General features: G+C 75.5%; 34 protein-coding genes and 2 pseudogenes. 18 read left to right on the forward strand and 18 right to left on the reverse strand.

The features are described from left to right. Window positions 1–207: 207 nt before the first annotated feature. Entirely contained in the window at window positions 208–1,581 is a 1,374-nt protein-coding gene (locus tag AB0O40_RS27325) for an MFS transporter (RefSeq protein ID WP_365047171.1), read from the reverse strand. A gap of 271 nt (window positions 1,582–1,852) precedes the next feature. Between AB0O40_RS27325 and AB0O40_RS27330 the strand changes: the two genes are divergently transcribed. The 3 genes from AB0O40_RS27330 to AB0O40_RS27340 all read left to right on the forward strand — a co-directional run bounded on the left by AB0O40_RS27330 (window position 1,853) and on the right by AB0O40_RS27340 (window position 4,525). Further along, complete coding sequence (locus AB0O40_RS27330) at window positions 1,853–2,707, forward strand: helix-turn-helix transcriptional regulator (RefSeq protein WP_365047089.1); 855 nt, start codon at window positions 1,853–1,855, stop codon at window positions 2,705–2,707. A gap of 236 nt (window positions 2,708–2,943) precedes the next feature. Continuing rightward, on the forward strand, window positions 2,944–3,708 hold the full coding sequence (locus AB0O40_RS27335) for a ricin-type beta-trefoil lectin domain protein (RefSeq protein WP_365047091.1): 765 nt from the start codon (window positions 2,944–2,946) through the stop codon (window positions 3,706–3,708). Window positions 3,709–3,775: 67 nt separating this feature from the next. Beyond that, on the forward strand, window positions 3,776–4,525 hold the full coding sequence (locus AB0O40_RS27340) for a helix-turn-helix transcriptional regulator (protein ID WP_365047094.1): 750 nt from the start codon (window positions 3,776–3,778) through the stop codon (window positions 4,523–4,525). Here the strand turns inward: AB0O40_RS27340 and AB0O40_RS27345 are convergent. After that, a complete protein-coding gene (locus tag AB0O40_RS27345) occupies window positions 4,468–4,857 on the reverse strand; it encodes a VOC family protein (RefSeq protein WP_365047097.1) in 390 nt (129 codons plus the stop codon). The genes AB0O40_RS27340 and AB0O40_RS27345 overlap by 58 nt on opposite strands. A gap of 299 nt (window positions 4,858–5,156) precedes the next feature. Between AB0O40_RS27345 and AB0O40_RS27350 the strand changes: the two genes are divergently transcribed. Further along, on the forward strand, window positions 5,157–5,885 hold the full coding sequence (locus tag AB0O40_RS27350) for a DUF4232 domain-containing protein (protein WP_365047100.1): 729 nt from the start codon (window positions 5,157–5,159) through the stop codon (window positions 5,883–5,885). Between the two features lie 46 nt (window positions 5,886–5,931). On the opposite strand, the gene AB0O40_RS27355 is transcribed toward AB0O40_RS27350, so the two are convergent. Next, window positions 5,932–6,363, reverse strand: coding sequence for a VOC family protein (locus AB0O40_RS27355; RefSeq protein WP_365047102.1), 432 nt, complete (start codon window positions 6,361–6,363; stop codon window positions 5,932–5,934). Window positions 6,364–6,681: 318 nt separating this feature from the next. Here AB0O40_RS27355 and AB0O40_RS27360 point away from each other — a divergent pair, with 318 nt between their 5' ends. The 3 genes and pseudogenes from AB0O40_RS27360 (at window position 6,682) to AB0O40_RS27370 (ending at window position 11,489) form a co-directional block, all read left to right on the forward strand. Further along, window positions 6,682–7,317, forward strand: a complete 636-nt coding sequence (locus tag AB0O40_RS27360; RefSeq protein ID WP_365047105.1) for a sigma-70 family RNA polymerase sigma factor — start codon at window positions 6,682–6,684, stop codon at window positions 7,315–7,317. Window positions 7,318–8,180: 863 nt separating this feature from the next. Then, window positions 8,181–8,897 (forward strand): annotated as a pseudogene (locus AB0O40_RS27365) (IclR family transcriptional regulator C-terminal domain-containing protein); the annotation flags it as partial. A gap of 453 nt (window positions 8,898–9,350) precedes the next feature. Further along, on the forward strand, window positions 9,351–11,489 hold the full coding sequence (locus tag AB0O40_RS27370; RefSeq protein WP_365047108.1) for an FUSC family protein: 2,139 nt from the start codon (window positions 9,351–9,353) through the stop codon (window positions 11,487–11,489). Window positions 11,490–11,524: 35 nt separating this feature from the next. On the opposite strand, the gene AB0O40_RS27375 is transcribed toward AB0O40_RS27370, so the two are convergent. Beyond that, window positions 11,525–12,100, reverse strand: coding sequence for an NADPH-dependent FMN reductase (locus AB0O40_RS27375; protein WP_365047111.1), 576 nt, complete (start codon window positions 12,098–12,100; stop codon window positions 11,525–11,527). A 171-nt stretch (window positions 12,101–12,271) separates the two neighbouring features. Here AB0O40_RS27375 and AB0O40_RS27380 point away from each other — a divergent pair, with 171 nt between their 5' ends. The 3 genes from AB0O40_RS27380 (at window position 12,272) to AB0O40_RS27390 (ending at window position 15,091) form a co-directional block, all read left to right on the forward strand. Next, entirely contained in the window at window positions 12,272–13,180 is a 909-nt protein-coding gene (locus AB0O40_RS27380; RefSeq protein WP_365047114.1) for a pirin family protein, read from the forward strand. After that, window positions 13,177–14,340 (forward strand): MFS transporter, encoded by a 1,164-nt coding sequence (locus AB0O40_RS27385; protein WP_365047117.1) that lies wholly within the window; start codon window positions 13,177–13,179, stop codon window positions 14,338–14,340. Before AB0O40_RS27380 ends, AB0O40_RS27385 begins: the two co-directional genes overlap by 4 nt. 70 nt (window positions 14,341–14,410) lie before the next feature. Continuing rightward, entirely contained in the window at window positions 14,411–15,091 is a 681-nt protein-coding gene (locus tag AB0O40_RS27390) for a TetR/AcrR family transcriptional regulator (protein WP_365047120.1), read from the forward strand. Here the strand turns inward: AB0O40_RS27390 and AB0O40_RS27395 are convergent. Further along, on the reverse strand, window positions 15,041–16,372 hold the full coding sequence (locus AB0O40_RS27395) for an amino acid permease (protein ID WP_365047173.1): 1,332 nt from the start codon (window positions 16,370–16,372) through the stop codon (window positions 15,041–15,043). The two genes, AB0O40_RS27390 and AB0O40_RS27395, sit on opposite strands and share 51 nt — an antisense overlap. Window positions 16,373–16,669: 297 nt before the next feature. Here AB0O40_RS27395 and nadE point away from each other — a divergent pair, with 297 nt between their 5' ends. Continuing rightward, window positions 16,670–17,500: an ammonia-dependent NAD(+) synthetase gene (gene nadE, locus AB0O40_RS27400; RefSeq protein WP_365047123.1), complete on the forward strand. Its 831-nt coding sequence runs from the start codon at window positions 16,670–16,672 to the stop codon at window positions 17,498–17,500. A 93-nt stretch (window positions 17,501–17,593) separates the two neighbouring features. Next, window positions 17,594–18,091, forward strand: coding sequence for a hypothetical protein (locus AB0O40_RS27405; protein ID WP_365047126.1), 498 nt, complete (start codon window positions 17,594–17,596; stop codon window positions 18,089–18,091). 13 nt (window positions 18,092–18,104) lie between these two features. Here the strand turns inward: AB0O40_RS27405 and AB0O40_RS27410 are convergent, their stop codons facing one another. After that, complete coding sequence (locus AB0O40_RS27410; protein ID WP_365047129.1) at window positions 18,105–21,533, reverse strand: hypothetical protein; 3,429 nt, start codon at window positions 21,531–21,533, stop codon at window positions 18,105–18,107. Window positions 21,534–21,745: 212 nt separating this feature from the next. Here AB0O40_RS27410 and AB0O40_RS27415 point away from each other — a divergent pair, with 212 nt between their 5' ends. Continuing rightward, a complete protein-coding gene (locus AB0O40_RS27415; RefSeq protein WP_365047132.1) occupies window positions 21,746–22,903 on the forward strand; it encodes a serine hydrolase domain-containing protein in 1,158 nt (385 codons plus the stop codon). An 18-nt stretch (window positions 22,904–22,921) separates the two neighbouring features. Here AB0O40_RS27415 and AB0O40_RS27420 read toward each other — a convergent pair whose 3' ends face one another. After that, window positions 22,922–23,485 (reverse strand): helix-turn-helix domain-containing protein, encoded by a 564-nt coding sequence (locus AB0O40_RS27420; RefSeq protein WP_365047135.1) that lies wholly within the window; start codon window positions 23,483–23,485, stop codon window positions 22,922–22,924. A gap of 151 nt (window positions 23,486–23,636) precedes the next feature. On the opposite strand from AB0O40_RS27420, the gene AB0O40_RS27425 reads away from it, so the two are divergent. Continuing rightward, window positions 23,637–24,101 carry a nuclear transport factor 2 family protein gene (locus AB0O40_RS27425; RefSeq protein WP_365047138.1) on the forward strand — a complete coding sequence of 155 codons (465 nt, stop codon included), beginning with the start codon at window positions 23,637–23,639 and terminating at the stop codon, window positions 24,099–24,101. 22 nt (window positions 24,102–24,123) lie between these two features. Here AB0O40_RS27425 and AB0O40_RS27430 read toward each other — a convergent pair whose 3' ends face one another. Next, window positions 24,124–25,467 carry a lipase family protein gene (locus AB0O40_RS27430; protein ID WP_365047141.1) on the reverse strand — a complete coding sequence of 448 codons (1,344 nt, stop codon included), beginning with the start codon at window positions 25,465–25,467 and terminating at the stop codon, window positions 24,124–24,126. Between the two features lie 244 nt (window positions 25,468–25,711). Here AB0O40_RS27430 and AB0O40_RS27435 point away from each other — a divergent pair, with 244 nt between their 5' ends. Continuing rightward, window positions 25,712–26,986 (forward strand): helix-turn-helix domain-containing protein, encoded by a 1,275-nt coding sequence (locus tag AB0O40_RS27435; protein WP_365047144.1) that lies wholly within the window; start codon window positions 25,712–25,714, stop codon window positions 26,984–26,986. Window positions 26,987–27,062: 76 nt separating this feature from the next. Here the strand turns inward: AB0O40_RS27435 and AB0O40_RS27440 are convergent. After that, window positions 27,063–27,284, reverse strand: a pseudogene (locus AB0O40_RS27440) (cytidine deaminase); the annotation flags it as partial. A 164-nt stretch (window positions 27,285–27,448) separates the two neighbouring features. Here AB0O40_RS27440 and AB0O40_RS27445 point away from each other — a divergent pair. Both AB0O40_RS27445 and AB0O40_RS27450 read left to right on the forward strand, forming a co-directional pair. Then, on the forward strand, window positions 27,449–28,888 hold the full coding sequence (locus AB0O40_RS27445) for a glycoside hydrolase family 16 protein (protein WP_365047147.1): 1,440 nt from the start codon (window positions 27,449–27,451) through the stop codon (window positions 28,886–28,888). Between the two features lie 17 nt (window positions 28,889–28,905). Continuing rightward, the gene (locus AB0O40_RS27450) at window positions 28,906–29,934 is read left to right on the forward strand and encodes a LacI family DNA-binding transcriptional regulator (protein ID WP_365047149.1); all 1,029 of its coding nucleotides are present in this window, start codon (window positions 28,906–28,908) and stop codon (window positions 29,932–29,934) included. Between the two features lie 24 nt (window positions 29,935–29,958). Here AB0O40_RS27450 and AB0O40_RS27455 read toward each other — a convergent pair whose 3' ends face one another. Next, window positions 29,959–30,546: a molybdopterin-dependent oxidoreductase gene (locus tag AB0O40_RS27455; protein WP_365047151.1), complete on the reverse strand. Its 588-nt coding sequence runs from the start codon at window positions 30,544–30,546 to the stop codon at window positions 29,959–29,961. 381 nt (window positions 30,547–30,927) lie between these two features. Between AB0O40_RS27455 and AB0O40_RS27460 the strand changes: the two genes are divergently transcribed. Further along, the gene (locus AB0O40_RS27460) at window positions 30,928–31,851 is read left to right on the forward strand and encodes a DUF3626 domain-containing protein (RefSeq protein ID WP_365047153.1); all 924 of its coding nucleotides are present in this window, start codon (window positions 30,928–30,930) and stop codon (window positions 31,849–31,851) included. A gap of 80 nt (window positions 31,852–31,931) precedes the next feature. Here AB0O40_RS27460 and AB0O40_RS27465 read toward each other — a convergent pair whose 3' ends face one another. The 8 genes from AB0O40_RS27465 to AB0O40_RS27500 all read right to left on the reverse strand — a co-directional run. Beyond that, the gene (locus AB0O40_RS27465; protein ID WP_365047155.1) at window positions 31,932–32,594 is read right to left on the reverse strand and encodes a GPP34 family phosphoprotein; all 663 of its coding nucleotides are present in this window, start codon (window positions 32,592–32,594) and stop codon (window positions 31,932–31,934) included. Window positions 32,595–32,734: 140 nt separating this feature from the next. Next, the gene (locus AB0O40_RS27470; protein WP_365047157.1) at window positions 32,735–33,886 is read right to left on the reverse strand and encodes a peptidase M23; all 1,152 of its coding nucleotides are present in this window, start codon (window positions 33,884–33,886) and stop codon (window positions 32,735–32,737) included. Further along, window positions 33,886–34,815, reverse strand: coding sequence for a hypothetical protein (locus AB0O40_RS27475; protein ID WP_365047159.1), 930 nt, complete (start codon window positions 34,813–34,815; stop codon window positions 33,886–33,888). Before AB0O40_RS27475 ends, AB0O40_RS27470 begins: the two co-directional genes overlap by 1 nt. Next, window positions 34,812–35,678: a hypothetical protein gene (locus AB0O40_RS27480; RefSeq protein WP_365047161.1), complete on the reverse strand. Its 867-nt coding sequence runs from the start codon at window positions 35,676–35,678 to the stop codon at window positions 34,812–34,814. Before AB0O40_RS27480 ends, AB0O40_RS27475 begins: the two co-directional genes overlap by 4 nt. Window positions 35,679–37,115: 1,437 nt before the next feature. Then, window positions 37,116–39,641 carry an ATP-binding protein gene (locus AB0O40_RS27485; protein WP_365047163.1) on the reverse strand — a complete coding sequence of 842 codons (2,526 nt, stop codon included), beginning with the start codon at window positions 39,639–39,641 and terminating at the stop codon, window positions 37,116–37,118. Further along, the gene (locus AB0O40_RS27490; RefSeq protein WP_365047165.1) at window positions 39,638–40,195 is read right to left on the reverse strand and encodes a hypothetical protein; all 558 of its coding nucleotides are present in this window, start codon (window positions 40,193–40,195) and stop codon (window positions 39,638–39,640) included. The genes AB0O40_RS27485 and AB0O40_RS27490 overlap by 4 nt, the downstream gene beginning before the upstream one ends. Beyond that, a complete protein-coding gene (locus AB0O40_RS27495; RefSeq protein ID WP_365047167.1) occupies window positions 40,195–40,440 on the reverse strand; it encodes a hypothetical protein in 246 nt (81 codons plus the stop codon). Before AB0O40_RS27495 ends, AB0O40_RS27490 begins: the two co-directional genes overlap by 1 nt. 74 nt (window positions 40,441–40,514) lie before the next feature. After that, on the reverse strand, window positions 40,515–41,459 hold a 945-nt coding region (locus AB0O40_RS27500), incomplete at its 5' end, for a conjugal transfer protein (protein WP_365047169.1).

Genomic DNA, 41,459 nt, shown 5'->3' on the forward strand with positions numbered 1-41,459 from the left:
CTTGACGGGGGTGGCAGGCTGGTCCGGAGGCAGGCCCGGGCCTGGGATGCCCGAAGGGCACGGCGAAGCCGCGAAGTCCCAGGGGTGGGCCTGCCGCAGGGCCTGACAGCCACGGGGCGTCAAGGGGCGAGGGGCCCCACACACCACGCCCGCCCGCCCTGTGGCCGCCTCAGGGCTTGAGGGACAGGACGTCAAGCGGAGCCCCCCTCACCCCACCCTCCGAGGCAACCGCAGACTAAGCCCCACCGTCACCCCGATAGCCCCCAACTGCACCGCCAGACTCACCGCGAGCGCCGTGCCCATCCCCGCCGATTCGGAGACGGCGAGGAAGAGGCTGCCGACCGTCGCGACGCCGAGGGCCAGCGAGGACTGCTGGGTGGTGACCATGACGCCGCCGCCCACGCCCGCCCGGTCGGTGGGGACGTCGGAGAGCATCAGCCGCATCAGGACCGGCAGTTGGAAACCCTGCCCGAGGCCGGCCAGGGCCACGCCCGGCGCGAGGTCGGCGATCCCGAGGCCGGGCCAGTCGCGGTGCACGGCGAGCAGGACCAGCGCGATGCCCGCCGCCTGGAGCACGCCGCCGGCGGTCACCACCCGGCTGCCGTACCGGCCGACCAGCCGGGGCCCGGCCAGCGAGGCGCCGAAGAAGGCCACCGCCATCGGGACCAGGGCCAGTCCGGCGGCCACCGGACCGAGGTGCAGGCCCTGCTGGAGGGCGACCGCGATGACGAACATGAAACCGCTGAAGCCGATCGAGAAGGGCACCAGCATGGCGAGCCCCCGGCGCAGCGACACCAGCCGCAGCAGGCTGGGCGGGACCAGCGGGGTGCGGCCGCGCCGGTCGGCCCGGCGCTCGACGACGTAGAAGGCGGTGGCGGCGAACGGGAAGACCGCCAGCGCGAACCAGGTCCACAGCGGCCAGCCGGCCGCCCGCCCCTCGGTCAGCGGCAGCAGCAGGCTCAGTAGCGAGACGGCCAGCAGGAGGGTGCCGGGTACGTCCACGGAGGCGGGCCGGTCGGAGCGGGTCTCGGGGACCGCCCGGACGGCCAGCAGCAGGCCGAGGACCACGACCGGCACGTTCACCAGGAACACCGCGCGCCAGCCGGAACCGGCCACGTCGGCCGCGACCAGCACGCCGCCGAGGATCTGCCCGAAGACCATGGACAGGCCCGCGGTGGCGCCGTACAGGCTCATCGCGCGGGCCCGGCGGGGGCCCTGGGTGGTGGCCTGGATGGTGGCGAGCACCTGCGGGAGCATCAGCGCGGCCGCCGCGCCCTGGGCGACCCGGGCGCCGACCAGGGTCCAGGCGGTGGGGGCCAGGCCGCAGGCGAGGGAGGTGACGCCGAAGGCCGCCATGCCGATGAGGAAGAGGCGGCGGCGCCCGGCCGTGTCGCCGAGCCGGCCGCCGAGTACCAGCAGCACGGAGTAGGCCAGGCCGTACCCGCCGACGACCAGCTCCAGCATGGCCGGACCGGCCGCGAGGTCCTTGTCGATGGCGGGCAGCGCCACGTTGACGATGAAGAAGTCGATCAGCGGCAGGGCGGCGCCGAGCAGGACCGTGAAGAGCCCGAGCGGCCGCAGGGCGGCGGTGGCGGCGGGAGCGGTCGAGGGTACGGAGTCCGCGGTACGGGTGCCCCGGGTGGGGGCCGCGGCCGGGTGCGGGGCCGGGGCTGGGGTGGTGGCCGGGCCCCCGGACCGGGTGGTGGACGGGACGGCGGACGGGTGCGTCGGACGTACGGTGGTTTCGTTCACACCATGACGATGATCCAGTTCTCAGCCTGGTACCAGAGTCTCCTTATCCTGGTAGTCGAAGTACCTGGCACCAGGTTGAGCGAGGGGGCATCCTGGTGCCATGACGTCTGTGGCACCCGAGAGCGACATCCGCCGGCACGAGCTCGCCGAGTTCCTGCGCAGCCGCCGCGAGCGGATCACCCCCGAGCAGGTCGGCCTGGTCCGCGGCCCCCGGCGGCGCACCCCGGGGCTGCGCCGCGAGGAGGTGGCCCAGCTCTCCGCCGTCGGCGTCACCTGGTACACCTGGCTGGAGCAGGCGCGGGAGATCCAGGTGTCCGCGCAGGTCCTCGACGCGCTGGCGCGCGCCCTGCTGCTGGACTCCAGCGAGCGCCGGCACCTCTTCTCGCTGGCCGGTTCGGCCGACCCGGCGCCCAACACCCCCTGCCCGAGCGTCACTCCGGCGCTGCGGGCCATGCTCGACCGGCTGGACCCGCTGCCCGCGTGCGTCCAGAACAGCCGCTACGACATCCTCGCGTACAACGCCACGTACGCCCGGCTGCTGGTCGATCTGGACCGGCTCGAGCCGGCCGAGCGCAACTGCGTCTGGCTGGCCTTCACCAACCCGCAGTGGCAGGCCGCCGTCGTGGACATGCCGGACGTGCACCGGCTGCTGGCCGCCAAGCTCCGCGCGTCGATGGCCGACCACCTCGCCGAGCCCGCCTGGAAGACGCTGCTGGCCCGGCTGGAGGCCGCCTCGCCCGAGTTCCGCGAGGTCTGGGCGCGCCATGAGGTCGTGGGACCGGGCGGCAAGGAGAAGTACATCCGCAACGCCCACGTGGGCCTGCTGCACCTGATGCACACCGACCTGTGGCTGGGCCCGGCGGCCGGACCCCGGCTGGTCACGTACGTCCCCCAGGACGAGGAGACCCGGCTGCGCCTGGAGCGCCTGTACGCCCTGGCCCCGGTACCGGCCTGACCGCGGCCGGGCGTCCACCGGCCCACCACCGGCCGCCGCCCGGCGACCGGCGACCGGCGACCGGCGACCGGCGACCGGCGACCGGCGACCGAGCGTTGGCGTGATCTCCACCCTGCGTAGTTGACCATGCTCCGTCCATGCCCGAGGCTTTCACGCGACCCGCACAACTGTCGCACCGTCACCACGAGTTCACGACAGGCGGGTCGGCCCGTTCCCGTCTTCGTGAGGACCTTGCGATGCGCCGTACCGCCACGCTGTTAGCCACCGCCCTGCTCGCGGCCGCCGCCGCGCTCACCGCACCCGCCGCCAACGCCGCCGACGCGCCCGGCAGAGCCGCCCCGGCCGCTCCACGGGCCGCCGCGACCGTCCCGGGCCCCGGCGGCGTCGGGAGCTGCACCGAGTCCGGTTCCTCCGCCACCTGTACCGGCCTGGACCCGATGCAGACCTGGACCGTCGGGGGCACCTGCGCGACCTACGACTGGACCACCTACTCGTACACCTTCTCGCCGGCGTTCAGCGGCTGGGTCACGGGCGACACCACCACCTCCGCGAGCTGCTTCGGCGCGGGCATGTGGTGGGGCGGCGGCGTCTCGTTCGGCCCCGCGGTACCGGCCGGCCCGGTCGGGCAGGTCACCGGCTTCGCGGGCAAGTGCCTCGACGTGCGCGGCGCCGCCATGGCCAACAAGACGCCCACCCAGATATGGGACTGCCTCGGCAACGTCAACCAGCGGTGGAAGATCGGCGCCGACGGCACCATCCGCGCGGTCGGCGTCTGCCTGGACATCTGGGACGGCCGCACCGGCAACGGCACGCAGGTGCACACCGGCCCCTGCAACGGCAACATCGCCCAGCAGTGGTGGGTGCGGAGCGACGGCGCGATCGTCAACACCAAGTCCGGCCGCTGCCTGGACGTCCGGGGCTTCGACAGCACCAACGGCAACATCGTGCAGATCTGGGACTGCAACGCCACCTCGAACCAGCTCTGGCACCTTCCCGTCTGACGGGCACGCCCCCGGGGCGCGCCTTCCGGCCGGCCGCCCCCGGCGTGCCGGGCCTACGCTGGAGGGCATGTACGAGGAACGGCCGTCGCTGCTGCTGCCGGGGGCGGTGGTGTGGCGGGCCGAGCCGGTCGCCGGGGTGCCCGGGGCGGTGCTGCCGGACGGCTGCATGGACCTGATCTGGGCCGACGGCGAGCTGTGGGTCGCCGGTACGGACAGCCGGCCGCACACCCAGGGCGACCTGGCCGCCGCCCGGTTCGCCGGGGTGCGGCTGCCGCCGGGGACCGCCCCCGCGCTGCTCGGCGTACCGGCGTACGAGCTGCTGGACCGGCGGGTGCCGCTGGCGGACGTCCTGCGGAGCGGGCCGGCCGGCGCGGTGGCCGGGGCCGCCGCTCGCGCGCGGGCCGCGGAGGGCACCGGCGAGCCGGGGCGGGCCCTGGAAGCGCTGGCCGCCGCCCTCGCCGCCGGGGCGCCCCCGCCGGACCCGCTGGCCGGGGCGATCGTGGCCGGGCTCGCGGCCGGCCGGAGCGTCGCCGAGGCGGCCGGGGCGGTGGGGCTGGGGGCCAGGCAGCTGCACCGCCGCTCCCTGGCCGCCTTCGGCTACGGGCCCAAGACGCTGGCGCGGGTGCTGCGGCTGCGCCGCGCGCTGGCGCTGGTCCGGCGCGGGCTGCCGGCCGTGGAGATCGCCGCGGCCGTCGGCTGCGCCGACCAGGCGCACCTGAACCGGGAGTTCCGGGAGCTGGCCGGGACCACCCCGGGCGCCTACCGGTCGGCGAACAGCGAGACCCCGGCGCCGTCCGGGTCGAGCACCACCGCGTAGCGCTGCCCCCAGAAGGCGTCCCAGGGCTTGAGGTGGCCCCGGTACCCGGCTCCGGTCAGCTCGTCGTACAGGGCGTCGACGCCCGCGGGGTCGTCGCAGCGGAAGGCCAGCACGCACCGCTCGCCGCCCTGGGGGCGGGTCCAGGAGGGGTCGAAGGAGCGGATGACGGCCTCGGTGTCCCAGGCGATCCGCAGACCGCCGGGCAGTGCCGCCTCGACGTGCGGCTCGCCGTCCGCCTCCGGGGGCAGGTCGAAGCCGAGGCGGCGGTAGAAGGCGAGGGAGGCGGCCATGTCGGAGACGACCAGGCCGATCAGGTCGATGCGTGGAGTCATGTCGCCACCGTAGGGCGCGGCCGGGCCGCCGGTCTTGAACAAATCGGTCGTCGGGGCGGCGGACCGGGCGCGGCGGACCGGCCGGGCCCCGCCACCCGCCAACGCCCCTCCCCAAGGGTGCACTTGCCCCACGGACGGGTGACCCCCGGGCGCGCCTCGGGCCCCCCGGTCGCCGCGCCGTCATGATCACGTCACGGAACCGCCACAGGCTCCGGATCGGGGAACCCGGCCCGGGCGCGGCGCCATGTACGTCCACGCGAGTGCCGGTGTGGTGCCGGTCGTGAGCCTCGGGAGCACCCATGCAGTACGCACGAATCCGCCGGTCCGCGGCGATGCTGGTGGCGGCCGTGGCCGCCGCCACCGTGATGACGGGGTGCACTCCGTCCGGTGACGACGGCGCGGCCGAGGAGCCGACCGCCTCGCCGGTGACCTCGGCGCCGGTCGCGCCGAAGCCCACCGACGGCGGCTCGGCCGCCACCGGCGGCTCCGGCACCTCGGGAGGCACCTCCGGCGGCTCGGGCACCTCCGGCGGCAGCGGCGGCAAGAAGCCCACCGCACCGGCCACCGAGCCCGGCCCCGGCAGCGCGCCCTGTACCCAGGCGGCGGTCACGCTGTCGGACGCCCACCAGGCCGACGACCGCCCCACCGGCACCGGCACGGGCGCCGTGATCGTCTCCGTGACGAACACCTCAAGCGCGCCCTGCACCGTCCAGGGCTTCCCGACCGTGGCCGGCGCCGGCAACGGCTCCCCCGACAAGAACGTCCCGCTGGCCACCACCCAGAAGGGCGCGGCCGCCGAGGTCGCCCTCGCCCCGGGCGGCCGCGCCTGGACCAAGCTGACCTTCGTCAACGTCCAGGGCGAGGCGGACGGTTACTGCGTCTCGGGCAGCACCCCGGTGGTCTTCCCGACGCTGGTCGTGGGCGTGCCCGGGGCCGGAAAGCACCAGATCGCCATGGACGACGGCCAGTTCGCGGAGTGCGACAACAAGGTGACGGTCACCGCCTACTCCTCGGTCAAGCCCTCCTGACGCCCGCGCCGGCTCCCCGCGGGTCCGCGGGGAGCCGGCGCGCGGCTCAGCGCTCCGACAGTTCCGAGGGCGCCTCCTGCACCACCCAGCCGTTCCCGTCCGGGTCCTCGAAGGTCAGGAACGAGTTCCAGGTGCCGCCCTTGCCCTCCTGCCAGCCGCTCGCGCCCAGGTTCCGGACCGGGGAGACATCGACCCCGCGGGCCACCAGCTCCTCCCGGGCCGTCTCGATGTCCGTCACGCAGAGCTGGAGCCCGTGCAGCCCGCCCGGTGCCGTCGTCCTCGCCCCCGGCGCCGGGGGCATCCCCTCCAGCAGCGCCACCGAGCAGCGCGAGCCCGGCGGGGTCAGCTGGATGATCCGCACCCCGGGGGCCACCTCGTCGTCGAGGTCCACGGCGAAGCCGACCTTGTCGGCGTAGAACTCCTTCGCCCGGTCCATGTCGGTGACGGGTACCGGGACCACTTCCAACGTCCAGTTCACAGCAGCGGCTCCTCACGCGTTCCGCGGCCCCTTCGGCGCGGCCTCCCGTCCAGAGTCGCCCACGGCACGCCCCCTGGCCCGCCGGGGCGCGCGCCCCGGCCCTCGAATGTCCGTATGTGCGCGACCCGTTACCGGTTGGCGCTTCGGAACTGATCGATTTTGGGCTGCACATTCTGCGGGCTCCCAGACGCTGTATAGGTGGAGGCGCGCGCCTCCGCGCCGTTCGGGGAAGGGGGGGCGGCGCACCTTCGACGTGACTTGGGAGGGGCCCGTGCAGTACCTGACCGCTGTGCCGGTGCCTCGGAGCGGGGTGGCGCGGTGACGTACGGCATGCCGGAGGAGACCGGCAGCACCGGGGACCCTTTCGGGGCCCCCGGTCACGACCCGGCGATGCAGGGGTGGACCGAGGCCGACCGGAAGTCCTTCTGGGCCTTCCACGAGGACCGGCACAAGCTCTACCTGCGCTTCGCCTACCTCGAACTGGGCTCGGACGGCGACGCCGAGGAGGCCGTCGACCTCACCTTCGAGAAGATCATGGGCTGTTGGCGGCGCATGCTCGGGATGGAGCACCCGGAGAGGTACGCCTGGACCATCCTCAAGCGGCGCATCATCGACCAGCAGCGGGCCCGTCGGCGCCGGCCCGAGCCCGCCGACGTCGCGGCCTTCGAAGCCGCCCTCGGGGACGGCGCCGACGCCTACGAGGTCCTGACCGGCACCATCCACTTCTACACGGCCGTCAGACGCCTGAGCGAGCGCCAGCGGGACGCCGTGGTCCTGTACTACGGCCTCGACTGCGACACCCGCGAGACGGCCCGGGTCATGGGCTGCGACGAAGGCACGGTCCGCTCGCAACTGCGCCGGGCCCGCGCCCGGTTGCTCCAGATGCTCGACGCCCCCGGCCACCCGCACGGAGACGGGACGAACCCCCACGGAGACGGGAAGGTCAGAGCATGAAGGACCAGTTCGCCGACCGTCTGCGGGGCCTGTTCGTCCGGCCGCAGATCCCCGACCGGTACCCCGGCTACGACCTCGCCCAGGCCCAGCAGCGGCTGCTCGGCCGCCGGTCCGCGGGCACCCGGCCGCCTGGGCCGCGCGGCCGCACCCCGCGCGCCCTGGCCGACCTGCCGGAGCCGGGCCCCGAGACGGCGGCCCCGGTGCCCGGCCGGGCCACCTGGCCCGATCCGCGGCTGGACCACCCGGCCGACGCCGACGAGGCCCGGCGGGCCCTGAACACCGCCGCACTGCGCACCGTCTTCGGCGCGGACTCCGGGGACCTCCTGCACTCCCTCGTCGTCAGGGGCCCCGGCGATCCGGGCGGCGTCCTGGTCTACGCCTGCCTGCTGCACCTCCTCGGGCACGAGGGTGCGCCCTTCTGGTGGCGGTTCGCCGCCGGGGCCGGCAGCCGTCCGGCCGCGTACTGCCTCTTCCTCGACCACTCCCGGCACGGCGAGTACGGCGACGCCGGCCACTGGGCGCAGGAGCTGGCCACCGGGGTCTTCGACCCGCTGCGCCGCTGGGGCCGGTACGGCGAGGCCAAGGCCCGCCGGCCGCTGCCGCCCACCCTGCTGGCCCACGTCCGCGAGTACGAGGACGAGCTGCTCGGCCCCGTGCCCGCCCCCGCCCCGGCCCTCCCGGCGGCGGTCCGGGAGATCGTCGAACCGCAGATCCCGCCCTACGTCGCGGCCCGCGCCGCCGGCCCCGGCGAGGGAGCGGACCCCGGGACGGCCGCCGGCCCGGCCCGGCCCTCCGCCACGGTCCGGTCGGCCCCGTGCGGACCCCGCGCGGAGCCGGCACCCGCCGCCGAGCACAGCGACGCGCTGCGCCAGGCCCGCACCGCCGAGCAGGTCGTACAGGTCCTCGCCCGGCACCCGCTGGGCGTGACCTTCGGCCAGCTGCGCCGCGAATCCGAGCTGCCGGGAGGGCAGTTGACCGGGATCGTGCAGATGCTGGTCGAGGAGGAGTTCGCCACCCGGGTGGACGGCCGCCGGGTCTACGCCCCCGGTCCGGCCCTGCAGCGGCTCGGCGTCACCGGCGGCACCAACCGCCAGCTCCAGCACACCCTGGCGCTGGCCCGGGACAGCGTCGGCGCCGCCGTCTACCTGAGCCGGTACCACGACGGCGAGGTGCACATCACGCAGATGGCCGACGGCCCGGTCACCCCGGCCGTGCACGAGTGGGTGGACTTCCGCTCCGCCGCGCACGCCAGCGCCGTGGGCAAGTGCCTGCTGACCCAGCTCGACCGCGGCCGGCGGGCCGACCACCTGGTCCGGCACCGCGCCGCCCGGCTCACCCGGCGCACCATCACCAGCCCCCGGGTGCTCCTCGACCGGCTGGACCGGATCACCCTCAACGACCCGGTCTTCGACCTGCGCGAGTACTCCCCGCACACGGTCTGCGCCGCCGTGCCCATCACCGTCGGCGCCGGGGCCGGCAGCCTCGCGCTCTCGCTGCCCCACGGCAGCGCCCACCGGCTGCGGGACGCCACCCGCGCCCTGACCGCCAAGGCCGTGCCGGTCCTCCTCACCCTGCTCCTGGCGGGGGCGAAACTCCCCGGCCAGGGACCGCCCGCGGAACCGGGCCCGGCGGGCGGGGCCGGCCCGGGCCGGCCCCCGGCGGAGCCCGCCGCGCCCGCGGACCGGCGGATCAGCCCGGCCGCCTTCGACCGGATGCGGCGCACCTTCCGCACCCCGCTGGTGACCGCCGGGGCCATCCGGCAGGCCGCCTTCGCCGTCTCCCCCGGGCCCCACCTGGCCACCGAGGCCGCGGGCGACGCCCTGTACCTGTTCGCCCCCGACCCCGCCCCCGGTCCCGGCGAGCCCGCGCTCGCCCTCCCGCACACCTACACGGCCGTCCGGCTCCCGGACCCGCCCGGCCTCGCCGGGCCCGGTGCCTGCGCCGCCTTCCCCCCGGACGGGCTGCTGGTGTTCCGCACGTAGGCCGCGCGGGGCCCGGTGGTGGCCCTGTCGGACCGGCTCGACCATGGAGGCATGGGCACCGATCGTGACGCGGGCGCCGGCCGGGGTCCCCGGCAGGTGACGCGGCGGGCGGTGCGCACCACCGCCGCCGCCTGTGCCGGCTTCTTCGTGTGCCTGTACGGGCTGGACCGGCCGGTGGCGGCCACCTACGCGCTGTTCACCGCGGTCTCGATGGCGGCCCTCTCGCACGTGCCCGGTACCGGCCCGCAGCGGGCCCGGGTGCTGGTCCGGGCGGCTCCGGTGGCCGGGGTGCTGGTGGTGGCCGGGACCTTCCTGGCCGTCCGGACCTGGACCGCGGTGGCGGGCATGCTGGCGGTCGGCTTCCTGCTGGCCTTCGCGGCGGTGGCGGGCCCGCGCGCCGCCGGCGCCGCGCCCGGGCTCCAGCTGCTGTACATCCTGCCGAGCTTCCCGCCGTACGCACCGGGCACGCTCGGGGAACGGCTCGCGGGCGCCGCCTTCGGCCTGGTCCTGCTGATCCTGGCCGAGGCCTTCCTGCTGCCCGAGCCGCGGGGGACGCCGTACCGGGAGCTGGCCGCCGCCGCGGCCGCCACCGCGGCCCGCTGCGCGACGGAGCTGGAGGCGGCCCCGTACACACTCTCCGCGGGCTCGGTCGCGGCGGCCCGGGCCGCCGGGCAGTCGGTGCGGCCCTCGCTGGTGGACCCGGCCGAGCGGCCGGCGGGCCCGGGGCTGCGGGACCGCGCGCTGGCCCATGCGGGATTGGCCACCCGCACCCTCCTGGGCCGGCTGACGGACCTGCCGCCGCCCCCGCCGGGCCGGGCCCCGACCGGGCAGCGGACCGAGGTGCTGGGGGCCGTCGCCGCCGCGGCGGCCGAGACGGCGCAGGTGCTGACCGGCGGGACCCCGGGGCCCGGGGCGGCCGAGGGGCTGCGGCGGGTCCGCGAGGAGGTGGTGGCCTCGGACGCGGCGCGGACCGGGGCCGCGCGCGGGCGGCGCCGGGCGGCGCTGCTGGAGCTGGCGGACGCGGCCGCCGCGCTGTGCACGGCCGCCGACCTGGCGGTGCGGGGGCGGCACGCCCGGCCGCCGGCCGAGACCGAGCCGGGCCGGTTCTGGTACGCCGGGCAGCGCGCGCCGCGGCTGTGGTGGCACCGGCTGGCGGCGCACGCCGGGCCCCGCTCGGTGTACTTCCAGAACGCCGTCCGGCTGGGCCTGGCGCTGGGGGCGGCGCGCACGGTGGCCGGGGTGGAGTCCCTGCCGCACGGCTTCTGGGCGATGCTGGCGGTGCTCTCGCTGACCCGGACCACCGCCGCCCAGACCGGGGCGACCGTCCGCAAGGCGCTGACCGGCACGCTGGTCGGTGCGCTGCTGACCGCCGGGGTGCTGTTCCTGGTCGGAGGGCACACGACGGTGTACGCGGTGGCCCTGCCGGTGGTGATGCTGGTGGCGTTCCGGGTCGGGCCGGTGCGCGGGGTGGGCTGGGCGCAGGGGATGTTCACGCTGGTGGTGGCGTTCGTGTTCGCGCAACTGGCGCCGGTGAGCTGGCGGCTGGCCGAGGTCAGGATCATGGACGTGGCGTTGGGCAGCCTGCTGGGCGTGGTCTTCGGTCTGCTGGCCTGGCCGCGCGGGGCGCAGCAGGAGCTGCACCGGGCGGTGGCGGTGCTGCTGACCCGGGCGGCCGAGACGGTGGTGGGGACGGCGGCCGCGGTGGCGGCCGGCGCGCCGGGCCGGATTCCGCAGGACCAGGAGCTCCAACTGGCCCTGTCGCTGTCGGAGTCGGCGTTCGCGGAGCACCAGAGCGAGCCGCCGGGCCGGGCCGTCGGCGGGGCGGACTGGCAGGCGGCCATGATCACCGGCCACCACGTCCTGTGGGGTTCCCGGCGGTTGCTGGGCCGGGGCGGCCCGGCGCCGGAGCCGTCGCAGGGCGAGCGGCTGCGGGCCCGGGCCGAGGACGTGGCCGGCCGGTTGCGGGCCACGGCCGGGGCAGCGGCCGTCCGCGCCCTGCGGGCCGCTCCGGCCGGGGGCCCGCCGCAGGTGCCGGTGGTCCCGGGCGTCCCGGCGGCGGACCCGGACGAGACCGCTCCGGCGCGCTACTTCGCCGCGCTGGCCTGGCTGGACGCCCTCGACGCGGACCTCGTGCGGATGACGGCGCCGGCGGCCGGACCGGTGCCGCAGGAGGCGGCCGGCGGGCCGTGAACCCCGCCGGCGGCAGGTGGCCGGCCCGGTCCGGGTCAGCGCGTGCGCCCGGCGTCGATCTTCTCCTGGAGGGCGGTCAGCAGTGCCTGAAGCAGCTCGATGGTGCCCTCGTCGGCGAGGTTGCCCTGGTCGTCGAAGCGGTCCTGCGACCGGAACACGATCACCTCGGGCTTCACGACGACGTCACTGTCGGTGCAGACGAGCATCTGCCGGAGGGCCAACTGGGCGCGGACGGTGCCGAAGTTGGTGGGGGCGGCGCCCATCACGGCGACGGGCTTGCGGGCGAGCGGCACGCCCTCGGTCCGGGTCCAGTCGGTGCTCAGCCAGTCGAGGGCGTTCTTGAGCACGCCGGGGACCGAGTAGTTGAACTCCGGGGTGGCGATGAGCAGGCCGTCGGCCTCCCGCACCCGGTGGCGCAGGTCGGTGACGACGGCGGGGCGCGTCTCGAGGGTGTCCAGGTCGTAGTCATACGGGGGAATCTCGCGCAGCCCCTCGTAGATCTCGATCTCCTGGCCGCCGGGGTTGAACTTCTGCGCGGCGCGCAGCAGTCGGGTGTTGTGCGAGTCGGCGCGGAGCGAGCCGGAGAGGGCGAAGATCCGGGACGTGGTCATGGCGGGGCTCCTGGGTGCAGGGGTGGTGGGGGCGGCGACGGGTGGGGCCGTCGCCGCCCGTCGGGACGCGGTGCCGGCCCCGACGACCAGAAAGCTAAACCGCTCAGTTCAGTCTGTCAACCAAACAGTTCAGTCTTGACAGTGAACTGAATCGTGTAGTTCATTCTTGGCATGACGACTTCCGAGTTCGCCCTCGCCGCTCCCGCCGTCCCCGCCGCCTCAGCCGTGCGCTCGCTCGCCCGCACCGGCCGCCCGTTCCACACCCTGGAGGGCGCCGGCTTCCCGGTCCGCCGCCCCTTCCCCACCGAGGAGATCCCCTTCATCGACCCGTTCCTGATGGTCGATCAGGTCGGTCCGGTCGACCTCGGCCCGGGCGAGGCCAAGGGCGCTCCGCCGCACCCGCACCGCGGCTTCGAGACCGTGCAGTACGTCATCGAGGGGGACGTGGCCAACGCCGACTCCCGCGGCCACCGGGCGGTGGTCCGGGCCGGCGGGGTGCAGTGGCTCACCGCCGGCTCCGGCATCGTCCACGAGGCCCTGCCCACGGCCGAGTTCCTGGCCGAGGGCGGCCGCCAGCACATGCTGCAGATCTGGGTGAACCTGCCGGCCCGCTTCAAGTCCGCCCCGCCGCGCAGCCACAACGCCGAGGCGGCCGACCTGCCGGTGGTGACCACCGCCGAGGGCGCCGAGCTGACCGTGCTCGCCGGCACCACCCACGGCGTGACCGGTCCGTTCGCCACCCGGACGCCCGTGCTGATCGTGCACGCCCGGCTCGCGGCCGGGGCCACGGCCGAGTTCACCGCCCCGGCCGGGCACAACGCGATGGCCTACGTCATGACCGGCGAGGCCGCCGCGGGCGGGGTGGCCCTGCCCGACGGCCACCTCGCGGTCTTCGACCACGACGGGGAGCGGTTCGGCGTGCGCGCCCCGGGCGCGGCGGCCGAGGTCCTGGTGCTGGCCGGCGCCCCCATCGGCGAGCCGGTGGCCCGCAGCGGTCCGTTCGTGATGAACACCGCCGCCGAACTGCGGCAGGCGGAGCGGGACTTCCGGGCCGGCCGGATGGGCCGGATGCCGGTATGAGCGCGGTCACCGAACGCACCGGACGCACCGGCTCCGGGGCATCGGAGCCCGGCACCTCGCAGCCGGCCGCCACGGCGACCCGGACCGCCGCACTGCTGGCCGCCCTGGCCGCACCCGCCGCCATGGGGGTGTCCGGGCCCGCCCTGGCACTGCCGGCCGCCGCCCGGGACCTGCACGTGGCGGACTCCACCGCGGCCTGGCTGATGACCGCGTACGGGCTGGCCATGGCGGCCGGCACCCCGCTGCTGTCGGGCATCGCCGGGCGGCGCGGGCCGGGGCGGATGCTGCGGCTGAGCGGCCTGCTGTTGGTCCTCGGCGCGGCGGCGGTGCTGCTGTCCCGGGTGCTGCCCGCACCGCTGGCCGTGCTGCTCGCCGGGCAGGTGCTGGGCGCGGCCGGGGCGGCGGGCATCAACGTCGGCGCCTTCCAGCTCGCCGCCCGGGACCCCAGCGGCCGGACCGCCGGGGCGGTGGCGATCGGCAGTGCGGTCGGCGGCACCCTGGGGCTGTTCGCGGGCGCGGCGGCGACCCGGACGGTGGGCTGGCCGGCCGCGCTGCTGCTGCCCCTGATCGGCCTGGCCGTGCTGCCCGCCGCCCTGCGGCTGGCCGGGCCGCCGTCACCGGACGCCCTCGCACCGGACGGCCGGGACGGCCTCGGGGCGCTGTTCCCCGTGGACGTGCTGCGCGATCGCGGCTTCCGCGCCGCCGCCGCGCTCATGTTCGGCGTGGCCACGGTCAACTTCGCACTGCTCTACGGGGCGCCGCGCCGGCTCGGCGCGCTCACCGGCTGGGCGGCCGTGCCCACCGGCGCCGCCGCGTCCCTGGTCGCGCTGGCCGGCGCCCTGTCGTCCTGGGCGCTGATCCGGTCGGCCGGGGCGCTGGGCGCCCGCCGGGTGCGGGCGGTCCTGGCCGGCGGTTCGCTGCTGGCGGCCGCGCTGGCCGCCTTCGCGCCCTGGCCGGCCGCCGTGCTCGTCGGCTCGGGGCTGAGCGCGCTGGTGACCTCGGGCGGTCAGGGGCTGCTCACCGGAGCGGCGTCCGGGCATCTGGCCCCGGGGCGCCGGCCCCTCGCCATCGGCCTGTTCAACCTGGCCTTCCTGGGCGGCGTCGCGGCCGGACCGGTGGCCGCCGTCTTTGCCGACCAAACGGTTCAGTTCATATACTGAGCCCTCCCCGCGCCCCCGCCCCCACCCCCCTGGACCACCGGGCGGCGGCCCGAACGAAAGGCACCTCTGCATGGGAGCCGACACCACGGACGCCTTCGACGCCTACGGCATCCCGATCATCCCGGACCCCGCGGACGCCGCCTCGCGCAAGCGCCAGGCGATCATCGACGCGGCCCTGACGGAATTCCTCGCCGAGGGCTACTCGGCGGCCTCGATGGACGCCATCACCAGCCGCTCCGGCGTCTCCAAGGCCACGATCTACAAGCACTTCGGCAGCAAGGAACGGCTCTTCCTGGCGGTCATCGGCGGTGTCCTGCCCAAGACCTACGCCGATCTCGAGCCCGCCAACTCCACCATCGCCGAGGCCCCGGACCTGCGCGAGGCCCTGATCCGGCTCACCACCGACTGGGCCCGGATCCTGCTGCGCACCGACATCATGTCGCTGCGCCGGCTGGTGATCGGCGAGATAGACCGCTTCCCGCAGCTGGGCCAGCTCTGGTACCGGGTCAGCTACGACATGAACAACGGCCCGCTGGTGGACGCCGTCACCGAGCTCAACGCCCGCGGCGCGCTGGACGCGCCCGATCCGGCACTGGCCGTGCAGCAGCTGGTGGCCGCCACCCTCGGCGTCCCCCAGCTGGTGCGCACCTTCTCCCCCGAGGCGGAGATCGACGATGCCGAGCTGACCCGGATGATCAGCTCAGGGGTGGACATGTTCCTGGCGCGGTACGCCGTCCCCGGAGCGCGCTGAGCCCCGGCGGCCCCGCAGTGCGGCCCACAGCAGCAGCGCACCGGCCCACAGCCCGGTGGTGAGCAGCTGGGTCCGGCTCGCGGGGTCGCCCAGCATGAACAGCAGCACCCCGGCCACGGCCGCAAGCGCCGTCGCGGACCGTACCGAGGGGCCCTGCAGCCGCCAGGACGACGCCGCGATCAGCGCCCACACCAGCAGGATGGCCGCGCCGATCGAGTTGAGCAGGAACGGGAAGACGGTGCGCGGCCACAGCAGGCTGAGCACCACCGAGACGAAGCCGAAGGCCGCCGAGGCGAGCACCGCCGCGTACGGCACCCCGGCCCGCACCCGGCCCAGCAGCCGGGGCGCGTCCCCCCGCTCCACCAGCGCGTACAGCATCCGCGAGGAGCCGTAGACGTTGGCGTTCATCGCCGACAGCAGCGCCACCAGCACCACCGCCTCGGTCAGCCCGGCGGCGCCGGGCACGCCGATCCGGGCCATGGCGGCGGCGTACGGTCCGTCGGCGAGCCCGGGGGTGTTCCAGGGCAGGACGCTGACGATCACGGCCATGGAGCCGAGGTAGAAGAGCACCACCCGCCAGAGCACCGCCCGGACCCCGGCGCGCACCGCGCGCACCGGGTCGGGGCACTCGGCGGCGGCGATGGTCACCGTCTCCAGGCCGCCGAAGGCGAAGACCGCGGCGACCATGCCGACCGCGACCCCGTGCCAGCCGTGCGGCAGGAAGCCGCCCGCGTCGGTCAGGTGGGCGGCGCCGGGCGAGGCGAAGCCGGGGACCAGGCCGGCCAGGGCGGCCGCGCCCAGGGCCAGGAAGCCGCAGATCGCGGCGACCTTGAGGAGCGCGAACCAGAACTCGCTCTCGCCGAAGTTCCGTACCCGGGCCAGGTTGTTGGCGGTGAAGAGCGCGACGCAGACCGCCACCCACAGCCACGGCGGGACCGCCGGCACCCAGCGGTTGAGGATCCGCGCGGCGCCGATCGCCTCGGCGGCCACGCTGACCACCAGCAGGGCCCAGTACATCCAGCCGGCCAGCAGCCCCGCCCAGGGGCCGAAGGCGCGCCGGGCGTGTGCGGCGAAGGAGCCCGAGACCGGATGGGCCGCGGACATCTCCCCCAGCATCCGCATGACCAGCAGCGTGAGGCCGCCGGCGAGCAGGTACGAGAGCAGGATCGCCGGGCCCGCGGCGGCGATGCCGATGCCCGAGCCGACGAACAGCCCGGCGCCGACGGCGCCGCCGAGCGCGATCATGGCCAGGTGCCGCTGGCGCAGGCCGGTGCCGAGCACCCCCGGTGCGGGCGGCGCCCCGCCGCCCGGCGGGCCCGCTGCCCCGTCCGTCTGCGTGCTCACTGCCGTGTCCGCCATGGCTTCCCCCCGGAACGTCGATGATCAGCCAGTGATCTTGGCGGGTACGCGCCGGTGGGGCAAGCCCGGGGCCGGAGCCTGAGACGCCCAGCGCACCCCGAGGTGCGGCGCGGCCGGTCCCCGGCGCCCTTATAGAGTGCAGGGGTCCCCCGCACGTGACAGGGGTCCCGGCCCGGCGGTGTGCGCCGTTCCCGCCGCGGGCCCGGACGAGGAGCAACCGTGACCGACCTGGCGTCCCCCTCCCTGCAGCAGGAGATCGCCCGCGATCTCCAGGTGAGCGCGTCCTTCGATGCCCTGGAGGAGATCGAGCGCCGGGTGGCCTTCCTGGCCGGCCACCTCACCACCACCGGGCTGCGCTCGCTGGTGCTGGGCATCAGCGGCGGCGTGGACTCCACGACCGCGGGCCGGCTGTGCCAGCTGGCGGTCGAGCGGGTGCGGGCCGGCGGCCAGGAGGCCGAGTTCTACGCGATGCGGCTGCCCTACGGCACCCAGGCCGACGAGAAGGACGCGCAGCTGGCGCTGTCCTTCATCAAGGCCGACCACGTCCTGACCGTCGACGTGCAGCCGGCCAGCGACGCCGCCCTGGCCGCGGCCCTGGCCGCCGGTACGGTCTTCCGCGACGCGCACCACCAGGACTTCGTGCACGGCAACATCAAGGCCCGGCAGCGCATGGTCGCCCAGTACGCGGTCGCGGGCGCCCGGGACGGCCTGGTGGTCGGCACCGACCACGCCGCCGAGGCGGTCTCCGGATTCTTCACGAAGTTCGGTGACGGCGCGGCCGACCTGGTGCCGCTGACCGGTCTGACCAAGCGGCGGGTGCGGGCCGTCTCCGAGGCCCTGGGCGCCCCGGCCGAGCTGGTCTTCAAGACGCCGACGGCCGACCTGGAGACCCTGGACCCGGGCAAGCCCGACGAGGACGCGCTGGGCGTCACCTACGACGAGATCGACGACTTCCTGGAGGGCAAACCGGTGGCCGAGGCGGCCGCGGCGGCGATCGTGCGCCGCTACCGGCTGACCGAGCACAAGCGGCAGCTGCCGATCGCTCCCTGAGCCGTTCAAACGCGGCCGGCGCCGGTTCGCCCGTCCCGGTGACGCGGGCCGGTACGGGGTGTACGGCCGTGCCCGGGTGCGGGAGGGTGGAGCGTGCGCCGACTGCTGCCCGTGCTCGCCCTGTTGCTCCTGGTCACCGGCTGTACGACGGTGGCCCCTGAGGTCCGCTCCGCCCCGGCCGCGACCGGCACCCCGGTGCGGCCCGCCCCCGGCGGGTCCGGACGGCCGGGCGGGTACGCGGAGTTGGCGGCGGTACCGCCCGCCGCACTGCCCCCGGGGGCGGCCGCTCCGGCCGCCGCCGTCCGTCCCGCCGCCGGTCCGTCGGCCGCCGCCGTGCCGGCCCCGGTCCGCCGGGGAGACGTCCCCGCTCCCCGACGGGCGGCGCCGCACCACCGGCACCCCGGCGCTCCGGCCCGCCGGGCCGTACCCCACCGGGGGAAGGCTCCCGCCCCGGTCCGGCGCCGGACGCCCGCGCGCCCCAAGTCCCCGTCCCGGCCGGCCCCTTCGTACGACATGCGGGCCCTGTGCGCCGCCTCGCGCGGAGTGGTGGACCCGGCGATCACGGCGCTCTGCCGGCGGTTCGGCTCCTGACGCGCCCGCCGGCTCACTCGCTCCGGGTGAACACCCCGTGGGCCGCGTACCGGACGTCCGGGTGCGGGTGCCGGCGCAGCAGGCGGAGCAACGCCCGCCACTCCTGCGGCCAGTCGCCACTGCCGCCCGCGTTCGACACCAGGGCCACCGCCAGGAGTCCGGCGGCCGGCCCTCCGTCGCGGGCCAGCCGGTCCGCCTCGGGCAGCAGTGCCGCCAGCGGTATCCGCTGACCGGAGAAGGCCCGGCCGGACCGCACCCGGGCGGCCGTCTGCGCCGCCACCGTCACCCCGGCACCGTCCAGCGCCTCGGCCAGGTCCCGGAGGCGGACGCCGAGTTCGTCGGCACCGGCGGCTCCCTCGGCCAGGCTGCGCAGCGCGCCGGCGCGCTCGGCCGCGAGCAGCGGTTCCGCGGCCAACTGCCGCGCCATTGCCGCGTACACGTCGGTGCGGCCGCCCTCGCCGGAGTCCAGTGCGGTCAGGGTCCGCAGCCGCTGGAGCGCGGGCAGGTCCCGGTCGGCCAGGGCCTCGTCCTCGCTCCCGGGCGCCCGCAGGGCGGCGAGCAGGGTGGCCACCGCGGTGTGCAGGGCGCTGCCCGGCTCCGCGCCGCCGGCCGGGTGCGCCAGCTCCGAGCAGGCCAGGTCGCGCAGCACCCAGGCGGCCATCTGCCAGCAGTCCCGCCCGGCCAGGTCGGCGGCCGTGGCCGCGATCCGGTCCGCCAGCGAGGAGTCGTACCGGCACCAGGCGCCGACCGCGCACAGCGGCCCGTAGGCGCCGAAGCCCTCGAGCCCTGCCAGGCAGGGGGCGTACGCCGCGTCGACCACGGCGGCGTAGCGGGCGCGGTACTCCTCCGCAAGCTGCCAGGGGGTGACCTCGAGGAGGCCTTCCAGCACGGCGGAGGGGCCGGCCGGCCCGTCCGCCGGGGCGCCGTCCGCCGGTCCGCCGTCCCCGTCGACCGCCTCCGTCAGCAGCCGCCAGGCCGTCGGCTCGCCGAGCAGCGCAGGCAGGGCCCGGACCACCGCGGCCCGGACGTCCGGGTGCCGGTCGGGGGCGTGGAAGGCGCGGGAGAGCAGGTCCACCGCCGCGCCGGGCGGCAGGAACCGGGCCGCCAGCCGGACGGCCTCCTTGCGGGAGGTGACCTTCGCCGGCCGCTCGCCGGTGAGCAGCGCGCCCAGCGCCGGGGCCAGCCGGGCGGGCGGGGTGCGCCCGGCGGCCCGCGCCGCGGCGTACACCGCGACCCGGGCCCGGTCGCCGCCGGCCCGGTCGAGCAGGACGGCCAGGGCGTCCTGCGGCCGGTCGGTGCGGGCCAGCGCGGCGAGCGCCGCCTCGGCGAGCAGCGGCTCGGCGTGGTCGGCGTACCGCAGGGCCAGGTCGAAGCCCAGCCCGGGGACGGCGGCGGCCGCGGCGATCGCGGCGGCCCGGTCGTCCAGCGGCAGGGCTGCGTCGGCGGCGGCCCGGTCCACCAGCCGGGCCGCGGCCCGCTGCTGGCGGGGCAGCCAGCGGCCGGCGGCCCGCAACTCCGGCAGCGGCGGGCGGGCACCGGACACCAGGAACCGGCCGTACGGAGCCGGCTCGTCGAGGAGGACGTCCAGCAGGTCGGTACGGCGTTCGGCCAGCAGCCGGCGCACCGGCTCGAGGACGGCCGCCGAGGGTTCCAGCGCCAGGATCCGGGTCACCCGGGCGTCCCGGCTGCCCGGATCGGCCAGCCACAGCGGCACGGCCTCCTCGAAGGCCGCGTCGTCGCCGCGTTCCAGGGCGGCGGCGAGCAGGTCCTGGAGGGCCGGCATCCGCCGGGCCCGGGGCCCGAGGGCCCGGGCGAGGCCGAGCAGCAGCCGGAAGTCGGCGCGGGCCGCGGCGGCTTCGAGCCAGGGCCGCAGCGCCTCGAACACCTGGTGCTCCTGGCCGCGCCGCAGCACCCGGTGCAGGGGGCCGAACTCGGGGGTGCCGGTGCGTCCGGTGATCCGCTCCAGGGTCTCCAACGCCCAGGTGCGCAGGGCCGGTTCGGGGTCGGTGGCGCGGGCGGCAAGCACGCGTTCGGCCAGGGTGCGCAGGGCGGTCCGGCCGGCCGGTGAGGTGTCCCGGGCCCCCAGGGCGTCGGTGGCGAGGGCGGCCAGCAGCAGGTGGTCCGCCGGGTCGAAGAGCCCGGGCGGGACCGCGGCGAGGGCGCGCAGGGCGGCGGTGCGGACCGGCTCCCAGTCGTTGCGGAGCCGGCCGAGGGTCGTGAGCAGGTCGCCGATCGCGGCCCGGCTGCCGTCCCGGGCGGCGCAGGCCACCAGCAGGGGCCAGGCGAAGGCCCGGTCCTCGGGGTCGGCGCGGCCGGCGGCCGCGAGCAGGGCCGGGCGCGCTTCGTCGTACCGGCCGTGGGAGAGGGTGCGCAGGTCCTCGTACCAGGACCAGCTGTCCGTCGTATCGGGCTCGACCCGCCGTACCTCCGCCCAGCGGCGCTCCCGGGGCAGCAGGTCGAGCACCGCCCGGGCCGGGTCGGCGCCGGGGGCCCCGGCGGCGACGGCGTCGACGAAGCCGGGGCGCCGCCCCGGGGGCAGGGCCCTGACCAGGGCGGTGAAGTGCTCCTGGTGCGGCAGCCAGTGGCGGCCCAGCGCGGCCAGCGACCGGGGGTCCGCGGCGGTGAGCCGGCGGAGCACGGCGGGCGGCAGCGGGCGCGGGTGGCGCTCGGAGGACCGCTCGGGAGCGGTCAGCCAGGCGATCACCCGTTCGGGGTCGGCCGCCGCCGGCGCGGCGAGGGCGGCGTGCAGGGTGACCGGGAGGAGGCGGGGGCCGTACCGCTCGAGGAGGTCCAGGACCGGCAGCGGGCGCAGCGGGGCGAGCAGGGCCACGACCGTGCCGTGCTGCGACCACCACCGCTGCTGTTCGGTGCCGCCGGCCCGGCCGACGAGCTCGGTCCGGACGTGGGCGAGCACCGGGTCGGGGTGGCGCCGGGCGAGGGTCGTCCAGCCCGCCACGGCGTGTGCGAGCGCGGGCAGGTGGGCGGCGACGAAGGGGGTGCCGCAGGCCGGCAGCAGGCGGGCGGCCTCGGCGTCGCCCCACTGCGCCCGCAGCTGCGCTACCAGCCGCTCCGCGAGGGCGGTCCGGCCGCCGCCGGCGAGCACCCGGGCCAGCTGGTGCCGCAGGGCGGCGGGCGCGTCCCGGTAGGCCGCGGCCAGCGCCTCGTCGGGCACGGGCAGCACGCGCGCGGCGCGCAGGGCGTAGCCGGCCACCACCGGGTCCGGGTCGGTCAGCCGGTCGGCGAGGAAGGCGGCGTCGCGCCCGGCGAACGCGGCGAGCGCGCCGGTCCGCCGTTCGTACGCGCCCCCGGCGTCCAGCGCGGCCAGCAGCGGGGCGAGTTCGTCGCCCGCCAGCCGGTGGCCGGTACGGGCGGTCAGGGCGAGCCGGGCGGGAAAGGGCAGTGGTTCGAGTGCGGAGAGCAGCTGGTCCGCGGTGTTCGGCATCCGGTGATTGTGCCCGCGGCACCCCCCGGGGGCGACCGAATATCGGACGTACCGGTCGGTCTCCCGGCCGGGTGCGGGCCGCGCGGTCGGCCGGGGGTCATCCCCACCCCGGTCCGGGGGCAAGCATGATCGTCCCGGCGCGGTGGCCCGGAGATGCTGGTGTCCGGCGGGAGGTCCCGCCGGATTCCCGGCAGATCCAGAGGAGTTGACTCATGGGCGAGCAGACCCGGCAGGCGCGGCGCAGGTCCGGTTGGCGGCGGCGGACCGGACTCGCGGCGGTGGCCGCGGTGACGGTCGGGGCCCTGGCGGTGGGGGCCCTGGCGCCGGCCGCGGTCGCGGCCCCGGCCCGGCCGGACTCCGTCCAGCAGGGGCTCGACGCGCTCGTACACCGGGACGGCCTGCCGGCCGCGCTGGCGACGGTCAAGGGCCGCGACGGCCGGGTCCGTTCCTACACGGCCGGGGTGGGCGACCTGGCCACCGGCGCGGCGGTGCCCCGGGACGGGCAGGTGCGGGTGGGCAGCAACACGAAGACGTTCACCGCGGTGCTCGTGCTGCAACTGGTCGCCGAGCACAAGGTCCGGCTGGACGCGCCGGTCGAGGAGTACCTGCCGGGCCTGGTCCGCGGCAAGCGCATCGACGGCCGCCGCATCACGGTCCGCCAGCTCCTCCAGCACACCAGCGGACTGCCCAACTACACCGAGTACGACCTGCAGCCCCGCTACTACGAGCCCCGGGAGCTGGTCGACATCGCGCTGGCCCACGAGGGGCACTTCCGGCCGGGCACGAAGTGGGAGTACAGCAACACGAACTACGTGCTGGCCGGCCTGATCGTGCAGAAGGTCACCGGACGCCCGTACGCCCGGGAGGTCGAGGACCGGATCATCCGCCCCCTCGGGCTGCGCCACACCTACTTCCCGGCGCCGGGTGACACCGGCATCCGCGAGCCCCATCCGCACGGCTACCACCAGGAGTCGGCGGCGGGTCCGCGCCAGGACGTCACGGAACTGGACCCGTCCTGGGGCTGGGCGGCCGGCCAGCTGGTCTCCACCGGCTCCGACCTCAACCGGTTCTTCGCCGCCCTGCTGGGCGGCCGGCTGCTGGCTCCGCCGCAGCTGGCGCAGATGCGCACCACCGTCCCGGCGGAGCAGGTCTTCGGCCCGCGGGCCCGGTACGGACTGGGCATCGTGAGCCGGCCGCTGTCCTGCGGCGGGGTGTACTGGGGGCACGGGGGCAGCATCCCCGGGTACGAGACCCGGGGCGGGGTCACGGCCGACGGCCGGGCCGTCACGGTCGCGGTCACCGAACAGCCGCCGACGGAGGGGCCGATGAAGCGGACCGACCGGCTGGTGGACACGGCCCTGTGCCGCTGACGGCGCGGCGCCCGCCGCTCAGTGCGGGCGCAGTCCGTCGAGGACCACCGTGAAGATCCGCTCCCGGGCCGCCGGGTCCTCGCCGAGCTGTTCCACCGCACGGCCGGTGCCGGCCAACAGGGCGAGGAATTCCGGCAGTCCCAGCTCCGGCCGGACCGCCCCGGCGCGCTGCGCGCCGGCCAGCAGGCCGGACAGCCGGTCCCGGATCTCCTCGGTGCGCTCGCGCAGCGCGGCGTGCACGTCGACCCCGGCGGCGGCCAGCGCCTCGGTGAACTCGCTCTTGCCGACGGACTGTTCGACCAGCAGCCGGAAGCAGGAGAAGAAGGCCTCGGCCGGGCCGGCGGCCGCCGCGAGCTGCGCGACCTGCGCGGCGCTCTCGTCCAGCCGGCCGACCATCACGGCCTCCAGCAGCGCCTCCTTGGTGGGGAAGTGCCGGAAGAGGGTGCCGACGCCGACGCCCGCGGTCCGGGCGATCTCCTCGGTCGGCACGCCGATCCCGCGGGTGGTGAACACCTCGGTGGCGACCGCCAGCAGCTTTGCGCGGTTGCGCGCCGCATCCGCCCGCAACGGCCGTTCCGCCATGCCGCACCCCTCTTCCTCGCCGCGCCCCGGTCGTTTCCGGCCGGTGGGCCGGCACCCCTGGACAACCGGACTGACGACTCCGTACCGTTGAAACGGAGTCGTCAGTCCGATTCTACTGCGTGCCCCGTACCGATCCCCCTGGAGGTCGATCGTGTCCGAAACCCCGTCCCGCGCGCCATCCCCCGAGCCCTCGCCCCGCGAGGTCTTCCTCCGCCTCCTCGACGGCATCGCGGCCGGCGACTACGCCTCGCTGGCCGCGCTCTACGCCGAGGACGCCGTGGTGGAGTCGGTCTTCGCCCCGGTGGGGCCGCGCCGCTTCGAGGGCCGGGCGACGCTCGCGGCCCGGTTCGCCGAGGTCGCCGCGCATTCGCCGCTGGACCTCACCCCGGCCAACCTGGTCCTCCGGGAGACCTCGGACCCGGAGGTGATCGTCGCCGAGTTCGACTACCACGCCCACCACCGCGGCACCGGCGTGGACTTCGAGGTCTCCAACGTCCAGGTGCTGCGGGTGCGCGGGGGCCTGATCCGGCACAGCCGCGACTACCACGACCACCTGGCCCTCGCGGTGGCCGGCGGGAACCTGCCCGAGCTGGTCGCGGCCCTGTCCGCCGGCTGACGGACCGGGCCGCGACCCGCCGTCAGGACAGCGGCGCCGGCTGCTCGGGGGCGAGCGAGTTGCCCCCGGGGATCCGGCCGCAGTCGGACGGGGCGGTGCGGCCCGCGAAGCGGTCGTTCAGCCAGCCCAGCGCTACCGGCGTCCAGGCGACCATCGCCCCGGTGTGGCTGAGCAGTTCGTACTGGCTGTACTTGACGGGCGCGCCGCCGGTGGCGCAGTACTGCCGGGCCAGCGCGCGCACGTCCCCGGCCACCATCACGCCGTCACCGGTGCCGATGCCCGGGCGGTTGCTGAAGGTCCCCTCCAGGACGCCCCCGTCGCCCTGCCCGATGAAGCCGGGGACGGTGGGGGTGGCCGCGGAGCCCAGGTTGATCTTGTTGACGGCCGTCAGGAACGCCGGGATCGAATTGGGGTTCGCGTACTGCGACTTGGCCATCTTCTTCCAGGTCAGCCCCGGGTAGTGGCCGATCGCGTCAATGATCGAGCCGCTTTCCAGGTCCTCGTAGACGCCCTGGCCGTAGCTGTTGAGGTACGACTTGAGGTCGATCCCGTAGGAGCGGGCGACGCCGATGACGGCCATCGGGATGACCCCCGACCAGGCCAGCGAGCCGTCCACGTACTTCAGGTTGTGCGCCGGGTCGACCAGCAGGCCGCCCTCGGCGTAGCCGACCAGCCGGCGGTTGACGTCCGGGGCGTAGTCCGGCGCCAGCGCCGCGGCCCAGTTGGTGGCGATGGCGCCGCCGGAGTACCCGATCATGCCGACGGCCGTGTCGGAGTCCAGCCGGGTGGCGGAGGAGTTCGAGGCGGCGCGGATCGAGTCGAGGGTGTTGGTGCCGTACTCCGGCCCGGCCGCGAAGTTGGCGCTCTGGCCCTCGGTGTCCGGGATGACCAGGTCGTAGCCCTGGAGCAGCAGCGGGGCCAGCAGCAGGCTCTCGGCGTTGGGGATGAGGCCGCCGAGCGAGACGTCGCCGGCGATGGCCCGGGACGGGCCGTCCTGCGGGTCCAGCGAATCGTAGAACGACTGGTAGGAGACGGCCTTGCTGCCGTCGCCGCCCGGACTGTGCACCACCGTGGTCACGTTGGCGGCCGGCCGGCCCTGCGCATCGGTGGTGCGGTAGAGCAGCTGGACCGCCTTGAGCGGCGTGGGGATGCCGAGCACGTGGTACTGCAGCGTCCGGGTCTTGAGGACGGCGCCCGGCGCGAAGGCGGACAGCGGCTCGCTGCCGGCGTAGGCGTAGAAACCGTCGGCGGCCGTGGCCGAGGCCGCGGCCTGCACGGATCCGGCGGCGGTGGCGGCCGGCGCGGCGGAGACGGCCGCGGCGGTGGCGACGGCGACGGAGAGGAGGCGGAGGGCTGCCTTGGACATGCGTTCCTCGATTCCTGGGTGGGGGTCCGACGCGCCGGCGGGGGGTCCGGTGCGCGGCGCGTCGGGCCGGGGCGGGCGGCCCCCGGCAGGGGATTTCGTGAACGATGCGGCCGCGGTCCCTGCCACATCTGGCCATCCACTAGCCAGTCGTGTTACCAACCAGTAGGTGATGTCCCGGAAACATCATGGGGCCGGTCAGCGGCCCAGTCTCCGGGGTGGGGAACAGAGATGTGCGAGGTGGATTGTGACCGGATCCAATACCGCGGAAGGCGTGCAGGTGCCGCGGTTCGGCGGCGTGCCGGTCCACAAACGGCTCCAGGACGCCTCTAGTGCGCTGGAGCGCGCCGTGATGGTCCGGCTGGTCGAACGGCTGCCGGTGTACGGCTCCCTGCCGGCCGAACACCTCGGCGGCGACATCGCCAAGCAGGTGACCCGCGGGATCCGGAGCTTCGCGGCGGTCCTGTGCACGGGGGAGATGCCCGGGCAGGCCGAGGCGGCGGCCATCCGCGAGTCCTCGGCCCGGCGCGCGGACGAGGGCGTACCGCTGGAGGCCGTGGTCGGCGCCTACCACCTGGGCGCCGAGGAGTGCGCGGCGCAGGTCTTCTCGGCCGCCCGGCCGGGCGACCTGGCCGACGTCCTGCTGGTCCAGCGCCAACTCCTCGCGTACCTGCGGCTGGTGAGCTGCGAGGTGGCCGCCGGGTACGTGCAGGAGCGGCAGACGGCGCTCAGCGACGAGCAGGTCGCCCTGCAGTCGCTGCTCTCCCGGCTGCTGGAGGGCGGCAACCCGCAGGTCGCGGCGGACCGGGCGGGGATCCGGCTGCCGCCGTGCTATCTCGTCCTGAGCGTCGCGGTGGGGCCGCACCCGGACGAGCTGGTCCCCGGCGTGAACCACTCCGTCGCGGCCCGCCGCAAGCTCCGGCGGCTGCGCAACGAACTCCAGCGCCGCACCGCGGGCGTGCCGCTGTCGGTGCTGTCCGGGGACGGCGGCCTGGCGCTCATCCCCTACGAGACGCCCCCGGCGGACTTCGGCCCGGCGGACCGGGAGCGGCTGGCGCACCTGGTGGAGCAGCTGGGCCGGATGTGCGGCGCCGAACTGCTGGCCGCGGCGACGGTGGCGGCGCCCGAGGGGGTGGCGCAGGCCGCCCGGCTGGCCGGGGAGGTGCGCGCGGTGGCTGCGGCCGCCGGCCGGGGCCCCGGGCTGTACCTGCTGGACGACGTGCTGCTGGAGTACCAGCTGAGCCGTCCGAGCCCGGCCCGGGAGGGACTGGCCGCACTGCTGGACCCGCTGGACGCGCGCCCCGAACTGCTCGAGACGCTGCGCGCCTTCCTGGCCCGGGGCCTGGACCGGCGGCGGGCCGCGGCCCGGCTCCAGGTCCACCCGAACACGGTCGACTACCGGCTGCGCAAGGCGACCGAACTCACCGGTCTGGACGCGTCCCGCGGCGCCGACGTGCTGACCCTGCGGGCGGCGCTGGCCGCCCACGACGCGGTGCGGCAGGGGCGGCCGGACTCCGCCTGAGGGCGGGACCGGGCCGCCGGGGCGGGGTCCGCCGCGGGCCCGGCGGTCCGACCCGGGCGGCGGCCGGGTGCTGCGCTCAGGCGTCGAGCTGCTGGTCGGCCCAGACGTAGCTCTCCGGCAGCAGCGCGGCCACCGGCACGGCCCGCAGCCGCCCGGGCGCGCCGACGATGACCTTCACGTCCGGGAAGTAGTCGAGCATCACCTGCCGGCAGCGGCCGCAGGGCGGGATGACGCCCCGCTCCCGGTCCCCGACCGCCACCACGTCCGTCAGTTCGTAGACGCCCTGCCCGGCCGCCGCTGCCCGCCTTCACCACTCGCAGCTCCCAAAATCCTTCGGATTCACGGGCGTTCACCTCTTGTCGGCACCGGGCCGGAGGAGCACAGTAGCCGCGCACCCCCTTTGAGAGCGCTCTCAAAAATCCGGACACCGGCCGCACTTCCCTCCCCCCTCACGAGGTGCCCATGAGTCCCATCCCTCCCCTTCCCCGGTCCGCCCCGGGCCCCTGGCGGCGTACCGCGCGCGGGCTGTCGGCCCTGCTGGTCGCCGCCGCCGCGGCCCTCGGGGCCGTTTCGCTGCCCGCCCGCGCCTCGGCCCCGCCGCCCCCGGCCGGCTGGACGACCGTCTTCGCGGACGAGTTCGACGGCCCGGCCGGCGCCGCCGTCGACGGCACGAACTGGCAGTACACGACCGGTACGAGCTACCCGGGCGGCCCCGCCCGGTTCGGCACCGGCGAGATCGAGACGATGACCGCGAGCACCGCGAACGTCTCCCTCGACGGCACCGGCAACCTCCGCATCACCCCGCTGCGGGACGCCGCCGGGAACTGGACCTCCGGCCGGATCGAGACCCGCCGCGGCGACTTCCGACCGCCCGCGGGCGGGAAGCTGCGCGTCGAGGCGCGCGTTCAGATGCCGAACGTGACGGGCGCCGCGGCCAAGGGCTACTGGCCCGCCTTCTGGATGCTCGGCACCCCCTACCGCGGCAACTGGTGGAACTGGCCCGGCATCGGCGAGCTGGACATCATGGAGAACGTCCAGGGCATCAACCAGGTCTGGGCGACGATGCACTGCGGCACCTCCCCCGGCGGCCCCTGCAACGAGACCTCCGGGATCGGCGGCCAGCGGGTCTGCTCCCCCGTCAGCTGCCAGGCCGGCTTCCACACGTACGCCGTCGAGTGGGACCGCGGCGCGAGCCCGCAGGAGATGCGGTTCTCCCTGGACGGGGCCGTCTACCACACGGTCCGGCAGGACCAGGTGGACGCCGCCACCTGGGCCGGCGCCACCGAACACGGCTACTTCCTGATCCTGAACGTCGCGATGGGCGGCGGCTTCCCCGACGCCTTCGGCGGCGGTCCGGACGGCGGGACCGTCCCCGGCCACCCGATGGTGGTGGACTACGTCCGTGTCCTGCAGAGCGGCGGCACCCCGCCGACCGACCCGACACCCACACCCACGCCCACCGACCCGACCACCCCGCCGCCCGGCGGGACCAGGGACGCGTACGGCACGCTCCAGGCCGAGTCGTACGACGGCCAGTCCGGCACCGGCACGGAGACCACCACCGACACCGGCGGCGGCCGGAACCTCTCCGCCCTGGCCGACGGCGACTGGGCGCTCTACCGGCAGGTGGACTTCGGCGCCGCCGGCGCCCGGCAGTTCTACGGCCGGGTGGCCAGCGGGGCGGCCGGCGGGGTGAGCGGCCTGGTCGAGGTGCGCCTGGACAGCCGGACCGCTCCGCCCGTCGGCAGCTTCGCGATCGCCGCCACCGGCGGCTGGCAGAGCTGGCGCACGGTCCCGGCCAACACCACGCCCGTGACCGGGGTGCACGACGTGTACCTCACCTTCACCAGCGGCCAGGGCGCCGACTTCGTCAACCTCAACTGGTTCGGCTTCGGGCACTGAGCACTACGCTCCTGTCCATGGCACAGGAGACCGCCGGCCGCCCCACCCTGGAAGCGGTCGCCGCACGCGCCGGGGTGTCCCGGGCCACCGCCTCCCGCGTCGTCAACGGCGGCGCGGGGGTGCGGGGTCCGCTCGCCGACCGCGTCCGGGCGGCCGTGGCCGAGCTGGGGTACGTCCCCAACCCGGCCGCCCGCACGCTGGTGACCCGGCGCACCGGCGCGGTGGCGGTGGTGATCGCGGAGCCCGGCACCCGGGTCTTCGCGGACCCCTTCTTCCTGCGGCAGTTGCGGGGCATCGAGAAGGCCCTCGGCGAACACGACGGCCGGCTGGTGCTGATGCTGCAGGACGGCCCCGCCGACCACGACCGGATCGCCCGCTACCTGGCCGGCGGACACGTCGACGGGGTGCTCGCCTTCTCCCTGCACACCGACGACCCGCTGCCCGCCACCATCGCCCGGCTCCAGCTGCCCGTCGTCTACGGCGGGCGGCCCGGCTGGCCCGGGGCGGACGTGCTCTACGTGGACGCGGACAACCGGGGCGGAGCCCGCTCGGCCGTCCGCCACCTGCACGCGCTGGGCCGCCGCCGGATCGCCCACATCGCGGGGCCCCTCGACCAGACCTCGGCCGCCGACCGGCTCGCCGGGTACCGGGACGTCCTGCCGCCGGGCGCCCCCGAGTTGGTCGCGGCGGGCGACTTCACGGCCGCCGCCGGACGGCGCGCGATGGCCGGACTGCTGGACCGGGCACCGGACCTGGACGCCGTCTTCGCCGCCAACGACCTGATGGCCTCCGGCGCCCTGGCCACCCTCCGGGAGCGGGGCCGCCGGGTGCCGGCGGACGTGGCGGTGGTCGGCTTCGACGACACCCAGTCCGTCGCCGACTGCACCGAACCCCCGCTGACCACCGTCCGCCAGGACGTCGAGGGCATGGGCCGCCTGATGGCCCACCTGCTCCTCACCCTGCTGGCCCCGGCCCCCGGCACCGCCGCGCCCGCGCCCGCGCCGGTCGTCACACCCACCGAGGTGGTCCGCCGCTCCTCGGCGTGAGACCCCGACCTCGGGCCCTCGCCCTCAGGTCGCCTCGTCTTCCTGGTACGAGTGCCGTTGACCGGCCCAGGGGTCGGCGATGTTGTGGTAGCCGCGCTCCTCCCAGAAGCCCCGGCGGTCCTGGGTCATGTACTCGATGCCGCGCAGCCACTTCGGGCCCTTGTAGCCGAAGAGGTGGGGGACGACCAGCCGCAGCGGGAAGCCGTGTTCGACGGTCAGCGGCTCGCCGTCGTGGTGGGTGGCCAGCAGGGTCCGCTCGGCGGCGAAGTCGGCCAGCCGCAGGTTGGCGCTGTAGCCGTACTCGGCCCAGGCCATCACGTGCGTGACCTGCGGGGCCGGCGGGGCGAGCGCCAGCAGGACGGCGGCCGGCACGCCGAAGAACTCGTGCCCGACCGTCGTGGTTCCGGAGGCGCAGTGGAGGTCGGTGGTGAGGGTGGCCGTCGGCAGCTCCCGGACCTCGCCGAAGGTCCAGGAGTACGTCCGGCCGGCGTCGGTGGCGCCGAAGACCTGGAGGTTCCAGCGCTCCTCGCGGAACCGCGGCACCGGCCCGTAGTGGGAGACCGGCCACCCCTTGGCCAGCCGCTGCCCCGGCGGAAGCACCTCACCACTCATGCGCCACCTCACTCACGGTCACCTCACACCTCGCACGCACCACGCACGGATGCCATAGCCCCTTGCAGATGCCAACCATTGTGGCAGCCCACCCTCTTGGATGATGGACCGGCTCAGAGCCGCCGACCCCCCGCCCCTTTCGTACCCCGCTCCAGTCCCCCACCGACCCACCCCCTGCTTGACTGACACCCGTACCGGCCCCACGGCCCGAGCGGCCTCCCCGTCGCGCCCGCCGGCACCAACCCCCCGCGGCCCCGGACCGGCGGAGATCCGGCCCGCGGGGGGGCGCCGGTCAGCCTGGCCTACCGGATCAGGGAGGAATACTGCCCCGACCGGGAAATTCGCGCGTGCCGGGCGGTGACGTTCCCGCACACTGCGCGCATGGTCGCAGGCACTTCCGGGTCACCTCACCACAAGGCACTGCGGCACGTGGCCGCTCGAGCCTCCGGAACTCCTCTCGCCCCCGGGCTGAAGCTCACCATGAACTTCCACCCCGACCGCATGGCCGGTGACCGGCTGCTGCTCCTCCAGATGGCGGAAGACGGTGTCTACTACTCGCAGTTCGTGACCGGTACCAGCAACGGCGGACTGACTGCCCATCGGGGCGGAGACCGGTGGCGCTGGGAGAGCCGCATCTTCGGCGGCGCGTACGATCACGCTGCGGCTCGCGAGCGCCCGGTCTACGGGGCGCTCAACCACCACGACTCGCCGGTCGGAGGGGCGCCCCGCTTCGGCTCCTCCCATTTCCGGCTCACCGGCGACGCCCTCGAACGCACCACCTTCTGCTATCCGGACAGCTCGACGGATCCAGCAGCCTTCGCCGTCGCGTCCCGCTTCGCCCTGATCGGCCTGGCGGAGGCGGACGGACTGGACGCCCTGGACGGCCACATCGAGGCCCACGTACACGGACCCGTCAGATTCGACCGGGACGTCGAGGCGTTGGTCCTGGACCCCAGCTACCGCGGCACGGACGTGGAGGAGGCGGCCCGCCGGCTCCCGTGCCCCGTCGAATGGCATCCGGGCTTCCGCCTGACCGTGGACCACCTGCGGCACCACCCCGACTACCGCGGTCAGGAGTACGTCGACCTGGGCACCGCCCTTGCGACCGAGGGATGCCTGACTCCCCTGGCGATCGGCCGAGCCGCCCGCACCGGCCGCCATGACCCGCAGGCCCTCAAGAAGGTCTGGCACTGCCTGGCCCGCTTCGGTGCCCCGCCCCGCCTGCCCGCTGCCCTTCACGCCCCGGCCACGCCCCCTTGCTGCCCGTACGCTCAGACCATGGCAGCCGGCCGCCGGGGAGTGTGACGCGGTCGGCCTCGGCCCGTGCGACACCGCGGAATCGACCCACAGCGGGTGCCGCACTCTCTGGCCGTGATCGGTCGGCGCTAGACGCCGGCCGCGACCACGGTGACCACCGTGGCGGCGACCACCGCCGCCTGCATGTCGCGGATGGCGGAGCGCACGCTCTCGGCTGCCCACTGTCCGGCGGCGATCTCCTCCATCCGCGACGCGATCTGCTTCGGCTCGCCGTCGGGGAAGGCCAGCCGGTGCAGTTTGGCCGAGTGGATCAGCCCGATGAGGCCGGCCGTCCGGGCGTCCGGCTCGCGGCCGTCCAGCACCACGCCCCGGAGCCGGTCCCGCAGTTCCCGTTCCACCGCGCCGTCGGCTTCGGGGTAGCGACGCACCGGGAACACGCCGAGTGCCTTGTGCCTCTCCGCCACGACCACGCCACGCTCGCACAGGCGCTCAAGAGTCGCGGCGACGGCCTTCGACTGGTCCTTCGTGAGCCACGCCGTTACCGGGCGCTTCGCACGGCCTCGCATCCAGCTCTCGATCAGCGCCGTCCTGGTGTCCAGCAGCGGCTCACCGAGGGGCGCCGGGTCCACCATTTCGAGGTTCTTGCCCTGGACCGAGACCCGCCCCGCCAGCACCAGTTCGAGCAGGATCCCGCACGCGACCGCCCACCCGGCGGCTTGCCGCTGCTTCGCCGACCCGGACTCGTCGTCCAGGGACAGCAGCATGATCTCCTCGGCCAGAGTGATCGCCATGTTCGTAACCCCCGTGCAGTGAAAGATCATTCTCTTTCCTGATCAGACGCCCGGCGGGTCGGGGAAGCTCCAGCGGACGCCCACGCTGCGACGCCTCGCCTGGACCACTCCCACGTCCGCGGCCACGGGCGGGGCGGGCCTCAGCCGGCTTTGGGGAAGTAGGGCGGGGCCCAGCCGAGGTAGGTGGCGTGCCAGCGGGATTCGATGGCGGCGGCGTCGACGACGTCGATGCGGCCGGGGCGGGTGATGTCGTTGCTGGCGATCTTGCCGGCGCCCAGGTAGAGGGCCACGTGGCCGGCCCGGCGGCCGGTGTCCCAGTACATGAGGGCCCCCGGCGGCGGGTCGCGGTCGTGGTCGTGGCGCAGCCCCGGCGGCATGGTGCGGTAGTGGTCGACCGCGTACAGGACGCCCGAGTACCGCCAGCCGTAGCTCTCGGCCACGAAGGCCAGGCAGGCGCGGTACCAGCGCGGTCCGCCGTGCGCGGCCTCGTCGCGGGCCCAGTCGACGGCACCGGCGGTGGTCCGTGGGTTGCGCACGCCGGCCGGCCACCCCGCCGGGCCGTCGTGGAAGGCGGCCCCGGCCGCCACCGCGTACCGCGCCGGGACGGCACCCGGCTGCTGCGGGCACTCACGGTCCGGCCGGGCCGGGGTCCCCTGGAGGGTGACCCCGGCCGGGGGCCCGTACCGGCCCGGTCGGGTCCCCGGCCGGTGCAGGTCCAGGCCCGCCGCCCGGGCGACGCGGCGGGCCACCGCCTCCTGGCCGCCGTACAACTCCGGGTACGCGGAGCGCTGTACGGCCTGCGCCGCCCGCCCCGGTTCCATCGCCTCCCAGCCCGGTACCCCCGTCAGCCCGCGCGGGTCGCCGTCGCTCGCGCCGTAGAAGAACATCTGCGCCGCGTAACGGGGTTGCATGATCTGGGCGCCGGATCCCCATCCCCGGGAGGGGCGTTGCTGGAAGAGGCCGAGCGAGTCCCGGTCGCCGTGGTCCAGGTTCATCAGGCTGGACTCCTGGAGGGCCGCCATCAGGCCGACGAGGGTGGCCCGTCCGGACAGCCCGCCCTCGGCCGCGACCCGGTCGATGATCCGGGCATGGTCCACCTGCCGTCCGCGGAACCGCTCCCCGGCCGGCGCACCGCCCGCACCCTGCGCCCCGGGCCCGTCCGGGTCCGGGCCGGGGCAGCCCTCGGCGCGCGCCGGCGGGCCCGCGATCACCGAACCGCCCACCCCCACACCGAGCACGCAGACCACTGACAGAACGGCCAGCAGGGTGCCCACGTGGAATCCCGTACGCATCACCGGTCCGGCCACCGCAGGCCCAGGATGCGGGTGACCCGCCAGGTGCCGTCGGGGTAGACCATCACCTCGGTCTGCAGCACGGTCGGCTCCGTGGTCCGGGTGTACTCGGCCACCTCGACCTCCGCCCGGACCGAGCGCCACACCCGCAACGGCGTGTCCACCGGCAGCCCCGGCGCCGCGTGCCCCACCGTCACCGCGCGGACGGTGGCCACCCCGCCGCGCATGACGAGTTCGTCCCACGCGGGGTCGGGGAACCGGAGCAGGTTCCGCACCAGCTCGTCCGACATGTACGGGGCCGCCCGCCGGATCGGCGCGCTGAGGTCGCCGTCCACCGGCGGGTTCCGGGTCAGGTACGCACGGACGGCCCGGCCCGCCACCGCCTCGGGGTCCGCGGCGTCAGGCTGCGCGGCGGGGTTGGCGGGGGCTGGCCTGCGGGCGGGGTCTGTCGTGCCTGCAGGGTCTGCCGCGCCTGCGGGGGCGGCCCCCGATGCCGATCGGGCTCCGGCTGTCGTCCGGGCCTCCGCTGCGGGCCGGGTCGCGGATGCGGTGCCGGCCACCAGTTCCGACCGGGCCTCGGATCCGTTCCGGCCCGCGGACCCGGTCCGGGGCTCGGAGGCGGTCCGGGGCTCGGATGCGGTGCGGGCCGCCGCTTCCGGCCGGGCCGCGGGGGCGGCGCCGTCCAGGTCCGGCCACAGGGACCGGGCGCCGGTGCCGAGCCCGAGGAGCAGGGCGACCACCAGGAATGCGCCGAGGGGGCGGATCGGCTCCCGGCGGCGTTGCTCCCGCACCCATTCCGTCGTCCGGCGCCGGGCCTCGGCCCGGTGCGCCCGCGCCGCCCGGCGCCGGGCCCGCCGGCCTCCGGCCGCCGTGACCTCCTCCGGGTACTCCCAGGTACTCAGCAACTCCCGCCAGTCCTGCGACGTCACGGCCGGGCCTCCTCGAACAGCTCGGCCAACGGCGGGGGCGCCTGCCGGAACGAGACCGGCGAGGGCGCGGCACGCCGCTCGGGGCGCAGGGCGGCGGGCTGGGGCGGAGCGGCGGGTGCGTCATGAACGGCCGCGGCCCGGGCGGGGGTTGCCGCCGCTGTGGCGAGCCCTGGGGTGGCGGGGGCGAACGGGGCGGGGGTGCCGGTGATCGCCCTGCCGAAGCCGGCCGGGGTGGACGCGGGCGGGACGGCGGCCCGCACCGGCAGGACCCCGCCTGCCCCACCGGGCAACGGCGGCGGTGCCATCGCCCGGACCGGGGGCACGCGGGGCGGCGAGAGTGTGTCGGGACCGGCGGGGTCGGGACTCGCCGCGGGTGCGTGGCGGGAGGCGGCCCGGGGGTGCGGTGGGGTGTCGGCCCCTTCCTTGCGACGGGCCCTCCCCCGGCCGAGGGCCCCGGCGATCAGGAAGCCGCCGACCGCGCCGGCGGAAGTGCCGGTGACCCCGATGATCTGCGCCACCACGGCCCGGAACCGCATGCCGACCACGGCTGCGGCGATGCTGAGCCCGGTGGTCGGCAGCCAGCCGTAGGGATCGAACATCCGCGTACAGGCCACCTGCACGATGAGCACGGACCCGAGCACGAGCGTGGCGATCAACCCCTCGAGCGTCCGCGCAAGCAACTGATCGAACCAGGCCAACCCCCACTGCCGAGGCCGCCCCGGAATAACCCAAAGACAAGCAAACACCACCCCACACACCAGCAGCATGAACGCCCCGAGCAAGGTCCCCAACGAGGTCAACGCCAGCGCCAGCACCAACCCCCCGAAAAGCAACGCCCCCACGAAGGCGGCGATAGTGACCATGACCCGACCGTATGGCGACTGCCCCTGAATCCAGAGGCGGGTGTCTGGCCCCACCTGTTCCAACCGAACGGACCTGTCCAACCAATCCGTTCGCGTTGAGGAGTCAATGCCCTGTTTAAGCAGGGCATTCCCGTACTCGCTGCACACCTCTAGGCTCCCGAATTCTGCCACGCACCACGGTGTTGCCACATATGATCGCCATACGGCGTCAGACGATTTACGGAGCATGTCATCACGGGAGTTACCAGTAAATCGTGGTTCATGATCAATCCTGAAGGGGAAATCGGTTGCACCAGTGCCAATTCCGGCATTCGCCGCACTCATCGTGACATTGGCGCCCACTGTTCGAGCTGTGTTGACACCATCGACCCACGCCTGGGGACTAGTCAGCAAGGAGATGGAGACTACGCCTGACACCATCACCCAAGCCACCTGCGACAACACCCCACCACCGTCTCCACGGCGTTGCCTCGCAAACGCCACCAACGCTCCGACTGCAAGCGCAGCAGGCATCAAAGTCTCAGCTGCCCCCCTCGCTACTTCCGCAATGCTTCCCGTGATGGCACCTTCGACCTCGGGCAGTGTTGTCACGTTGAAGACCCAGCCCACGACCACCACTGAAGCGGTCGTCACGCTGACCGTGAGGGTCATGAAGAGGTTGGCAATCGAATTCCCTGTCCCGTCGACGAGCTCGTAGTCATTGAGGTTGGAATCCAAGGTCCATAGGCTTCCGTTCCGAAACGTCTCATACAAGGTCTCCCCACCCTTCGGGACGCTGCTCGTCGGGGAAGGCATTAGGTCGCCGATTCCTGCTGGGTCAACACTGTCGGCAGACGCCGGCGCGGGGTGAAGAAATAGCGCGGCGATCACGACAACCAACATGGTCGCCACGCCGTGCAATACAGTGCTCGGGCGGAAGCGCACGTCACTCCTCCGAAAGCGCCGACATGACTGGGGATTCCTGTCGGAGGTCTCGGTTACTCAGATCCTCTTCCTGATCAACCTTCCAGCCACCACCTTCCTTGACGAGACGGAGCGCGATTCGCGCTGTCCGAGTCGGCTCGCCAGCCCAGGTATATGTGTATGTGACGAGCACCCCCCAACCCTCGGGATGCGTCACCGTCGGGCCAATCGGTGTTAGTTCAGAGGCCTCAACTGGACCGACAGCAGCACGGTCCGAGGTTCGACGCAATGGGTAATGGCTAGCCGTACAGTCGGTCACCGTCCCGTTCCTCAGTCGGACCGAACTCATCTCGCACACCTGCCCCCACTCCAAGCCGTTCAGAGCGGTTTGGTACGTCTTCGCAAAGCTCAGCAATACGGCGTCCGGCGGCCCAGGCAAACCCTGCAATCCAGCCCCCCCACCCCCCGAAGAACACCCACCCAGCACCCCGCCCAAGGCGAAGGTCACGGCGACGGACAAATAGCGGCGGTGGGTCATTGCAGGGGCTCCAGGGGGAGGGCGGTGGTGCGGGGGGAGGTGTCTAGGAGGTGGTGGAGGGTGGTGGAGGGGATGTCCCACTGGACGGTGGCGGCGGCGAAGCGGCGGTCGCGGACGATCGAGTGGCCGTGCCGGATCTCCCCGTCGGCCTGGAGGCCGATGGAGTGGATCAGGGCACGGGTGTGCCGATCCCTCGGCAGCCCCAGCAGGTCCGCCAGGGCGTCCTGTTGGTCGGCCGTGGTGAGCTGGAAGCCGACCACCGTGGTCAGTTGCTCCACCACCCCCACGTGCCGCAGAAGGCTCTCCGGATCCTGCGTGTCCAGCAGCAGGGACGTGGCCAACGCCCGCCCCACCCGCGCGATGTAGCCCAGGAAGGCCGCCCCCTCGCGGGTCGCGGTCAGGACGTGCACCTCCGGGATGCACACGGCCTTGCGCAACCCCCGCAGGTCCCGGCGGCCCGCGGTCGTCACCCCGTACGCCAGCATGGAGTGCATCAGGGCGACGGACAGCCGCTGCAGGACGTTCCAGTCCTCCCGCGCCGTCTCCGCACCCGGCAGGGAGATGCCGGGGATCTGCACGACCCACAGCCCCGGTTCGGGCACCAGCGGTGAGGCCTGGCCGGTGGGGCGGCCCATGAAGGGGGCGCCGATGGCGGTCAGGGAGAGTTCGTGCAGGGCCTCCCCGGTCTCCCGGGCCAGCGGGCTCTCCATCCCGCGCAGGTACTCGACGACCTTCCACGTGGCCGGGTCCCCCGCCGCGATGACGGCGTTCGTCGCGTGCTGCACCGGCGTCTCCGCCCCGCGGGCCCGCAGGTGCGGCGGCATGGCGATGCCCAGTTGGGCCGGTACCTCGATCTGGGCGCGCTCGCTGCCCTCCTTGTCGAGCAGTACGAACAGGTCGGCCACCCCCGCGAACCGGGGCCCGGTCTCGACCAGATGGGCGTTGAGCCCGTAGGCACGGGCCGCGCTCACCACTCCCCCGAGGTCGCCCTTGAAGTCGATGGCCAGGCAGTACGCGCCGCGGAAGCCCGCGTCCAGCATCGAGAGCATCATGGCCGTGGTCTTGCCGCGGCCGGAGCGGCCGATGAAGGCGGTGGTCGTGGCGTCGCCGCGGTCCGAGCCGGCCGTGACGTCGTTGCGGAAGACCCCGGGCGTGCTGCCGGTCAGGTATCCGGCGATGGGGCCCTTGTCGTCGCCGACCTGGGCGCCGCCCCACCACCACGAGCCGGACAGCGCGGTGACGTCCCGGACGTGGCCGAGGTCGGGGACCCGCAGCCGGTCCCCGGGCTGGCTCTCCAGCCACAGTTCCCGCTGTTCCTCCTCCCCCACGATCACCTCGATGCCCAGGCCGCCGTAGTGGGTGACCACGGCGTCGACCCGGGCGCGCAGGTCGGCCAGCGAGGCGGTGCTGGTGACGACCAGGCGGGGGTGGTCCTCGACGAGGGTCAGGTCCTCGCGGCGCATGTCGCGGGTGAGGGCCGCCATCACCGCCTCGGTCTCGGCGACCTCCCGGCCGGGGTCCTCCGCGGACTGCCGGGCCGCGGAGCGCCGTTGCTCCTTGGCCAGCTTGCGGGTGTCGTCGGTGCGGGCCAGCGCCTCGCGCTTGGTCAGCACCCGCAGGCGCACCGACGCCTCCGGGGACACCTGGGCGAGCAGCCCGTGCGGGTCGGTCCCGGCCGGGAACTCCAGGTCGGGGGCGTACGTCACGTCCGAGAGGACCCGCAGCCATTCCCCCGCCCCCGGGCTCTCCAGGAGCGGCGGGAAGCCGGACAGGGCGAGCACCGCCACCCAGGCGGTGGTCCCGCCGTCCGCGCCGGTCACCCGCAGGTGGTCGGGGTAGGGCAGGATCCGGCCGCGGGTCAGGGAGGTCAGCTTGGCGCCGGTGATCAGCCCCGACTCGGGGGCGGGCAGCCGGGTGCCGCGGTGCTGTTCCCGGGAGATCATCCAGGCCAGCGTCTCCACCGGAGCCGGCCGGGCCTTCCAGGGGCTGGACTCGAGGCGGCGGCCGAGCCGGCGCATCAGCGCGTCCAGCCGGGCCAGTTCCTGGCGGCCGACCACGGTGGCGTCGACGACGAGGCCGTCCTGCACGCCCCGGCGGCCCGCCCGGCCGACCGGGCCGCCGCGCTCGGCCAGCCGTACGCCCAGGAGCAGGTGCCGGGTGTCCATGCCGATCTGGGCCAGTCGTCGGACCCGCAGGTCGGCCCAGGCCTGCCAGTGGCCGGCCGAGAAGAGCTCCGCGGCCTGGGCGGCGTAGTCGTCGGCCTGGAGGGGCGACCACAACACCCGCAGGTGGCAGTCGAATCCGGCCAGGGTGCGGGCCAACGCCCGGTCTGCCTGGTCGAGTTCGGCGTCGCGGGCGGGCTCGGGCATCAGGTCGGTGTTGGAGCCGCGCAGCACGTACCAGGCTTCGGCGTGCCCGGTGGTGATGACCAGCCCGTCGGCCAGGGCGGCGTACTGCGGGGGCGCGGCGGACCGTTCGCCGCCCAGGCCGAGGAAGGCGCCGACCCGTTGGACGACCTTCACCGGCCCGGTCCCTTCGTGCGGCCGTACGCCCGGGCCACCGCGTCCGGGCCGTACAGGCGCGGCCTGGCGGTCAGCGGGATCGGGGCGCCGGCGGTCGGCGGGGTGCTGTCGTCGGGGCCGAGCCAGCGGCGGACCAGCGGGCCCAGGGCGCTGGAGGAGCGCAGGGCGTCGAGGCGGCCGCCCCAGCGGGCACCGCGCGGGATCCATTCGGTGCGGGCCGCGGCGCGCCGGCCGCCACACACCACGGGCCGGTGCCCGAGCAGCAGGTAGCGGGCGGTGAGGGACCAGTGGGTGAGGTTCATCCGGCGGTCGGTGCGGCGGGCGCGCTGGGCGCCGTGCACGGTGGCGAGCAGCGGCGGCAGGAAGTAGAGCGTGAAGGAGGTGCGGGAGGGGGCGCCGAGCAGCAGCAGGAGCGGCCCGGTCCACAGGGCGTAGAGGGCGATGCCCAGCAGCAGGGTGCGGCGGGAGACGCCCTCGCCCAGGTCGAGGCCGAGCAGTTCGTGCTGCCGGGCCTCGATGACGAAGTGGGAGGTGTAGGTGTGGCCGACGCGCATCAGGCGGACCCCGCGACCTTGCCCCACACCCCGGTCAGGAGGGTGCGCATCTCGTCGGGGAGCCAGATCATGGCGCCGACGAAGACGGCGGCGACGACCAGAGTGATCATCTTTCCCCACTCGTCCTTGATGAAGTAGCCGACCGCGCGGACGGCGAGGATGGCGGCGAACAGGTTCCCGGCGACGGCCAGGATCCAGTTGCGCAGTTCCGAGCCGGTGGTCAGGGCGAGGGTGGTCGCGTGCATGGGCTCCCCCTTCGGGGCGGGCGGGTCGGGAGGGACGGGGTGGGCGTGCGGTGGCGCGGGGCGGGTGCGGGCGGTTATCCGGCGCCGCCGCGGACCGCGGCGACCTGCCAGCGGGCGGCGTCGGCGCTGGCGACCCGGGTGAGTTCGACGCGGTAGGCCTGTTCCAGTGCGGCGCCGGCCAGCGACCAGGTGACCCGGGCGGTGCCGCTGCGGTCCGGGCCGCCGCCGCGGTCCGCGGACCAGGCGGTCAGCGCCGTGAAGGCGATGCCGGCGGGCAGGGGCGGGAGGCTGGTGCCGGGGGCGGTGACGGTGTCGGCGGTGCCGTCGGCGTAGGCGGTGAAGAAGGCGGCCACCGCCGCCGCGGTCTGCGCGGTGAGTGCGGCGTCCACCGGCGGCTCGGGGGTGCCGGGGCCGGTGGCCGGGCCGCCGGCCGGGATGCCGACCAGGCCCGGGCGGCCCCGGACCACCAGCCGGCCGGGGGCCCCGGCGACGGGGACGTCCAGCCCGAGCCAGCGGGCGGGGCCGCCACCGGCCCGGACCAGTACGTCGACTCGTACGCGGGCCTCCCGGGGCGGGCCGGGCGTCCCGGGGGTCACCGCGCCGGGCTCCACGGCCAGCACGCTCTGGCTGCCGTGGCCGTCCCAGCCGAGGGCGGGGTCGGCCTGCGCCGGCAGGGCCGTGGCCAGGAGCGCGGCCCGCTCCCCGGGCCGGGCCGGGTCGAAGGTCAGGTAGGCGCGGGCGAAGCGGGCGGCGAGCGCCTGGGCCTCGGCGGCCGGGTAGGCCGGGGCGGCGGCGGGCGCGGGTGGGGCGGCGGGCCGGGGCGCGCGGTCGGGCAGGAACCAGGACCGCAGACCGGTGACGGTCGCCAGGGCGACCACGCTCCAGAGCAGGCCCCGGCCCAGCCGCCGGGCGAAGACGGCCCCGGACCTCTCCTCCTGCTGGACCCAGGGGGCCGGCCCGCCGGGCGTCGTGGGGCCGGGGGCCGTCCCGGGGCCGGCGGCTAATCGGGCCCCGGCCTC

The sequence above is a fragment of the Streptomyces sp. NPDC089919 genome (assembly GCF_040684615.1).
Taxonomy (GTDB): domain Bacteria; phylum Actinomycetota; class Actinomycetes; order Streptomycetales; family Streptomycetaceae; genus Streptomyces.

Excerpts from the sequence above, each read along its gene's own strand:
- AB0O40_RS27380 (WP_365047114.1), top strand. The coding sequence starts at position 12,272 with ATGACGACTTCCGAGTTCGCCCTCGCCGCTCCCGCCGTCCCCGCCGCC.
- AB0O40_RS27415 (WP_365047132.1), top strand. The coding sequence starts at position 21,746 with ATGGGCGAGCAGACCCGGCAGGCGCGGCGCAGGTCCGGTTGGCGGCGG.
- AB0O40_RS27480 (WP_365047161.1), bottom strand. The coding sequence starts at position 35,678 with ATGGTCACTATCGCCGCCTTCGTGGGGGCGTTGCTTTTCGGGGGGTTG.
- AB0O40_RS27385 (WP_365047117.1), top strand. The coding sequence starts at position 13,177 with ATGAGCGCGGTCACCGAACGCACCGGACGCACCGGCTCCGGGGCATCG.
- AB0O40_RS27370 (WP_365047108.1), top strand. The coding sequence starts at position 9,351 with ATGGGCACCGATCGTGACGCGGGCGCCGGCCGGGGTCCCCGGCAGGTG.
- AB0O40_RS27390 (WP_365047120.1), top strand. The coding sequence starts at position 14,411 with ATGGGAGCCGACACCACGGACGCCTTCGACGCCTACGGCATCCCGATC.
- AB0O40_RS27420 (WP_365047135.1), bottom strand. The coding sequence starts at position 23,485 with ATGGCGGAACGGCCGTTGCGGGCGGATGCGGCGCGCAACCGCGCAAAG.
- AB0O40_RS27465 (WP_365047155.1), bottom strand. The coding sequence starts at position 32,594 with ATGGCGATCACTCTGGCCGAGGAGATCATGCTGCTGTCCCTGGACGAC.
- AB0O40_RS27445 (WP_365047147.1), top strand. The coding sequence starts at position 27,449 with ATGAGTCCCATCCCTCCCCTTCCCCGGTCCGCCCCGGGCCCCTGGCGG.
- AB0O40_RS27455 (WP_365047151.1), bottom strand. The coding sequence starts at position 30,546 with ATGAGTGGTGAGGTGCTTCCGCCGGGGCAGCGGCTGGCCAAGGGGTGG.
- AB0O40_RS27350 (WP_365047100.1), top strand. The coding sequence starts at position 5,157 with ATGCAGTACGCACGAATCCGCCGGTCCGCGGCGATGCTGGTGGCGGCC.
- AB0O40_RS27450 (WP_365047149.1), top strand. The coding sequence starts at position 28,906 with ATGGCACAGGAGACCGCCGGCCGCCCCACCCTGGAAGCGGTCGCCGCA.
- AB0O40_RS27410 (WP_365047129.1), bottom strand. The coding sequence starts at position 21,533 with ATGCCGAACACCGCGGACCAGCTGCTCTCCGCACTCGAACCACTGCCC.
- AB0O40_RS27430 (WP_365047141.1), bottom strand. The coding sequence starts at position 25,467 with ATGTCCAAGGCAGCCCTCCGCCTCCTCTCCGTCGCCGTCGCCACCGCC.
- AB0O40_RS27490 (WP_365047165.1), bottom strand. The coding sequence starts at position 40,195 with ATGCGCGTCGGCCACACCTACACCTCCCACTTCGTCATCGAGGCCCGG.
- AB0O40_RS27495 (WP_365047167.1), bottom strand. The coding sequence starts at position 40,440 with ATGCACGCGACCACCCTCGCCCTGACCACCGGCTCGGAACTGCGCAAC.
- AB0O40_RS27375 (WP_365047111.1), bottom strand. The coding sequence starts at position 12,100 with ATGACCACGTCCCGGATCTTCGCCCTCTCCGGCTCGCTCCGCGCCGAC.
- AB0O40_RS27345 (WP_365047097.1), bottom strand. The coding sequence starts at position 4,857 with ATGACTCCACGCATCGACCTGATCGGCCTGGTCGTCTCCGACATGGCC.
- AB0O40_RS27335 (WP_365047091.1), top strand. The coding sequence starts at position 2,944 with ATGCGCCGTACCGCCACGCTGTTAGCCACCGCCCTGCTCGCGGCCGCC.
- AB0O40_RS27460 (WP_365047153.1), top strand. The coding sequence starts at position 30,928 with ATGGTCGCAGGCACTTCCGGGTCACCTCACCACAAGGCACTGCGGCAC.
- AB0O40_RS27470 (WP_365047157.1), bottom strand. The coding sequence starts at position 33,886 with ATGCGTACGGGATTCCACGTGGGCACCCTGCTGGCCGTTCTGTCAGTG.
- AB0O40_RS27330 (WP_365047089.1), top strand. The coding sequence starts at position 1,853 with ATGACGTCTGTGGCACCCGAGAGCGACATCCGCCGGCACGAGCTCGCC.
- AB0O40_RS27340 (WP_365047094.1), top strand. The coding sequence starts at position 3,776 with ATGTACGAGGAACGGCCGTCGCTGCTGCTGCCGGGGGCGGTGGTGTGG.